A 57,671-nucleotide genomic window follows, 5' to 3' on the forward strand; every position below is an offset into this window, starting at 1 on the left:
AAGCACTGCCAGCGCTGCGGCACGACGCTCATCTACGGGGCGCCGGCCGCGATGGCCGGCCCGCCCGGTGCCATTCCCGGTCAGGCGGCGCCGCCGGCCGGGTCCGAGCCGGCGTGGCGGTGAACCGGCGATGGGTGTGTTCAAGAGCGAGCGGCGCTTCTGGCTCGACGGCCCGATCGACCCGGCGCCGATCGTCGGCGACGTGGCCCGGCACTTTCAGGAACGCAACTACCAGGTCGTGTCGCTGAAGACCGGGGCCGGCGCCTGGGACGTCGACGTCACCCGCTCCGGCGTGTTCCGCACCGTGCTGGGCATGCAGACGGCGCTGAAGATCCGGCTGGAGTGCGACGAGCAGGCGCTGGTCGCCCGCGCCGGCGTGGGGGTGCTCGGCCAGCAGGCGCTGCCGACGCTGATCTCGGCGTTCCTGTTCTGGCCGGTGATCGTCACCCAGGTGTGGGGCGTGGTCCGGGCCGCCCGCATGGACAACGACGCGATCATGGTGATCGAACGCAGCGTCGAACACCACAAGGCCCGGGCGCCCCTCACGGCGCAGTTCGGCGGCGTGCAGCCGGGCGGCGGTCGAGGCTGCGCGAGGTGCGGGCAGCGCAACGACGCCGGCAAGTTCTGTACCAACTGCGGAAGCCCGCTGCCCGTCGGCTGATCCTCTGCCGTCAGGCGTCGGTGAGCAGCACCGCCTGCAAAGCGGTGAGCAGGGCCATCAGGTCGGCCGCCGCGCCGCCCGCCGAGCGGGGGATGCCGTCGCCGAGGTCGACGTGGGTCGGCGGCACCCCCGCGGCGCTCGCGACCGCGCGGAACACGCGCCCGGGAAAGGCCCGGTAGGGCACGGCGATGACCACCGAACCGCGGTCCTTGTCCAGCCAGTACATCGCCGCGTCGGTCAGCAGCAGCGCGGCGCCGACCGGCAGCCGGCCGACGGCCAGTGTCTGCTCGCGGTCGGAGATGCCTGCCGCGTTGCGGATCGTCCGTTCGAGGTTGCGGATCGTCCGGTCGAGGCGGTTGGGCGCGGGCGGCGCGACATGCATGCCCGCGACGCCCGCGATGCGTGCCGCGACGACGTCGGAGATCAGGCCGGCGGCCGGCGGCCCGGCCGGTGACTGCGGCGCCGCCGGCATGTGCACGGGCCCGGCCTGGTACTGCGGAGCTGGTGGCAGCTGCACGGGCCCGGCCTGGTACGGCGGCACGGAGATGGGCGGTGCCGGCCAGGTGGGCGTCGGCGCAGGCTGTGGCGGTGGCGCGGCGGCGGGCCGGGGCGGCACCGGCGGCGGTGGGCCGGGTGGCGGCGCGGGGTGCGGGTGCGCCGGCCACGACATGGTCTGCGGCGGCTCCCACTGGCTGCTGGACGCCTTGGCGGCCAGCTCCGTCTCGGCCCGCATGATCAGCTCCGGGACACCCCGCGTCCCGGCGAGGATCTGCCGGGCCCGGTCGCCGTCCCGGTCGGCCCATCCGGACCGGTCCGCGGCGTCCCGCGCCGGCAGCAGTACCTTCAGGCCGGGCAGCTCACGCATCAGCTGCAGCGACTCGATCGGGCTCAGCCCACCGAGCCGGTGCCGGCACACGTCAGGGCGGTCGAGGTCGACCGGCGGGACCTGGCTGGCCAGGATCACCCGCGACCCGCCGCGGTGGCTGGTGACGGCGGCGATCAGGTCCGCCCAGCGTGGGTCGCGCCAGCGGCCTTCGGCGGTGAGCAGCCGCTCCAGGTTGTCCAGCACGATCAGCAGGCCCTGCCGCGTGAGCAGTTCGGTCAGGCGCGGAAGGTAGGCGTACAGGCCGGATCCGACCGCCTCGCTCATGGTGAACCCGGAGCCCTCCAACTGGCGCTCCAGCGAGTGGGCCAGCGAGCCGAGCGCGACGGCGAAGTCGTCCGGCGCCGACCAGTACGCGCAGGCACCGAACGTGTCACGGCGGCCGTATGCCAGCTCCAGCGCGCACGCGGTCTTGCCGACGCCTGCCTGCCCGTCGATCAGTACCGTCGTGAACGGGCTGCCCGCGGACAGCGCGCGGGCCGCGGAGGTCAGCACCGCGGTGCGGCCCACGAAGTGCTCCGGCTCCGGCGGGAACCCGGCCATCCGGGCCTGTGCCAGGTCGAGCCGGGGCTCGGCGGCCGGCGGCACCAGCGGCAACCCGGCCGCCGCCGCGCCGTGCAGCGTCGGGACGGCGATGGAGATGGCCGGACGCTCAGGCGTCGGGGCCGCACCGGCCGCTTCGGGCACCGCTCGGGCGACCGCGGCGGCGACGGAGAGCTCAAGGTTGAACAGGCCGTCGTACACCTCGCTGGCCAACGCGATGGCGTACTCGTCGCTCACGGGGAAGCGCATGGCCAGCACCGCGCAGTCGAGCTCGCGGGCGACCACCTGCGCCAGGCCGGTGCCGGCCCACCGCACCGGACCGACGTCCAGGTCGTCGAGGCCGGCAAAGTCCCGGCCGGCGGCGGTGGGGTCGAGCAGGGCCCACGTCGGGGCCTCGGGCAGGCCGGCGGCGGACTCGCACGCCGACAGCACCACCAGCTTCAGCTGGTGCTTCGCGGGCCGCAGCAGGTTGACCAGCTCGTCGGTGCCGACGAGGTCGGGCGTGCCCGTCTCCGATTCGAGCACCAGGCCACCCGCGGTGCCGTGCGCCGAGATGTGCAGGATGTCTGGCCCCTGGCGCTTCCACATCCGGTCGCGCAGCTGCTTGCGGGTCACACCGTACTGCAGGACGTCCAGGTCGATGGCCTTGCGCAGATTGGCCGGCAGGCCGCCGACGAACCGGCTCAGCGCGAACCGCTCGTGCCGCAGCGCCAGCGCGGTGGTCGCGGTCGGCTGACTGAACACCGCCAGCATCCGCAGGCTCTCACCGATCGGCCGCTTCTCCTGCGCCACGCCGCCGGTGCGGAAGATCAGCGCGATGTCGTCGTAGGCGGCCAGCGGAACACCGTCGACGTGCGCCAGTTCGAGCGGCCCCGGGTCGACCGGCGCCGCCGCCTCGACCCACACGACGGCCGGGCGCGCGGCCACGATCGCCCGGCCGATGCCGACCCCCAGCACCTCCCGCCCGAGCCAGCCCCCGACCTCGTCGAGAACCACCGACTCGGCGCCGCCCGCACGCCGCACGAAGTGGTACAGATCGACCATCGCGGCCGTCTCCCGCGCCGCCGGATCGAGCCGCACGGTGTGATCGTCAATGGTATTGCCGGCGGCGTCAGTCAACAGCCACCGCCACGCATACCGGCCGTCTGTGTCGATGGCCTTGAGGATCAGTTCCATCAACGACAACGTAGAGGACGGCAGCTCACCCGCGACACCCTACCGCCCCAGATCTGCCCGTCAGATACCGATGTGTGAACACACAGCCGAAGTGTCGTGGTCTGATCGAGGAGCATCCGGCCGATTCCCGCGCTTCCTGCCCGCGCACGACGTCGCCGAACGGGATGGCCGTTCCGCGAAGGCCGAGGGAACCGGTGACGGGGGTTGCTCCGTGTTTATCGTGACCGAGGTGGAAGGGCGGCGGGGACGGATGGGGTTGCTGTGGCCGGGCGGCAGGCGGGGCAGGGACGAGGACTTCGTCGCCTACTACGCCGCGCGGGGCACGGTGCTGCACCACACGGCGTACCTGCTGTGTGGTGACTGGCATCTGGCGGAGGATCTGACACAGATCACGTTCGCGAAGCTGTACCGGGTGTGGCACCGCCTGGAGCGGCACGACGTGCTCGACCAGTACGCGCGACAGGTGCTGCTGCGGGCATTCCTGGACGAGCGGCGAAGGCCGTGGCATCGGGAGCGGGCGACGCCGCCGGAGAGTCCCGACCTGGACGGGATCGTCGCGGATGCCGTGGTACCGGATGAGCGGCTGCTGTTGCAACGGGCGCTGATGCGGTTGTCGAAGCGGCACCGGGCGGTGCTGGTGCTGCGGTTCTGGGCGGACCTGTCGGTGGAGCAGGTCGCCGACGTGCTCGGGTGTTCGCCGGGCACGGTGAAGAGTCAGACGTCGCGTGGGCTGGCCGGCCTGCGGGCCTCGCTCGGCACCGACGGTCACAACGTGTTGCGCGAGACTCCTGGAGGGCTTCTATGAACGACGTCAAGGACATCTGCGACGAACTGCTGACCGCCTCGCCGCCGCCGCCGGACAGCGCGGTCGTGCTCGCGGGGGCCCGGCGGTCCGCGGCCCGGCACCGGGCCACCGTCGCGGCCGGGGTGGGGACGATGGTGCTGCTGGTCGCGGCCGGGGGAGCGTCATGGCGCTGCGCCCGGCACCGGTGGACGCGCCGGCGCAGCAGCCGCCGCCGGCCGTCGCCGCGCCGGCGACACAGTCCAGTGCGCCGGCGGTGAAGGACCTGCCGGCCGCGCGGGCCGCGTACACCCACGGCGCGACGATGCGCGGGCTGCTGCTGGCCGCTGTGCCGGCCGGCTACACCACAGCGGACTACCCGACCAGCTACGACAAGGACTTCGACCCGAACGCGGTGCTGCCGAACGCGAAGTTCCCCGCGCCGGCCAAGGGGCTGCTCAACGTCGCGTTCGGTGGTCTGATGCTGCAGGCCGGCGGCGGCGAGGGCATGCTCACCGCGTCGATCTGGGCCACCTCGTCGACGGGGCAGCTGGAGGAGTGCGTGCCGGGGTCGTGCGAGGTCGTGACCGTCGACGGGGTCAGCGTCGAGGTGCGCACCTGGTCCGACGAGGGCGGCCGGCACATCAGCGCCACCCGCCGCCTGACCGGAGGCTGGCTGTCGGTGATCGCCAGTCAGGGCCTGGCGACCGGCGGCACGGAGACCCCGCTGGACGGCGCCCAGAACCGGCACCCGAGGGTGAAGCCGGCGCTGCCGGTCCTACCGTTCACCACCCAGCAGATCGCGGCGCTCGCCCTCAACCCGGCGATGCTGCAGTTCCCGTAACGGGATCCGTCACCGACCGAGTTCTTCGACTTCGACGCCGGATTCGGCGAGGCCGTCCAGCAGCTCGGCCCAGAGCCGCTCCGCCGCCGCGCGGACCTCGGGGTCGAGGTTGCGGTGGACGACGAACTTGGCCTCGCCCAGCCCGATGCCGGTCGCGTCGGCAACGGCCTTGATCACCGTGACGATCTCGCCGGTGCGGTGCAACAGTTCCTGAGCCACCTGATCCGGGTCGGCGCCTGCCGCCACCAACCGCCGGGCCTGCTCCGTGAAGACCCGGATCCGTTCCTGCCACTCGTCCATGTCGGTCACGAGGGAAGCGTACCGACGGCGCGGGCGCATGAGCCGGAGTCCAGTCAGGTGATGGCGGGCGGGCCGAGGTCCAGGAACGCCCGGATCCGTGCGGCGATCGCCGGCCAGTCGGCGCCGAGCCAGACGAAATGGCTGTCGGCTCGGCTTTCGACGAGTTCGGCGCGGCGGATGGCGGCGGCGAGCGACTGGGCGTGGGCGAACGGGACGCCGCCGTCGGTGCGGGTGGCGACCACGAGGGTGGGCTGGTCGATGCGGGCGGTGACGTCGGGCGTCGGACGAAGGTCGTTGAGGAAGCCGCGGCCGGAGCGCATCTGCGTGAACAGCGCCAGCAACTTGTCACGGTCATGGGGTCGCAGCGCGGCGACGACGTCGTCGACCGGCCTGGTGGACAGGCTCCGCAGCATCGTCCGCAGACACCTGCCGGGTGCCCTGCGCGCGAGCGCGTGGATCGCGGCCCAGGTGAGGCGCTCGGTCGCGGCGCTGAACGCGAGGTGCGAGCCCAGGCGGGTCCACCGACCCGGATAGGGCAGCCATCCCACGGCGCTGACCAGGATCAGGCGCTCGACCAGATCCGGGTGCCGGGCCGCGAGGGTGGCGGCGGTGGGGCCGCCGCCGGAGATGCCGACGACCGCGGCGACCCGGTCGATGCCCAGGTGGGCGCACAACTCGCGGACCACGCCGGTGTACCGCTCGACCGACGTGCCGGTCGTCAGCGGCGTCCGGCCGTACCCGGGACGTGACGGCACGAGGATCGTGGCATCGGCGGCGGCGAAGCTCTCCTCGCCCACCGCCAGCCCGGCCCGGACGTGCCCGCCGTGGCAGATCAGCACGACCGTGTCGCCGCGCCGGTCGAGCCGGTACTCCATCTGGCCGGTCGGCAGGTGGGCGATTGCCGTCGGGCGGCTGGGTTCAGGCATCCGTGCCCCTCCGAACAGACCAGGCATGACCGTTCGTACCGGGCGAAGCCCCGCCCGTTTGGTGACGCATGATCACCGTGCGCCCTACAGTGCTTGCCATGCGTCGCTTGGTGCTCGCGGGCATTGCCGCGGTCGTGGTGCTTCTGGGCTCGCCGGGGTCGGCCCGGGCGGACGTGTCGATCCAGCCTACGGCCTTCCCGGTAGGTACGGTCGCTCCCCGGTTCACCGTCACCATCGATGGCATCGAGGTGGCCAACCCGGTGAACAAGCTGGAGCTGGCGATCTCGGCACCCGTGGCGGTGCTGCGGGTGAGCGGTCCGGCGGACTGGACGTCAGCGCAGACGAGCGGCACCATGTACACGCTGTCCGGGCCGGCGCGTAGCGGACGCATCGACGTCGACTTCTGGTTGTCCGAGTCGCCGGGCGGCCCCACCACGATCCTCGTCAAGGTGCTGGAGACCCACGTCGATGGTTGGGTCGTGCGCTGGATCGAGGAAGGAACCGGAGAACACCGGGCCGGGTCGCTCGCCGTGGTCGCAGCGGCGACGCAGGCCGCGGCAACGGCGCCCGCGGGCAGCGCGTCGTCGAGTGCCACCGACGGCGGCGGTGCCGGCAAGGGCTCGTCCATGCTGCCGTGGTTCGTCGGTGGCGGAGCTCTGGTCGCCGTGCTTGCGGTGCTGCTGCTGGTGCGCCGCCGCAGGCTGGAGCCCGCCCTCACGACGGCGCCGTCTTCTCCCGCGGCCGGCTCGCCGTTTCCAGCCACGCAACCGCCTCCTGCCCCGGCCGCGCCTGCCCCGGCCGCGCCTGCCCCGGCCGCGCCTGCCCCGGCCGCGCCTGTTCAGGCCGCATCACCCGCGCAGGCCGCAGTGTTGAGCGAGCCGGCTGCGGTCGATCCACCGGCCCAGCCGCCCGCCGTGCCTGCGCAGGCCGCACCGCCCGTGCAGGTCACGCAGGTCGAGTCCGGCGGAGGGCCACGGCTCGCGGTGGACTACGGGACGTCGAACACCGTCGCGTTGCTGCGGTGGGCCGACGGGCGGGTCCGGCCGCTGCTGTTCGGCTCGTCACCGGCCGCGACGCGCTCAATGCCGCCCGGGTCGAGCCCAGCGCCCACGAGCAGCATCCGAAGCGGCGGATCAACGAGGTCAGCGTCCTGCTCGGGGAGCGCGAGCACGACATCGCCGAACTCGTCGCGGCAACCCTGCGCAGCGTCGTCGACGAGGCGGTGCGGGTCACCGGGGCGCCGCTCGCCGCCGGCACCGTGCTCACGCACCCCGCCGCGTGGGGCACGATCCGCAAGGACATCCTCCTCGACGCGGCCGCGCGGGCCGGGCTCGCCGACCCGGTGCTGGTGCCGGAGCCGGTGGCGGCCGCGACGTACTTCATGGAGGTGCTCGGGCACGACCTCGCCCCCGGCCGGAGCGTCGTCATCTACGACCTCGGCGCCGGCACCTTCGACGCGACCGTCGTGCGCCGCGGCGACGAAGGTCTCGACATCCTCGCCGCCGACGGCCTCGACGAACTCGGCGGCCTCGACTTCGACGCGCTCGTCGTCACCATGGTCGGCGCCCAGGCCAAGGCGGCCGCCAGCACGGTCCCCGAGGGCTGGGAGCGGCTGTTGCACCCGCAGACCCCGGCGGAGCGACGGTTCGCGCGGCTGCTGTGGGACGACGCGCGGGCCGCGAAGGAGACGCTGTCACGACTGCCCGCGACGGGACTGTCGGTGCCCAGTCTGGACCTCGACGCGCACCTCACGAGGCAGGAGTTCGAGGTGGCGGCGCGCCCCCTGGTCGCGCGGACCGTCCGGGCAACCGCAGCGGTGCTGCGTGCCGCGCGGGTGCCGGCCGCCGACGTCGCAGGCCTGTTCCTCGTCGGCGGCTCGACCCGCATCCCGCTCGTGGCAACGCTGCTGTTCCAGGAGCTCGGGATCCAGCCGGTCGTGCTGGAGCAGCCGGAGACCGTGGTCGCAGAAGGCGCGCAGCGATGGGTCGCGAAGTAGTCCGATCCCCGTGCCTCGGGACGCCGGTCTCTGTTTTCGGGACGTGCCCGCTCGGGATGCTCCTGGCGTACCGCCGCTGACGGCGGACGGCCTGCAACCGGAGGAGCGGACGATGGTGTCATCGAAATGGCGCGTGGCGGCGGGTGTGGCCTGCCTGATGTTGAGTTCGGTCGGGCAGTTGGCGCAGTTCCTGGTGTCGCCGATGCGGCAGGCCGACACGGCCGCGGCGCAGGTCGAGGCCGCCGCGCAGCACCTCGGCGCGATGCGGCTCGGGCTGGTCCTGGACCTGCTGATCCTGCTGGCGATTCCGGCTGCGCTGTACGTCGGTTTCGGGGCCGGGGCTGGCCGGTGTGGTCCTTGGGCTGCAACGCGCCCGCCGGCAGGTGACCAGCGACGCGGCCGCCGCCGTCGCGCAACTGGACGAGCTGACCGTCCAGACGCAGGACGCCATCGCCGAGGTACGCCGGCTCGTCAACGACCTGCGCCCGCCCACCCTGGACGAACTCGGCCTGATCGCCGCCCTGCGCGAACGCGCCCAGGCGCTCGGCCCGATCATCGTCCACGGCCCCGCCGAACCCCTGTCGCTGCCCGCCGCCGTCGAGGTCGCCGCCTACCGCATCGTGCTGGAGGCGATGACCAACGTCGCCCGCCACGCCCACGCCCGCGCCGCGAGCGTCGTGATCAGCGTCGACGGCGCGCTGTGCCTGGAGGTCACCGACGACGGCGACGGCATGCCCGAGGCGTTCAGCGCCGGCGTCTGCATCACCTCGATGCGGGAACGCGCCACCGAACTGGGCGGCCACTGCACGGTCACGCCCGCCACGCCCCGCGGCACGACGGTCCGCGCGACGATCCCGCTGGAGGCCGGATGAGCACCGACACCCCCATCCGGGTCCTGGTCGCCGACGACCACCCGGTGTTCCGGACGGGGCTGCGCACCCTGGTCGAGGAGAGCCCGCTGCTGGAGTACGCCGGGGAGGCCGCAGACGGGGAACAGGCCGTCGCCGTGTGCCGGCAGCAGCGCCCCGACGTGGTGCTGATGGACATCCGGATGCCGGGCGTCAGCGGCATCGACGCCACCCGCCGGATCCTGGCGGACCGGCCCGGGACCGGCGTCCTCATGCTCACCATGCTGGAGGACGACACCTCCGTCTTCGCCGCCATGCGCGCCGGCGCCCGCGGCTACATCCTCAAGGGCGCCGACCCGGACCAGATCACCCGCGCCATCACCGCGGTCGCCGCCGGCGAGCTCATCTTCGGTGCCGCGCTCGCCGCGCACATGGCCGCGTTCTTCCGCAACGGCTCCCGTGACCCGGTCCGCGCCTTCCCCGGCCTGTCCACCCGCGAACACGACATCCTCAACCTCATCGCCGCCGGCCAGTCCAACACCGCGATCGCCGAACGGCTCGCCCTCAGCGAGAAGACCATCCGCAACAACGTGTCGAGCATCTTCGCCAAGCTGCAGGTGACCGACCGCGCCACCGCCATCGTCAGGGCCCGCGACGCCGGCCTCGGCACGTAGCCGCCGGGCCGGGTGCCGGTGCCCGGGCGTCGTCAGGTCACCCGGCGGTGAGGGCGCGATACCATCCGCAGGCGATCGCGACCGTCGCCATCCAAGGAGCTGTATGACGCTGCACGCGGTGGTTGTCGGAGTCGACCGGTACGACGACCCGAGGATCAAGGAGTTGTCGTGCGCGCGGGCGGACGCGGAGGCGGTGGCGGGGCTGATCGAGAGGATTCATCCGGATGAGCGCCGGGTCACGATGTTCCTCAACGAGGAGGCCACCGCCAAGAATGTGAAGGTCGCGATCGGCGAGACGCTGCCACGCACCGTCGAGGAGGGCGACGTCGTCCTGGTGTACTTCGCCGGGCACGGCACGCCCGAAACCGGCGGGGGACCGGACGACGTTTCGCGGTACCTGATCATGCATGACACCGATTACGACAACATCTACGCCACGGGCATCGACATGGAACGCGACCTGGCCCGATGGTTCGAGCGGCTCAAACTGCCGCGCCTCGTGCTGCTGATCGCGGATGCCTGCTTCAGCGGCCGGGCCGGGGGGCGGACCTTCGAGGGCCCGGCGCTGCGGCGCAGCCGCGCGGGCACGCGGGCGGCCGAGCCGATCTCGCTGAAGGCGCTCGACCTCGGCGAAGGGCGGCTCATGCTGTCGGCGTGCACCGACACGCAGGTGGCACGGGAAGACCGCACGCTCGGGCACGGGATCTTCACCCACTACCTGTTGCGGGGGCCGTCGGCCGCGGAAGGTTCGGCCACCGTCGGCGTCCACACGCTCTACGAGCAACTCGCCAGGTCTGTGCGTGACCACACCTCCGGGCGGCAGACCCCGGTCATCAACGGCCGTTCGACCTTCGCCCAGCTTCCGTACCTCTGGTAGGACCCGGCATGAGCGTGGCGTACTTCGGTGAGTACAACGGCATCTACTTCGTCCAGGGGCGCCACGGGCTCGCGGAAATTCAGGACAGGGCCCACCGTGGCCGGGCGGTGGTCTTCGCGGAGGAACCGCTGGAGGATCTCGGCACCGAACCGCGCGTCGAGCAGGCACGCCTGGCCGGCAAGGAGTTCGCCGTCCACGCCAGGGACCCATGGCCGATGGAGATGCCGCTGGGCTACGGGCGGGGGCTGAAGTACAAGGCCCTGGCTTCGCAGGGACAAGGGCACAGCGCTGTGCGCCTGACGGTCTCGTTGCCGACGCTGACGCGGTACCGCGTCAGGTGGGAGAGCACCAGCCGGCAGGGGGACACGTTCCAGCTGGGAAACGGGATCACGCTGACCGTGCACACCAGCCTCCGCTGGGAGTACCGCGACGGCATCTTCACTGTGGAGACCGCGACCGACAACGGCGACGTCCAGTTCGTCGTGGACAGCAGGGTCACGACGACGCCGCTGCACGACCGGATCATCGTGGCGCTGGAGGGGCACGAGCGCGGGGCGATCCTCGCCCGCGCCGCCTGCGGCCGTGGCTTCGTCCCGTCCTTCGTGGTCACCGCGCGGGAATGGTCGGACCCGGCCACGTTGCCCCGGCTCCTCGACGACCTCGACTGCTCCGCCGTGATCGGCGTCGGGGTGCCCGTCCCGCCGGATGAGCCCAGGTTCGTCCAAGCGGACGCCGCCACCGGCGAATGGCCCGGAGCGCCCCGGCCCATGGTGAGGCTCACCGCTCCGGACCTGCCCGAGGCGTACGGACCCGCGCTGCATCTGGCGATCCGCGGCGGTGCCAGGCTGGTCCTGACCTCCACGGCCGGCACGCGGCTCCGGCTCGAGGACATGGACGGGACACTCCTGGACGAGTGGGAGCTGGCAGACCTGATCGGAGTACCACTGCCGGGCCCGGACGGCGACGGCGGCGGCGAGTTGGTGCTCTGCGAAAGCACCCCGGCGCACCTGCTGGTCTGCCATGCGGTCGGCTACGCCGACTCCCGGGCCCGTCCGTTGGCGTTCCTCCCACCGATCGGCGCGGATCCGGCAGCGCCGGCCGCGGCACCGGTGGACGCCGCGGATCTCGCACGTCAGGCCGCGCGGGCGGTGCCCGTTTCGCTTCGCCGGCCCGACGCCGCCACGCTCACGGTCTTCACGCGCGATCTGCCCCTGCACCTGACGCCGGTGTCCGACGGCGACCCCGGCGCGGGCCGCTGGATGGACCACTACACCGTCGCGCACCTCCCCGGCATGACCGGTTCGCTGCTGATTCCCCGGTTCCTGCGCGGACTGCTCGATCCGGCGCCCGACGTTCCCATCGGCGTGGTCTTCGACGCGCTGCAGGCATTCGCCGGGACCGAGGGCGACACCGCCGCACGACGGCTCGCCGAAGGCCTGGGGCACCCACTCGTACTGTCCGGGCCACGAGCGCGGCTGGAGGTGTTGCGGGAGGTCCTCCAGCGGATCGACACCGACCTGGTCCTGGTCGTCGCGCACGGCCAGGACGACCACTTCGACGACCACGACAACGCCGAGATCACCAGCGCGATGATCAGCAGCTGGAGGCTTCGCGGACGGCCGCTGATCTTCAACAACTCCTGCTCGAGCTGGGCGACCACGGGCGAGGCGTTCCTCACCGCCGGGGCAAGGGCGGTGATCGGCACGCTCTGGCCGGTGGACAACGACCGGGCCGCCGCCATCGGGGCCCGGTTCGGTGCGCTGCAGTACGGCCCCGCTGAGACCGACGTGCCCACCATGCTCCGCGAGGCCCTGCGGGATGCCGGGGAAGGTGGCCCCGAGACTGCCGCGTCCTATGTGTACGTCGGTCTGCCCGGCGTCAGGCTGTCGAGCACCGCGCCGATCGGCGACGACGAGACCGTCCAGCTGCTCACGGCGGCGTTCGACGCGTGCTTCACGTGCGTGCGGGAGCTCCTCGCCGAGGAACAGGTCGCGCCGGCGTTGACACTGCAGCATGTCGTGACCACGAGCCTGCGGCAGCGGTTCGCCGCCCTGGTCCGGCCCGGTCAGATGCCACGGCACCTGCCCAGGCCGTGGGCACAGTTCACCGTTCTGGACGCCGGGTGCCTGCTCGACCTGGCCAATCTCTCGGTGGGTCGGGCCCTGCTCCAGGTCCTGTTGCCGGCGCAGCAGCGCGCCGTCGTCGCGCAGATGTGCGACGTGGCCGACCGGGTCCTGTGGGCGTTGGTCACCTGGGACGAGCGGCACGAGGCCCACAACGGCTACTCCTTCACCGATGCCGACCGGGCGGCCCAGCCGCTGCCGCTCGGTGCCCTCGGCGAGCGCGGCTTCTACGATCTCGGGGCGAAATTCGCCTTCATCGACCTGCTGCCCCTGATCGACCAGATGGTTTGCCTACGGGTACCCGAGCTGCGGGAGGCCGCACTCGAACGGTACGAGCTGGCCGCCAAGCTGGTCACGATCCCCGACGACCTGGAACCCGACGGCTCGATCACCGACGCGAAGCTCATCCGGCGCATCCGGGCCGGGAACCCCGACCGGCTCCGCGTCCTGCGCCGCGACGGCGACGGGCCGGACGAACTGACCGTCGACCTGCTCGCCGGCGCGGTCGGGGACAAGGCCGAACTCGCCAACCGGTTCGGCATCGTCCGGCTTCGGCTGCAGGAGTACGACGCGGCCGTCGTCTTCTTCGAAGCGGCGTGCGACCTGGCAACCCCCGGCTCACCGGTGGCCGCCAACGCGGCGTCGAACCTGGCGGACACCCGCAGCCGGCGCGGCGACCAGGGGGGCGGGAACACGGGACACCGGGCGGCATTCGAGCTCCAACTCGCCTCAGGCGACCTGGACAACGCCCTCGTCACCGCCGCGAACCTCCTGCGTCAGGCCGCGACACGGACGCAACCCCTCAACGCCGCGTTCGTGGACCAGGTTCTGGCGCTGTCCGACCGGATCAGCCCACCGAGCCGCCGCGTCGCCCTGCTGGCCTCCGTCCTCGGTGCGCTGTCGACGTACCACGCGGGACTCGGCGACCATGCAGGTGCCGCGGCGGCTTCCGACCGGCTCGTCCCGCTGCTGCAGCACCGCCAGCCAGAACCGGCGAGACACCTCGGCGAACTGGCCGAGTGGTACTACCAGCACGATGACCTGGCCCGGGGCGCCGCACGCGGCCGGTCCGCAGCGCGGGCGTTGGAGCGGGCCGGCCTTGCCGAAGCGGCGGCGCTGTCCTACTTCCTGGCTGGGAACGCCGCCCTGGAGGCCCACGGAGGCCGGGGGCCGAAACGCCTGCTGCGGTTGTTCCTGGAATGCTCTGCGCGGCTCGGGCACGTGACCAGGACGGATCCGGCGGTCACCGCGCAGTACCGGGACTGGCTCGCGGTCACCCTGGACAACACCCGAAGGCTCTGGTCCCAGTTCGCTGACCGCGGCCGGCGGGGCCTCGCCCTGCTCGCCTACTCGGCGCAACAGGGATGGCCGGACGGGGAAACCGATGAGGCATGGGAGATGCTGTCCCACGCGTTCCACCCGCGCAACATCGCCGCCGTCCGCCGCCTCGCCGCCCTCGGCCTGCTCCGCAGGGGCGCCGTGGTCAAGATCGACACCGACCTGCGGGCAACGGTTGCGATCATCACGGTCCGTTCACCGACCCGGCAGGATGAACCCGGCGCTGTCTACTCCACGCTGCCGCTGCACGGCGTCGGCCACCCCTCGGGAACCGCCAACATGCACCTGGTGTCCGGCGGCGCGGTCTTCCGGCTCGGCGCCGGCGACTCGGCGATCGTGTCGGAGACAGGCATCCGGGCCGTGACGCGCGACTGGCGCGGCGACCTGGTGTACCGGGCGCTGTGGGGCAGCCGGCTCTTCGCCTACGGACTCACGATCAACGTCGCCCCTGGTCTCGCCGTGCAGCAGGTCAGGTGTGCCGCGGTCGCCGGCCCAGAGCCGGAGCTCACCGTCCGGAGCGGCCCGGACGGCGTCGTCGTTCAAGCCGCCGCACCGCGTCCCTGGCTCGCCACCATCTCCGTGACGCTCACGCGGTAGACGCTCACCGGCCGGGTGTTCAGGCGGGTGTGTCGAGGTCGGCGATGAGGCGGTACAGCAGGGCGGCGGCGCGGGCGGGTTCGGCGTCGACGAGCGTGCGGGCGCGTTGCAGGCGGGGGTCGTCCTCGGCGGCGAGGGTCTCCGCGGCGGTCAGCAGGTCGTGGACGAACGCCATCGGTGGTGGTGGGCGGCGGCCGTCGGCGGTCAGTTGCATCGCCAGGGTCAGGCCGTCGACGGTGTGGGCCGTGTCGTGCCAGTTCGGGTCGTGCTCGGCGGGGAACAGCGGCAGGTGTTGCCAGAGCAGGTCGGCGAGGTCCTCGAAACCGGTCCGCAGCGCGGCGTCGTCGATGGCGGTGGCCGTGCGGACCGCGGTGCGGAACAGGATCGGGACGGCACCGGCGGCCGGCATCGTGGCGCCGGGCGGGCATGGGCAGTGGTGTTCGGGCAGGACGGAGGGTGTCGCGGCGGCGAGGGGTGGGCGGGCGATGCCGTGCCGGGCGGCGAGGACCGTGAGGACGCGCAGCAGGTAGGCGTACGGCACCTGCGGGTTGCGGGCCCGGGCGAGCCCGATGCCGGTGATGGCGGCGACCACGGCGCTGTTGTGCGTGGACTCGTCGCCGTCGGCGGTGCGCCACGGGATGCGTTCCAGCGGCCAGCGGTGCTCGCCGAAGGTGGCGGTCGACGTGAAGTACGCGACGGTCACGTCGTAGCGGAGCTGCAGGGCCCGGGACAGGCGCTGCTGCTCCTCGGTGAGCAGGCCGAGGACACGGGTGCGTTCGGAGAACAGCTCCGCGACGGCTTCGAGGGCGAGCAGGCTGCTGTACAGCTGCGGCGCCACCGCCGGGCCCGGGCGCTGCGGGATGACGACGTCGTCGCCGAACTCCGCGAAGAGGTCGATGGGGAGCGCGTCGGCGACGGCCGTCCACGCCCAGCCGCACTCGAACCAGGCGGCCCGGTCCGCGGCGTCATGGTCGGGCACGGTGCCGATGCGGATGTCGCGCAGCGCGGCGCGGACCTCGACGAGCCCGGCCCGGTACTCGTCGTGGACGGCCCGCTCGTCCCGCGGCCCGGGGCGCACGAGGTGCCGCAGGTGCGCCTCGTCGGTGGAGGCGCGGATGGCGAAGGCGCGGAGCAGGGCGGCCATCGCCGCGGTCAGCCGGATCGACGCGAGCCGTTCGACGTCGTCGGTGCGCTGCCGGTACACCTTGCAGAAGCCGATGATCGCGAGGCACAGCCGCAGGTCCGTGCCGGCCGCGGCGACCACGTCGAGCGCGGGCGCCGGCGGCGACAGGGCCGGGCCGCCGGGGAAGACCGGGGCGCCGGTGCCGTCGGTGTACCGGGTGAGGTATTCGCGCATCGCCACGACGAGCCGCGCGGGGATCTCGGCCCGGTCACCGAGCGCACCGAGCGCCGCGACCGCGTCGTCGGCGGTGGCGTCGGGCACGTCGAGGCGCAGCGGCGGCAGGTTCGTCGCCGGTCCGAGGATGCACAGGAGTTGCTGGGCGTCGTTGAGCGCGTCACCGGCGGCCGGGTCACCCCACAGGAACCCGCCGTCGCGGAAGGCGTACCGGGACACGGCCCGCCAGACGCCGAGCAGCTCGGCGCGAGGGTTCAGCAGCATCGTCAGCCGCCCCCGGCGGGTGGCAGGCCCGCACGTTCGCGTTCCTGGGCGGTCAGGACCCGGCGGTGGTGCCTGCCGGCGATCCGGGCGAGTTCCGCCGTAGCGAGGCAGGGCCGGATCCGGACCGTGCCGTGGCTGTCGGCGTAGGCGAGACCCGCGTCGCCGACCGCGACGGCCGTGACGGGCCCGCCGCCGCGGATGCGTTCGACCGGTTGGCCACCGGCGTCCCACAGCCGCACTTCGCCGTCGTCCGCGCCGGAGATGAGGCGCCCGTCGGGGGCGTACGCGAGGGCCGTGACCGTCGCGCTGTGCCTGCCGATCGGGCGGCGGACACCGTCGGGGCGGTCCCACACGGTGATGGTGCCGTCCGCGTCCGCGACGGCCAGACGCCCGTCCGCACCGCCCGCCACGGTGTGGATCGGGCGGTCGCCCGGCACGGTGGTCGATCCGCCGGGCGTGATGGCGACCAGCTCTCCATCGGCGGCGAACACCCGGTGCTCGCCGGCGCAGGCCAGGCCGGACAGGCGCCCGGCATCTGCGTCGACGCTCCACCGGCAGTTGCCGGTCGTGTCCCACAGACGGACGGTGCCGTCGGTGGCACCGGTCGCGAGCCACCGGCCGTCCGGGGCGAACGCCATCCTCGTCACACGGCCGGCGTCGGCGATCGCCCGTGGCGGCGCGTCGACGGTGTCGTACAGCAGCAGGCTGCCGGACTCCGTGACGGCCGCAGCCGGCCCGGTCCAGGAGGCGGCACAGGCCCGCACCGCTGCGGGGTTGCCCGGCGCCGCCGCGATCGGGCGGGCCGGCCCCGCCCACACGTGGAACCCTTCCGGACCGACGATGACGAGCCGCCCGTCCGGTGTCCAGCCGAGATCCTGGGCGGGCCGGTCCGTCAGGACGTGCTCGGTGCCGTCGGCGACGTCCCAGATGCTGGCGGTCGAGCGGGCGGTGCCGACCGCAAGCCGGCCGTCGGCGGAGCAGCCGACCGAGGTCACCGCCCCGTCCTGCACGGAGAATCGGCTCACCAGGTTGCCGTGACGGTCCCAGGCGATGGTGCCGGACTGCGTGCCGCAGTACACCGTGCCGTCCGGGCCGAAGGCAAGCGTGTTGACGGTGCTGGTCCGCATGCGCCGTACCAGGGTCGCCGACGTCAGGTCCCAGACCCTGACGGCGCCGCTGCGGGTGCCGGAGGCGAGTCGGCCACCAGGGCCCGCCGCGATCGCCAGCACGCGGTTGTTGTCGTCGCCGCCGGCGAACCTGCCGGTCATCCGGCCGGCGGCGTCCCACACGAGGATGCTGCCGTCGCCCCGCCCGGCCGCGATTCCTCCGCCGGGCGTCCCGGTGAGTGCGTACACCGGGACCTGACCGTCGGACAGGACGCCGACGTCGTGCAGTGCCGCGTCGAACCGCCGGACCGCGCCGCGCTCGTCGGCGGTCGCGAGCAGCCCGCCGTCGGCCCAGCAGATCGCGGTCACCCGCCCGTCGCCGGTGTCCGCCGTTCCCGCCGGCTGCCCGGTGGCGTCCCAGACGTGCACGACGCCGTGGACGACCGTCGCGAGGCGGCCGTCGGGCGCGAACGCGACCGGCCCGTTCCCGTCGACCCGGAAGACCGCGGTGCCGTCGGCACCCCAGACGTCGACCACGTCCGCCGCGGTGGCGAGCCGGCCGTCGGGCGAGAACGCGACGTGGACCGCGCCCCGCTCGTACCGGATGGATCGCAGCAGACCGCTGGCCAGTGTCGAGGCGACGGCGCGGGCGGCCAGCTCGGTCGCGGCGAGCTCCTGGTGCGCGGCCCAGGCGAGCGCGAACGCCAGCTCCGGGTCGGTGTCGAGGGTGTCGAGGGCCTGCCGGGCGACGCTGTTGGCGCGGCGTTCGAGGGCACCGGCCTGGTTGCGCTCCGACGCGTCGAGGAACTCCACGACCTCGGCGGCGACGGCCCGCCCGGACCGGGCCCAGGTGAGCGCATCGGCGAGGCGGGCCCCGCCGATCAGGTAGTCCGGCAGCCTGCCGGCGCGGGTCCACGCGCGGGCCATCGGTGCCAGCTCGGTCAGCCGGCGCAGGCTCTCCTCGTGCAGGACGATGTGCTCCGCGAGCGGCTGCCACTGCCGCAGCAGCGCCTCGTGCGCGATGTCGAACACGGCCCCGGCGTCGTCGTCGCTGGTGAGCAGCCGCGCCTCGACGAACGCGGCGACGACGGCGCGCTGCCGGTCGTCGAGCATCGCGGCGGGGACCCGCTGGCGGGTTGCGCCGCCGGGGCCGAGCGTGACGAACAGCAGCAGCGTGTCCAGGCACTGCGGCAGCGCGCCCGGGCCGAGGTCGCGCACGGCCGCCTCGGCGCGGCGGCCGATGGCGCCGGCGACGCCGCCGGAGGCGTGGTACTCCCGCCAGGTGATGCGCCGGTCGCCGGCCGCGGTGCGGTACAGGTCGTTGAGCAGGTAGCTCAGCAGCGGCAGGGCGTCGCCGCCGCCGGTGTCGCGGACGATCTCGTCGACCAGGCCGTCGTCGAACGTGACCCCCGCGAGCCGGGCGGGTTCCTCGACGACCAGCCGCAGCTCCCGCGGGCCCATGACGTTGACCATCAGCGGGTCGCGGAACAGGTCCCGGCCCGGCCCCTGCTGGAACTCACCGATGGTGTCGGAGCGGACCGTGGCCACGACGCGCAGCCGCGGCTCGTGCGCCAGCAGCGCCTCGACGACGGCGAGGAACGCGTGCCGGTCCTCCTCGACGCCCTGCGTCACCGTCTCCTCGAGCTGGTCGACGACGAGCACGACCCGGCGGGCGCCGTCCCGCCGGGCGGTGAGCGCGGCGAGCGTCGCGTCCAGACGCGGCGGCGGGGCACCGGCGCGGGCGGCGGCGAGCGCGACGGCGGCGTCACCGGTCAGGTCGGCCCCGAGGGCCGCGCCGAACTCGCCGAGCGCGTCGGTGCCCGGCGTGAAGGGCGGCAGGACGCGGTGCCCGTCGCCGAGGGACGGCAGCAGCCCGGCGAGGACGAGCGAGGACTTGCCGGACCCGGACGGGCCGACGACCGGCACGAACCGGCCGGCGCCGCTGCGGGCGTCACGGACCCGGGCGAGCAGCTCCTCCGCCTCGCGGGTCCGGCCGAAGTAGACACCGGCCCAGTGCGACGTGTACGCGGTCAGGCCGGGCCACGGGTTGCCGTTGCTCCACACCGGACGGTGGATGCCGCCGCGCCGGACGTCCCACGCGGCCTTCGCGCCGACGGCGACCAGCAGGCCGGCGCCGATCGCGGGGGAGTAGGTCGCGACGGGCTGCAGGGCGGACGGCCACCGCGACGGGTCGCCGGTGATGAGATTGGTGATCAGTCCCATGCCGGTGCCGAGCAGGAAGGTCCCGTACCCCGTGCCGCCCCACCGGCCCATGCCCGTGATGGTAGCGGCCGGCGGCCACCCGGTCAGCCGCCGCGCCGGGCAGCGACCGGCGGCGACCGGGTGGCCCGGCGAGGCGATCGTATGGATCTGCGTCACCGGGACGGCTGCCGACACTGACCGAACTCCGCCAGCGCATGTTGCCGCGTGGGTCGATGATGAGGGCATGACGCAGCGTCGATGGGTCTGGACCGGAGCGGTGACGACGGTCGTGGCGGTGGCCGGGCTGGGTGCCTACTTCGCGGTGGTCGGATTGGACGCGGCCGACAAGGCGGCCAGCGTGATCGGCGGGCTGGCGGCGGTGGTGGGGCTCGCCCTGGCGGGGTACGGGCTGTTCGGCTGGTCGGGCCGCCCGGACGTCTCGCAGCGGGCGCAGGCGTCGGACCGGGGCAGCAGCGTGACCCAGATCGGTGGGCACCAGCACACCGGTGCGAGCGGCCCCGCGCCCAGGACTCCCGGCCGCGTGGAGCAGCACGGCACCGCGTCGGAGGGCGGCAACGTCACGCAGATCGGCGGGGACCAGCACCTCGGCCCGGCATCCCGGCCGTGATCGGCCGCCGCGGCCGCCGTGCCGGCACCGTCTCCCAGGAGGCCACCGCCGCGGACCAGGCCCAGATCAACCAGGTGGCCGGTGACCAGCACATCCACCACCACTACCAGGGAGCCGAGACGCCCGCCCCGGATGCGAGGCGGCGGCTGGTCGACGACGTGCGGGCCGAGGAGTCGCGCAACCGGGCCCACCTGCTCGGCCTGGACATCATCCGCCCGATCGGTGCCAAGGCGACATACGCCGTCGAGCACACCGCACGGTTCCGCGAGACGGACACACCCGCCGACGCCGTGCACACCGACATCGCGGCCTTCTTCACCGGTGTCGCCGACCGGCAGCTGATCATTCTCGGCCCCGCGGGGGCGGGCAAGAGCGTCCTGGCCGTCGAACTGCTCCTGGCGCTGCTGCGTGAGCTCGGCCCCGACGACCCCGTCCCGGTGCGGTTCGACCTGGCGAGCTGGGACCCCGCGCACGACCTCGGCGGCTGGCTCACCGCCCAGCTCGGCTCCCGGTACGGGCTGCCGGCCGCCAACGCGAAGGCCCTGCTCCACGAACGAGGCGTCCTGCCGGTGCTGGACGGCCTCGACGAGATCTCCGTGGAGAAGGAGGACCTCACCGCGGCCGTCCTGGCCGTCAACACGTTCCTGGCCGACCGCAGCGACACGGGCTACGTGCTCACCTGCCGCAACAACGTGTACTCCGACATCGGCAGGCGCATCGAACCGGGCCGCGAGATCACCGTGCTGCCGCTCACCACGGAGGAGGTCGTCACGTACATCGGGGGCGCCGTCGGCGGGGACCGGGTGGCCGAGAACGCGTGGCAGCCGGTCGTGACCGCGCTGCGGGCGCCGGTGCCGGCCGTCGTCCACGCGTTGAGCACCCCGTGGCGGCTGACCCTGGCCGTCACCTTCTTCCTCGACCGGGGAGACACGTACGAGCTGGTGCCCGCGGAGCACGAGAGCGACACCGAGTACGCCCGCCGCGTGGGTGAACTGCTGGTGAAGACCTTCGCACCGGCGCGCGCCCGGCTGCACGCGATCGAGACCCGCGAGAAGGCCGACGCCTGGTGCACGTTCATCGCGGAGGACCTCGACCTGCAGGTGAGCAGGGGCGGCCCGCGACAGGACATCATCGCGCACTACTCGGCCGAGCGGGCCTGGGCGACCGCACTGCACCACCGGGCCCTCGCCGCGGCGACGTCATACGTGAAGGTGCTGCTGGGCCTCGGCGCGCTCACGCTCGCCGGCTGGCTCCTCGACGCCGTCGCCGGCACGCCGGTCGTCGCGGGCGCGCGGGCGCTGCTGGAAGGCCTGGCAGGGTTGCGGGGCGCCCCACTGGTGGCGGCCCTCGCCGGAGGCGCGATGTTCGCAGCCCTGATCCGTGGTGTACCCCGGGCGCGCCGCACGACCCGTCGGCTGTTGCGTGGGCCGGGGCCCGCGCACAGGACCGGGTTGCGCGCCGCCGCGGTGGGCGCCGGCGGGTTCGTCCTGTCCGCCCTGCTGACGTTGCCGTTCTTCGGCCTGCTGGTCTTCCTCGAGGCGTGGCCCGTCGCCGGGGCCGGGACGGCACTGCGGGTCGCGGTGACCGCCGGGCTCGTGCCCGCCGTGTGCCTGGGCATCGCGGGCGGCGTGCAGAACGCGACCAGGTACACCTTCGAGGTCTGGCACGGCCACTTCCTGGCCCGTGGCGCCGAGCAGCCGCAGCAGTCGGCGCACGCCCGGGGCATCTCCGCCAACTGGACGTTTCCGAGTTCGCAGCTCGACCAGATCCTCGGCACGGTCCGGGCCCACCGCAACTGGCCCGCCGCGATCGAGACGTTCCTCGTCGACGGCTACGCGGCCGGCATCTTCCGCCGCTCCGGCGACGTCTACCAGTTCCGCCACCGGCAACTGCAGGACTGGTACGCCCGCCCGGTCGATCCGCTACGGGCGTGGGACAACGAACTGCCGCTGCCCGGCGAGCGCGACCTGAGCCTGGTCCACGGCGTCAACATGGTCTACCTGAACGAGGGCCGCGCCGCCGCCCAGCAGCTGGTGCTCGGCCGGCGCGACGGCGGCGCCAGGGACGAGGCGCTGCGCGCGTCGGCCGCCACCGCCGGCCGCCGGATCAGGCCGCAGGGCGTGCTGTCGCGGTGCGACATCCACGTCGTGCGGGCGCTCGCCGCGGCGGAGGGCGAGGCCCGGGCCACCGGCTCCGCGGTCATCCAGCCGTGGCACGTGTTTGTTGCCCTGCTCGCCGACGTCACGCGGCACCACGCCGACTGCCCGGCCAGGCTCGACCAGGTCCGCGCGGCCTTCCAGCCGACCCGGACGGTCTCCCCCGACGAGTCTCCGGGCCACCTGCCCCTCGCCCGCAGCCTCAGAAGGGTCCTCGTCGGCGCACCCGCACGGTGGGACGGTCGCCTCAGACCCGAGTTCATCCTCCACGACCTGCTCAACGCCGGCGACGACCCGGCCCACCGCGCGGTCCTGGCGCTGCGCCACCCGGCCAACACCGAGCAACGCTTCCGTGTGTGGCTCGACGAGCGGATCACCCGCCTCCGCGCCGGCCGGCCGGCAGACACCGCCGCCGAACTCGCCGAACTGGCGGGTGTCCTCCTCGACCGGCTCGACCGCCCCTCGGACGCCGAGCGGGCCCTCGCCGAGGCCGCCGAGCTCGCACCGCACGACCCCACCTACGCCGCGGCGCTGACCGCCGTCCGCGCCGCCGCGGCACGGACCGCCCTTCCCGGCGCCACGCAGCGGCCGTAGCCGGCGCTACGATGCTGATCCATGGCTTGGCTCACCGGGTGCCGCCCTGCGCAGCCGTTATGGACGGGCTGCGCGGAACGCCTGCTTGGCGAAGACGGTGTACAGGTTGCCGGTGACCGCGAGGCCCTGTGGCAGGCAGGCGCGCAGGATCTCGATCGCGACGTCGCGCTCCCGGGTCGGCGGAAGGCGCCGGTACGTGTCCATCACCCGCGTGATCGTCCCGGGCGTGTCCAGGGTCATCTGCCTGCCGATCTCCTGGTCGGTGAACCTCGGATCGACCGCGACCCGGTAGAACCGCAGCGCGGCCATGAGGTCCGCCGCCCGCAGATGCAGGTCCGTCTCGGACTGGTCCTTCGGGCGGCCGTGGGCCCGTCTGAGGTCGGCGAGGGAACGCCGGGACAGGTCGCCGAGCACGCCGGGAAGGGACTGCGGACCGATGCGCGCCCCGGTCGTCCCGCCCTTGCGCCGCACGGCCAGTCCGATCAGGCCACCCACGATGAGCAGGACGAGCACCAGGCACGCCGCGTCGGCGCCGATGATGAAGGACAGGTTGAGGACCAGGAACAGCGTGCCGACCCCGATCAGCCGGTACAGCCACACATTGAGCTGCTTCGTCTCCCGGCCGTTCACCTTCATGATTGCCTTGTGGACCAGCATGGCGCCCATGCTGGGCAGCTCGACGAAGATGAAGAAGAAGATCGGAAACGGGTTCACGACCTCGCCTTCCGGCCTCTTCCGTCACTGACCCAGACCATCCACCAGATGACAATCATCAGTATCGCCGCCGACAGGCTCCCGGCCACCGCCACGACGTCCTTCGACGTCCATTCGACCCTCTGCTCCGACGGCATCCCGTAGCGGACGAAGACGACCAGCAGCGTCGGCGCCAGTGCGGCGAGCGGGAACCCCAGGTACCGGAGCAGCGGAATTCTCCGCAGGATGATGTTCAGCGGAATCGCCGAGATCACGGTGACCGCCACTCCTGTGCCGAATGCCGCGAGCAAGTTCGTACCTCCGCGAAGACCGATCGGCGACCAGCGATTGCCGCCTCAATGTCTCCCGGGGCGCGCGGTGATCGCCACCGCTGAATGGACGGCGAACCGGGCCGACCGGGGCGCCGCGCCGGTTCGCGAGGCCGCGGCGGCGCAGCGTGCGGTCATGCCGGCGGGCCGGTCGGTCGATACGTGGCCACCGACGGCACCGCAAGGCAGGATCCGTGCCATGAGTTTCCGGCTCGCGGCGTACGCCGTGTGCATCGACGACGGGCGGATCCTGCTCGCCCGGTACGTCTCGCCGACGACCGGTGCGACGAACTGGACCCTTCCGGGTGGCAAGGTCGAGCACGCGGAGGACCCGTTCGACGCGGTGATCCGGGAGGTCGCCGAGGAGACCGGCTGCGACGCTGTGGTCGAGCGCCTGCTGGGCGTGGACTCCAGGGTGATCCCTGCCGCCGAGGCGCGGGCGGGGATCGAGCACCAGAACGTCGGCATCTTCTACCAGGTCCGCATCACCGGTGGCGTCCTGCGTCCCGAGCCGAGTGGCGACACGGCCGAGTCGGTCTGGACGCCGCTGCCGGAGGTGGAGCGCCTTCGCCGGTCATCGCTCGTCGACGTCGGTCTCGCGCTGGCGCGGACCCTCCCGGCGACCGGTCACGTCGCCGCGGTCCCGGTCGGCGGCCTCGTCCGGCACTGATGCCCGCCGACCGGAGCAGGGCCGGCTCAGTCCCTGCGGGTACAGGTGTCCATGTCCCAGCCCGGAGGGTCGGAGTCCAGGTCGACGCCGTGCCCGTTCGGCTCGGTGAATAGCGTGAACTCGCCGGTCCGCCGGACGCCGGGCGACCCCGTGACCGCCGACGACCCTGACGCCTGCGGGGTCGGCGATGCGGTCGAGGCGGGTGTCGGCGGGACGGCGCGCACCACGACGACCGCCATCAACAGGCCCAGCGCCGCCGTGCTGGCCGCGAGCCACCACGCCCGCGGTGACATCCGCGCCATCCGCGCGAGTTGCACCAGCCACGCCGTCAGCACCACCGCCAGCACCCCGACGACCTTGTCCGTCAGCGACGCGAACGGCACGACCGACTGCACGACGGCGGCGACCGCGACGATGAGCCCGATCGCCGTCGCCACCACGTTGTCGGACGACGCGGTCGAGCGCGCGGTGGCACCCGGGGTTCCACTGCGACAGCCAGTCGATCACGTCGATCGAGCGCAACGCCCGGTGGGCGCGGTTACAGCAGGCCGGTGGTGTCCCAGATGCGGCTGGAGCTGTCCTTGCCGCCCGTGATGAGGCGCTTGCCGTCGGCGGTCACGGTCAGGCAGTCGGCGCTGCTCCACTGCGACGTCGCCAGCACCTGATACGTCTTCGCGTCCCACAGTCGCAGCCTGTTGTCCCGGTACGTGATGGTGACGATCGCGGTGCCGTTCGGGCCGTACAGCACCTCGTCGACCAGCTCCTGTCCCGTGGCGACCGCCTGGACCTCCGTGTTGGTGGTGAGGTCCCAGATGCGGAGCTTGCCGTCGGAGCCGCCGGAGGCCAGCCGCGTCGCGTCGGGGCTGAAGGAGACGCTGTGCGCACGCTCGCCGGTGTGGCCGGGCAGCGTGACCTTGACGGTGCCGGTGGCGACGTCCCAGATCCGGACCTTGCCGCTGTCCGCCGCGCCGGCGAGCAGGATGCCGGTCCGGTCGAAGGCGATGCCGCGCTGGCCGTCGCTGCCGCTGTCGAGGGTGCGCCGTTGCTTGCGGGTGGCGACGTCCCACAGCGTCACCCCGCCGTCGGCGAACCCGACGGCGAGGATGTTGCCGTCGGGGCTGAACCGGATCGACGAGCCAGGCCCGGCGTACCCGGACAACCGGCCGATCTGCGCCTTCGACGCGACGTCCTTGACGGTCACGCCGCCCTGCACGGCGAACGCGACGACCTGCGCGTCGGGGCTGAGTGCGACGCCGTCGACGGTCTTCATGACGTCTCCGGTCTGGTGGAGGATCTCCGGTTGGCTCTGGCCGGTCTGGTACAGGTGGACGCGACCGTCGAGGCTGCTGGTCGCGTACCGGGTGCCGTCCGGAGTGACGCTGACCCCGGTCACGTAGCTGTCGTTGGCGTCGTAGGTGCCGATCTCCCGGAACTCGGGCGTCGGCGGCGGCGCGGGGGAGGACGCCGTGGACGGGCCCGGGGAGGAGCCGTTGCCGTCGGGTGTGCCGGTGCCGACGCCGGGCAGGTAGATCACGCCCGCGGCCACCGCCACGGCCACGACACCGGCGACCGCTGCCCAGCGGGCCCGGCGCTTCGGCGGCTGCCGCGGCAGCCGCGGCAGATCGGGCACCGGCGCCGGTTCGGCGGCGGCGACCGGTGGGGGCAGCTCAGCGGCACCCGTCTCGTCGGACGGCATGAACTCCACCGAGGGCTCCGCGACCGGCACGGAGGAGACGACCGGCACGGGCAAAGCCGGCACGGGCAAAGCCGGCACGGAGAAGGCAGTGGACGCAGCGGGTGTGGGAGGCGTCGCGAGCAGGCTGCCCTCGGCGACGACGAGCTCGGGCCGCTCGCGGACGACCGGTACCACACCCAACGCCTGATGCAGCAGCGTCGCCGCGAGGGGGATGCGGGACGACCCGCCCACCAGGAACACCACCCGCTGCGGGGCGTCACCGGCGGCGCGGACGACCGCCCGGGTCGCGGTGACGGTGCGGTCCAGGATCGGCCGGGCGAGCTGCTCCAGCTGGTCGCGCCCGAGCGGCACGTCGGTGCCGAACAGCGGCACGTGGATGAGGGTCGAGGAGGTCCGTGACAGCATCTCCTTGCCGGTGCGCACGTCGTCCCACAACATCCTGGCCAGCCGCCGGTCCTCGCCGGTGACGGGCTGCGCGAGCCGGGCCCAGCGCTGCGGGTCCTGCGCGGCGAAGACGGTGCCGAGGTAGGCGACGACGGCCGCGTCGACGTCGAGGCCGCCGGTGTCCGCCAGGCCACGTTCGGCGAGGACCTCGAACCCGTCGGCGGCGCGGCGCACCACGGAGGCGTCGAAGGTGCCGGCGCCGAAGTCGTACACCACGATGTGCGAACCGACAACGAGGCCTTCGGCGAACGCGTGGGCGGCCGCGACGGGCTCCGCGACCAGCGTGGCGTCGGTGAACCCGGCGGCGGCCGCGGCGGCGCTCAGCAGCCCGCGGCGGGTCGGGCCCCAGCTCGCCGGGCAGGTGACCGTCACGTCGTGCACGGGTCCGCCGGCGACCCGTGCGGCCTCGGCGGCAACCCGCCGGAACACGGCGGCGACCAGGTCCACCGCGTCGACCTCGACCCCGCCGAGCAGGACGGTGCCCTCGTCGATGACGCGTTTCGGGTTGGGCTCGAAAGCCTCCGGCAGCGCCCTTGCCGCGTGCAGCGCGTCGCGGCCGACGAGCAGCTCCCCGTCCGCGGTCCGGCACACCGCCGACGGCAGCAGCTCCGCGCCGTCGAACAGCAGCGGCCTGGGCCGTTCCCCACCGGTGGCGAGGACCGCGACGGTGTTGGAGGTGCCGAAGTCGATGCCGAGCCGCGTGCCTGTCACAGCAGGACTATATGGTCATCTTCTGCCACACCGGCACCGGCGGCGGCCGCGCCCGGCCGTGCCGGGTCGTGGTCGACGACCTCGATGCGTTTCGTCATGGTGCCGTCATCGAACGCCTAGAAGTGGCCGGTGAAGCTGCTCGGCCAGGTGGTGACGTGCGGGGACGGCGACGGCCGGTCGCGCGGCGGCTCCTCGGGCGGCCACGGGTCAGGGCGGCCCGCCCGCTGCGCGACGGTCCGGAAGTGCTCGTGCGCATACCGGTACCGCCGCTCGGCGAGGACGGCGGGCAGTTGCGTGCCGTCCGGGTCCTCGTCGTCGTACCGGTCGAACTGCCCGGTGAGGAACAGCAGCGGGAGCAACGGCTGGTCGTCGTCCTCGGGGAGGTAACCCGCGGCGACCACGGTCGCGGCGGCCTCCGGCTCGAGCTGCGTCGCGCGGTCCAGCAGCGCCCGTCGCATCCACCGCCGCCTGAGGTCCTCGACCGAGGGTCTGCCCAGCGGGCCGAGGTCGCGCAGGGACCGCCGCACGGCCGCGGCCACGTCGTCCGGCAGGTCCGTGCCGAGGACCGCGAGGACCCGGTCGACGACGGTGGCCTCGTCGATGCCGGACCTGTCGGCGGAGCACGCCGACTGCAGGACCCGGGCGTCCGGATCGGCCGCCCGGTAGGCCGCGAACTGCCGGGTGAGCAGCAGGAAGACCGGGACCCAGGCCGGGTGGGACGGGCGGTGCCCGGCGTCGCGGACCGCGGCGACCGCCTCGGCGTCACCGAGCATCGCCCGGTCGCAGAGCATCGCGACGGCCGGCAGGTCACGCAGCGCGCGGCGGCACCGGTCGTGGACCTCGCCGGGCAGCCACATGCCGAGGTACTCCAGCAGCCGCTCGGCCAGGGCGTCCTGGTCGAGCGCCGGCAGCAGATCCAGCCGGTCCTTGAGCAGTGCGAGCAGCACCAGGTCGACGTCGCCGGGCCCGGCCGGCGGCCGGGGCAGGTTCGGGTTGGCGGAGACGATCCGCAGCAACGCGTTCGGCTCGCCGCGCAGCCACAGGTTGCAGCGGGTCTCGTGGCCGGGCGGTGCCGCGTCGAGGTAGGTCGGGCCCGGCCGCCCGCGCGGCCGGAAGGCGGTCTCCAGAGCGTCCAGCAGGCCGGGCTGGTCGGTGGCGGACAGCAGGTCGGCGAGGCGCCGGCGCAGGTCCGGGTCGGGGAAGCGCAGCGCCGCCTCGACCAGCCGCCGCACCTGCGGGTCGCCGTGGTACACACCGGCGGGCGGGTCGTCGGCGGTCTGCGGCAGGCAGGTGGTCAGCCGGACCCGCGGCAGGTACGGCGATGTCGGGTCGGGCTGGAGCAGGAACTCCAGCACCGGCGCGACCTGCTCGGGCCGCTCGTGGTTGCCGAACCTGAAGGACGCCGCGGTGAGCAGGAACCATGCGCCGCGCCAGACCTGCTCGCGGTCGTCGCCGCCGCCCGCCCACCACCGGTCGATCCGCTCCCGGGCGCGGCTGTCACCCTCGTACACGGCGGCGGCCAGCACGTCCTGGTGGCGCTGCGGGGCACGCCGTCGACGAAACAGCATCCATCCATGATGCGCCGACCGCACAACCCCGGTTGTTCACCGGTTGTTCATTTACCGGAAACGATGCAATAATTCGCGCCTATCGATCAATGGCAGATCGGAGCGGGGGCGCGCGCATGGCCGGAGCCGGCACACCGTCGCGGCGCCCGCTGCTGGCCTGGGCGTTCCTGATGCCGTCCGTCGTGGTGTTCGGGCTGTTCATCTTCTGGCCGTTGGGCCGGTCGCTGTACCTGTCGACGCACGGCAGCGACCTGTTCGGCGGCGCCGGACGGTTCACCGGGCTGGACAACTACCGCGACCTGTTCACCGCCGACGGCTTCGGCAAGGTCCTGGTCACGACCGCGCTGTTCACGCTGCTGTCGGTGCTGCCGTCGGTGGCCGGGGCGCTGCTCATCGTGCTGCTGCTGGAGTCGCGCATCCGCGGGACGCGATTCTTCCGCACCGCGTTCGCGCTGCCCTTCGCGTTCTCCGTGGCGACCGCGTCGGTGGTGTTCGCGATCATCTACAACCCGGCGATCGGCGTCGCCAACGGCCTGCTCGGGCAGGTCGGCGTCGACCGGGTCCAGTGGCTGACCGACCCGGACATCGCGCTGCCCGCACTGTGCGCCACGACGGTCTGGATGAGCCTCGGGTACAACGTGCTCGTGCTGTCCGCGGGCATCGGCGCCATCCCGCCGGAGGTGGTGGAGGCCGCCCGCCTCGACGGCGCCACCGGGTTCGCCCTCGCCCGCCGGATCACCGTGCCGCTGCTGTCGCCGCAGCTGTTCTTCCTCGTCGTGGTCACCACGATCCACGCGTTGCAGAGCTTCGGGCAGATCCACATCCTCACCAAGGGCGGACCGGACCGGGCCACCACCACCCTCGTCTACTCCATCTACACCGAGGCGTTCGCCTATGGCTCGTCGGACTACGGCGCGGCCAGCGCCCAGGCGGTCGTGCTGCTGGTCATCGTGCTCGCCTGCACCCTGGTGCAGTTCCGGGTGCTCGAACGACGGGTGCACTACCGATGAGGCGCGCCGCGGTCTCCGCATTGCTCGTCCTGCTCGCGGTCCCGGTGCTGTTCCCGGTGTACTACGCCGTCGCCGGCTCCGTGATGACGCTGCGCGAGCTGGCCGTGTACCCGCCCGCGCTCGTGCCCGGCGGGCTGCACCTGGGCAACTTCGGCGCCGTGCTCGACGCAGTCCCGCTCGGCCGGCAGTACCTCAACTCGGCGCTGCAGACCGGTGTCATCACCCTCGCGCAGCTGTGCACCAGCATCCTGGCCGGGTACGCCTTCGCGTTCCTGCCGATGCGGGCCCGCGCGCTCACGTTCGGGCTGTTCCTGTCGACCCTCATGGTGCCGTGGGAGTCGATCATCATCCCGAACTTCCTCACCATCTCCGACTGGGGCCTCATCCGCGGCCCCCTCACGTACGTCGGGCTGGTGCTGCCGTTCCTCGCCTCGGCGTTCGGCACGTTCCTGTTCCGCCAGGCGTTCCTGCAGTTCCCGACGGAGCTGCGCGACGCCGCCGTCGTCGACGGCTGCGGCCACGGCCGGTTCCTGGCGCGGATCCTGATCCCGCTGTCCCGGCCGACGATCGCGGCGGTCGGCGTGTACGTGTTCCTGTCCGCGTGGAACCAGTACTTCTGGCCGCTGATCCTCGTGCGCGACCCGCAGTACCAGACGCTGCAGATCGGCGTGTCACAGCTCAACGACGCCGAGGCCGCCGACCCGGGGCTGATCCTCGCCGGTGTCGTGCTGTCGCTGATCCCCACGCTCGCCATCGTCATCTTCGGGCAGCGGTACATCGTGCGCGGGCTGACCGCCGGGGCGCTGCGCTGAACCAACAGCAAGGAGGAAGCGCATGATCACACTCTCCGTCCGCCGGTTCGCCGTCGCCCTGCTCGTCGCCGGTGCCGCCCTCAGCGGATGCGGCGGCGACGACGCACCCGCCGGCGACGCGTCCGGTGTACCCGGGCGGGACGTCCTGGACAAGGCGACCGGCAAGGTCACCATCGAGTTCTGGCACTCGATGCGCGGCGCGAACGTCGAGGCGATCGACTCCCTCGTCGCCGGCTTCACCAAGCAGTACGGCGACAAGATCGAGGTCAAGCCCGTGTTCCAGGGCTCCTACGACGAGACGGTCGCCAAGTACAAGACCGCCGTGCAGCAGAAGAACACCCCGGCCCTGGTGCAGATCTACGACATCGGCACCCGGTTCATGATCGACTCGAAGCAGACCGTCTCCGTGGCCGGGTTCTTCGACAAGGACGGCACCGGACCCGCCGACATCGAGCCCAACATCGCCAGCTACTACTCCGTGGACGGCAAGCTGCACTCGATGCCGTTCAACTCCTCGACGCCGCTGCTGTACATGAACAAGGAGGCGTTCGAACGGGCCGGTCTCGACCCGGCGAAGCCGCCGACCACCCTCGACGAGCTCACCGACTACGCCAGGAAGCTGACCGTCCGCGACGCCGGCGGCAAGGTCACCCAGTACGGCTTCGGCGCGGCCATCTACGGCTGGCTGCTCGAACAGCTCCTCGCCACCGACGAGCAGGAGTACTGCGACCAGGGCAACGGCCGCACCAAACTGGCGACCAAGGTCCAGTTCGACTCGCCGGCCGCGGTCCGGGTCGCGCAGTGGTGGGCCGACCTGGTCCGCAACGGCTACGCCACCAACACCGGCCGCAAGACCGACGACGCCCAGGCCGCCTTCAAGTCCGGCAACGTCGCCATGCACCTGGAGTCCACGTCGGTGCTGCGCGGCTACGTCGACGCGGCCAAGGGCAGGTTCACCGTCGCCACCGCGCCGTACCCGAAGATCAGCGCCGCCTCCACCGGCGGCCCGATCATCGGCGGCGCCTCCCTGTGGATCAGCGGCCCCGGGCACAGCGCCCTGGAGCAGCGCGCCGCGTGGGAGTTCGCGAAGTTCGTCTCGCAGCCGGCCCAGCAGGCGCAGTGGCACGTCGGCACCGGCTACGTGCCGGTCAACCGCAAGGCCCACGACGAGACCGTCACGAAGGACTGGCGCGCGAAGTATCCCCAGTTCGGCACCGCCGTCGACCAGCTACACGCCCGCCAGCCCTCGGTCGCCTCCTCCGGCTGCCTGCTGGGCGTCATGCCCCAGGCCCGCAAGGCCAGCGAGGACGGTCTCGAACAGGCGATCCTGGGCTCGAAACCGGCCGAGCAGGCAATGAAGGACGCCGCCGCAAGCGTCAAGAAGGACATCGACAACTACAACGCCGCGGTGCGATGAGTCGGAGGCCGGCCCGGCACGGACGGCGGGGTGTGACGCAGTGAAGCCAATGATGCCGTCCAGCCCGAGGTGAATTCACCAGTCACGACGGTGCTGGTCAGCCGGGCGCGCTCGGCTGACCAGTGTTGTCGCCCGGCGTTGTCGTTGCGCCATGTTGCTGGCCAAGGGACAGAACGCCCCGAGCGTCGAATCGGTCGCGCGCTCGGTCTGCGGTCTGCGGTCCGGTCGCAACGGGACGGCGTTACCGTAGGCGCGATCGGGCACCGATGAGTAATGGCGCCGGCAGTCGTCTGAGTACTGACGGGTGAACGCGGGGCGCACGGCAAGGGAGAGCAACGAGATGAGACCACTTCGATACTCGATCAACGTCACGCTCGACGGCTGCTGCCATCACGAGGCAGGGCTCCCGCCGGACGAGGAGTCGATGCGCTACTGGACCGCTGAGATGGAGCGAGCCGATGCCCTGCTGTTCGGCCGGGTGACCTACGAGATGATGGAGTCGGCGTGGCGGAAGCCGGCCACGGGCGCGTGGCCCGACTGGATGGGTGAGTGGCAGATCCCGTTCGCCGAGGCCATCGACCGCGCGAAGAAGTACGTCGTGTCGAGCAAGCTGAGCGGGGTCGACTGGAATGCCGAACTGGTGCGAGCCGACCTGGGGCAAGCGGTTCAGCGGCTCAAGCAGGAGCCGGGCGAGGGCCTGTGGGTGGGTGGCGTGACGCTCCCCCTGGCGTTGGCAGATCTGGGACTGATCGACGAGTACGAGTTCCTTGTGCAGCCGGTCCTTGCCGGACACGGGCCGACGTTGCTCGCCGGTCTGCGCGAGCGCATCCAGCTCGAGCTCGTGGACCGCCATGAGTTCCGGTCGGGGGCGGTCGCCGTGCGATACCGGCCCACGCGAGGTGCGGCTTGACGTGATTTGTCCTGGCACGTCGGCCGCTCCCTCGCGCAGCTTCAATTCGAGGGTGGTCCACCTCCGCCACCGGGCAGGACCCGGACGGCCGCCGGTCCAGCCGAACCGCCACGCTTGAGCAGTGCCGCGACCAGACCTTTCGTAGGATTTCAGAGACGTTCGTCCGCACCCGGGCCGGCACGACGAGGCGCTGACGGAGTTCGAGGTGCTGCTGGCGGTCCAGCGGGAGCCCCGCCGGAGCAACCTTCCACGGCGTCTGGCACGTTGATGCGACGGTGTCGTGGTCGGAGGGACGGGGCGATGGGCTTCATGGCGCGGGTGGGCGGTTGGTGTTTCCGGCACCGCTGGTGGGTGCTGGGCGTCTGGTTGCTCGCGGTCGTCGGTGGTGTCCTGGCCGCCGGGCCGCTGCTCGACTCGATCTCCGAGGGCAACAGCGTGCGCAAGAAGGTCGAGTCGATCGAGGCGTACGACCTGCTCAGCACCGCCGAGGACTCCTCCGGGCAGGTCGTGGCGCTGGTCGACGCCGTCGACCCGGCCGCCGCCGACGTCCGCGGCGCCGTCGACGCGGCAGCGGCGCGGCTGCGCGGCGTCGAGCACGTCCGGAAGGTCGAGGCGACCGCCGTGTCGACCGACGGCCGGGCGCTGCTGGTCGTGGCGACCCTGGAGCAGGTCGACAAGCCGACCCGCAACGCCGCCGTCGACCGGGTCGAGACCGAGTTCGGCCGCCTCGCCGCCGAACTGCCCGCCGGCGCCGACGTGCGCGTCGGTGGCTCCGCCACGATCAGCCGCGACTCCGGGCGGACCCTCGCCGAGGACCGGAACCGGGCCGAGCTGCTGTCACTGCCACTCACCCTCGTCGTGCTCATCATCGTGTTCGGCGGCATCGTGGCGGCCGGTGTGCCGGTCCTCGCCGCGATCGTGTCCGTCGCCGCGGTGTTTCCCGTCCTGTACGTGTTCACCACGTTCACCGACGTCGACAACAATGCGCTGACCGTCGCGTCGCTGCTCGGCCTGGGGTTGTCCGTCGACTACGGGCTGCTGCTCGTGGCCCGCTACCGCGAGGAGCTCGCCGCCGGGTTCACCCCCGACGTCGCCATCGGCCGGGCCTGGGCGACCGCCGGGCGCACGATCCTGTTCAGCGCGCTCACCGTCGCCGCCGCGCTCGCCGGTCTCCTCGCGTTCTCGGTGCGGCAGCTCACCGCGCTCGGCGCCGCCGGCGTGTCGATCGCGCTGGTCGCCATGCTGGTGTCGCTGACGTTCACCGCCGCGCTCATCGGGCTGGCCCGCCGCCGCCTCAAACCCGCCCGCAAGCCCGACGGCGACGAGGCCGGCCGCGGCTTCTTCGCCGCCCTCGCCGCGTTCGTGCAACGCCGCGCGGCGCTCGTCGCCGTGCTCACCGCGGCGCTGCTGCTCGCCGCCGGGCTGCCGCTGCTGTCCGCGACGGTGAAGCTGCCCGGCCTGGACGGCATCCCGCGCAGCGTCGAGTCGGTGCGGGTCGCCGACGAGATCAAGATCCGTTTCGGCCGTTCGTTCGCCCCGGCGGTCACGCTCATCGCCCGGACCGGCGCGGCCGACCTCGACGCGTACGCCGCCCGCTGGTCCGCCGACCCGGCCGTCGGCAGGGTGCAGCCGGCGAAACCCGTCGGATCGGGCCTCGCCGCCGTCGAGCTGAACCTCCGCGGCGGCCCGCAGGACGACGCCGCGCAGGACCTGGTGCGCCGCATCCGAGCCGACCGCCCCACCGGCGTGCAGTCCTGGGTGACCGGTGACGCCGCGGTACTGGTGGACCTCGTCGACCTCATCGTCGACGACCTGCCCCTCGCCCTGGGCATCACCCTCACCGCGATGCTCGTGCTGCTGTTCGCCATGACGGGCTCGGTGGTCGTACCGGTGAAGGCGATCCTCGCCAACGTCGTGTCCCTGGGCGCGACGCTCGGCGTGATGGTCGCCGTGTTCGAGCACGGCTGGCTCTCCGGGGTGCTCGGCACCCTCACCGTCGGCGGCCTGGACCCGTTCGTCGTGGTCATCCTGTTCGCGTTCGCCTTCGCCCTGTCCATGGACTACGAGGTGTTCCTCCTCGGCCGGGTCAAGGAGTACGTCGACGCCGGCGACGACACCGACACCGCCGTCCGGCGCGGCCTGCAGCATACGGGCCGGGTCATCACCTCCGCCGCGTTGCTCATGGTCATCGTGTTCGGCTGCTTCGCCGCGGCGAAGATGGGCAGCATCGAACAGATCGGCCTCGGCCTCACCACCGCCGTCCTCATCGACGCGACCGTGGTCCGCTGCCTGCTCGTCCCGGCCACGATGACGCTGCTCGGCCGCTGGAACTGGTGGGCCCCGGCGCCGCTGCGGCGCCTGCACCGGCGGATCGGCCTGAAGGAGCTGACCCTGCCACCGGCCGAGACCCCGGCGAACGTCCCGGCCCTGAGCGGTGCCGCCCGCGGTGACGCCGACGGGTGAGCACGCCGGGTCAGTCGTCGTCGATGTGCTGCCGCGTCCGTCAGGACGGGGCGTCCGCCGGGGCGACCTGCGGCTGCGGCGGGCGCCCGCTCCTGCCGAACAGGACGTCCCACCAGCGCCTCGCCTCGGCGATGCAGGAGCAGCTCGGACGCGGCGACCCGCAGCCCCAGCACCTCGGCCTCGTTCAGCGCGGTCTCGAGCCCTACCCGCGCCTGCGCAACCCAGTCCACGTCGGCATCATCCCGGCGGCGTGTCCTTCCCGCACCGCGATTTCCCGGGCCGCGCCGCCGGCCTCACCGAAGCGCGCAGGTGACGGCTGTGACGGGCTGGTTCTGACCGTCGACGACCAGGCCCCAGCTGGTGGAGCCGGCCGCGGGGATGACCGCGTTGTACGGCTGGTTCGTCGCGGTCACCGTGGCGCCGGTCTGGGTCGTGACGGCGTTCCAGGAGCTGGCGACGCGCTGCGTGCCGGCGAAGGTGAACGACACCGTCCAGCCGGTCGACGCGGCGCTGCCGGTGTTGCGGACGGTCACCGCGGCCTGGTACCCGCTGCCCCACGTGCCCGTGACGGCGACGGTCGCCGCGCAGCCGCCCGTGGGCGCGCTGGCCGAGGCCGAGGGCGACACCGAAGCCGAGGGCGACACCGAAGCCGAGACCGACGCCGACGGTGAGGACGACGCGCCGCCCGTGGTGTACGTCGCCTTCGTGTACGCCGCGCCGCACTGGGCCGAGCACGCATCCGGCAGCGCGAAGCTGTACTCCCGGCCGCCGAACAGCAGCGCGTCGGATGCGTCCCGCACCCGGATCCGGAACTGCGTGCCGCCCGAGGTCGTGCCGCCGATCACGTACGACTGGCCCATGTCGCCGTTGAGCTGCGCGGACTTCCAGGCCCCGTCGGCGTAGTACTCGACGCCGTGGATGCCGTTGGGCAGGCGGGACACGGCGATCGCCGGCCACCAGCGCTGCGCCCCGCTGAGGAAGCCGATCTGGATGTCGCCGGAGTAGGCGGGCGCGGGGATGAACGACCAGTCCACGTGCCGGTTGTTCCAGTGGTTGGGGAACAGGTCGCCCAGCGGCGCCCCGTTCTTCACGAACCGGTTCAGCGACGCCTTCGACAGATCCAGGTGGTACGGGTCGTCGCGGCACCACGAGTTCGCGTCACCGCAGCTGTCCGCCACGATCATGTTCAGCACGCCGCCGTTGTACGCGTCCGACACCCACGACCCGTTGCGGCAGAACGCCTGGCCGAGCGCGCCGTCGTTGGTGCCCGAACAGTAGTCGGCGACCTTCACCTGCACCCAGCGCCCGCAGTTGCGGCCGTTGTTCCACAGGCCCATCTTGTCGGCCATCGACGCCGGCAGCGGCCGGGTGTAGAACGTGCCGTCGCCGGGGGTGTTGAAGACGTTGAGCGCGACGAAGTCCTGCGTCTCCAGCTCCGACTGCGGCAGCCCGCAGCCCCCGTAGGGCGAGCCGAGCCCGTCGAAGTAGGTCGCGTTCCCGGTCACCGGTGCGCTCGGCTCCGGCACCGTCGCCTGCGCGGCGGGCTGCAGGTACAGCACGAGCAGGACGGCACACGCACCGATCGCACCCAGGACGGCCAGCCTCTTCGTCATGTCGCCAACGGTTCAGCCGCCCGTACCCACCCGTCAACGATCGCCGCCCGCCACCGCCCTGACCTCCACCCACCCCCGAAACTTCCACGCGACGCCAGGCCCGTGCGAGAGCGGCGGATGCCCGCCGTGGATGCGCGACCGTCGCGGCTGAGCTGTTGCCTGCGGCAGGGACGTGTGTCGATACTTGGGGTATCCGCCGCACTTTCCCTTGGAGGACCCGTGCCGCGCTACCGGCCGCTGGCTGCCGTCCTGTCGACCCTTGTGCTCGCGACGCTGACCACGACGGCGGCCGTACCGGCCACGGCTGGCACGCCCGGGCCGAAGACCGTCATCGCCAACCTGTTCGAGTGGAACTGGACGTCGGTCGCATCGGAGTGCACCACCGCCCTCGGCCCGCGCGGGTACGGCTACGTGCAGGTCTCCCCGCCGCAGGAGCACGTGCGGGGTCAGGAGTGGTGGGTCGCGTACCAGCCGGTCAGCTACCGCATCGAGTCGCGCAAGGGCACCCGGGCGCAGTTCCAGTCGATGGTCAGCGCCTGCCACGCGGCGGGAGTCAACGTGATTGTCGACGCGGTCGTGAACCACATGGCCAACACCGACAAGAGCGGCCCGGGCTGGGCCGGTTCCGCCTGGACGCACTACGACTACCCCGGCACGTACCAGACGCAGGACTTCCACCACTGCGGGCGCAACGGCAACGACGACATCGTCAACTACGGCGACCGCTACGAGGTGCAGAACTGCGAGCTGGCGAACCTGGCCGACCTCGACACCGGCGCCACGTACGTGCGGGACCGGCTCGCCGGCTACCTCAACGACCTGCTGTCGCTGGGCGTCGACGGTTTCCGCATGGACGCCAGCAAGCACATGCCCGCCGGTGACATCGCCGCCCTGCGGTCCAGGCTGTCCCGGCCGGTGTACATGGTGCAGGAGGTCATCTACGGCGCCGGCGAACCGATCGGGCCGCTGGAGTACACCGGGAACGGCGACGTGCACGAGTTCCGGTACGGCAAGGACCTCGCCCGGGTCTTCCGCAGCGAGCGGCTCGCGTACCTGACCAACTTCGGCGAGGGCTGGGGCTACATCCCCAGCAACGTCGCCAACGTGTTCGTCGACAACCACGACACACAGCGGGACGTCCCCGGCACGTTGACCTATCGCGACAACGGCATCTACGCCTTGGCCAACGCGTTCATGCTGGCCTGGCCCTACGGGTCGCCCACGGTCATGTCCAGCTACGAGTTCACCGACCGGAACCAGGGCCCGCCGTCGGACTCGTCCGGACGCACCAACAACAGCACCTGTTACACCGGCGGCTGGCGGTGCGAGCACCGCTGGCCGGTCATCGCGAACATGGTGGGATTCCGCAATGCGGTCGCCGGCACCGGCGTCGTCAACTGGTACGACAACGGCTGGCAGCACATCGCGTTCGGCCGCGGCAGCGCCGGCTACATCTCCATCAACGACGAGGACTTCGCGGTCACCGGACGCTCGTACCACACGAACATGCCGGCCGGTCGCTACTGCGACGTGATCCACGGCGAGAAGAGCGGCAGCAGCTGCACGGGCCCCGTCATCACCGTCGACGGCGGCGGCTGGTTCCGCACGGACATCGCAGCCCACGACGCCGTGGCCATCCACGCCGGCGCCCGCATCTCCTGACCCGGCACACTGACCTCTGCCGATGAGCGGTCGGCAGAGGTCAGGCTCCGGCAACAACTGCATTGCCCCTGTCCGGGCGCACTGGGACTCTTGCGTGCATGGCACAGGACGCGACATCGGCGGCGCAGGGGTGCATCTTCTGCGCCATCGCGGCCCGACGGGCCGAGGCCAGCGTGGTGTACGAGGACGAGACCGTCGTGGCCTTCATGGACCTGAACCCCGTCACGCCCGGCCATCTTCTTGTCGTGCCACGCGAGCACGCGGTGGGCCTCGAAGACCTCGACGGAGCCACGAGCGCTCACATCTGGTCGGTCGGTCACGACATGGCACGAGCCTTGCGACGCTCAAGCCTGCGCTGCGAGGGAATCAACGTCCTGCTCTGTGACGGCGAGGTCGCCTTCCAGACGGTCTTCCACTTCCACCTGCACGTCATCCCCCGCTACGCGGGAGACGGCTGGGTCCTCAAGGCCGAGGCGCCGGAACGCGAGAGGTCGCTCGTCGACAGCGACGCACAAGCGATCAAGGACGCCATCGCGTCGACGGACACCTCTCCCCGGCGATAGTGGCGCTCAAAGACGCTGTTCCCAGCGACGGCCCGTGGAGCGAAGGCTGGCTGGTGTGGGTTGTGCGGGACCCGGCTGGTTCATTACCGGAAGATCTCCTCGATCAGCGCTGACAGCGGCTGATTGCTGCGGTGGGGGCGTGTTAGCGCGCTGTCAGGGCGGTGACAGCGCGGGTCGCGATGGTCTTGGAGCAACGCCGGACAGGCCCGGCGCCGAACCGAGGAGTGCGTGACCATGCAGACCTTCGACACCCCCGCCCCGATCTCCGCCGTCCTCGACATCCCCGCCGGCCGCGTCCAGTTCGTCGCCGCGGGCCGTGCCGACACCACCGTCGAGGTCCTGCCCGCGGACCCGGCGAAGAGCCGCGACGTGAAGGTGGCCGAGCGGACCACCGTCGAGTACGGCGACGGCGTCCTGCGGATCGAGACCTCCGCGAAGCACCAGGTCCTCGGCAACTCCGGCTCCGTCCAGGTGACCGTGCACCTGCCCGCCGACTCCCGCGTCGAGGTGAAGGCGGCCAGCGCCGAACTCCGCGCCGTCGGGCGGTTCGGTGAGGTGGCGTACGACGGTGCGCACGGCGACGTCGACCTCGACGACGTCGCCGGGGTCCGGCTCACCACCCTCGCCGGTGACGTCTGCGTCGGCCGGCTCAACGGCCCCGCGCAGATCAGCACCGCCAAGGGCGACATCCGCATCGTCGAGGCCGTCAGCGGCGCGGTCGTGCTGCACACCCAGGCCGGCGACGTGTCGGTCGGTGCGGCCGCCGGCGTCGACGCCTCCCTGGACGCGGGCACCAACTACGGCCGCATCCACAACGCGCTCAAGAACAGCGGCGGCGACGCCGGCCTGACCATCCACGCGACCACCGCGTACGGCGACATCACCGCCCGCAGCCTCTAGAACCGCCCGCAGCCTCTAGAACCGCCCGCAGCCTCTAGAACCGCCCGCAGTCTCCAGAAGGAGCAACCAACCATGACCAACCTTGCGATCGCGGCGAACGGGCTGCGCAAGTCCTACAGCGACAAGGTCGTGCTCGACGGCGTCGACCTAGCCGTCCCGGCGGGGACGATCTTCTCCCTGCTCGGCCCGAACGGCGCCGGCAAGACCACCGCCGTCAAGATCCTCTCCACGCTCATCTCGCCGGGCCCCAGCTCGGGCAGCATCCGCGTCGGCGGCCATGACCTGGCCGCCGACCCGCAGGCGGTCCGCGCGGCGATCGGCGTCACCGGCCAGTTCTCCGCGGTCGACAACCTGATCACGGGGGAGGAGAACATGCTGCTCATGGGCGATCTGCACCACCTGTCCAAGCGGGAGAGCCGCCGGGCCGCGGTCGAGCTGCTGGACCGCTTCGACCTCGCCGACGCGGCGAAGAAGCCCGCCTCCACGTACTCCGGCGGCATGCGCCGCCGCCTCGACCTCGCCATGACCCTGGTCGGCGGCCCGCGGATCATCTTCCTCGACGAGCCCACGACCGGCCTGGACCCTCGCAGCCGGCACAACATGTGGCAGATCATCCGGGCGCTCGTCGCCGACGGCGCCACCGTCTTCCTCACCACCCAGTACCTGGAGGAGGCCGACGAGCTCGCCGACCGCATCGCGGTGCTCAACGACGGGAAGATCGTCGCCGAGGGCACCGCCGACCAGCTCAAGCGGCTCATCCCCGGCGGGCACGTCCGGCTGCGCTTCACCGATCCGGTCTCCTACCAGTCGGCGGTCCTGGCCCTGCCGGACGCCGCCCGCGACGAGGAGTCCCTCGCGCTGCAGCTCGCCAGCGACGGCAGCCAGCGCGACCTCCGTACGATCCTCGACCGCCTCGACGCGGTGCATGTCGAGGCCGACGAGCTGACCGTGCACACGCCCGACCTCGACGACGTCTTCTTCGCACTGACCGGCGGCGAGGCCGCCACCGACAAGACAAAGGAGGCCGTGCGATGACCCACGCCATCCGCGACTCGTCCACGATGCTGCGCCGCAACCTGCTGCACGCGCGCCGCTACCCGTCGCTGACCCTGAACCTGCTGCTCACCCCGATCATGCTGCTGCTGCTCTTCGTCTACATCCTCGGCGACACGCTGAGCGCGGGCATCAGCGGCGCCCCGGACCGCTCGAAGTACATCGCGTACCTCGTCCCCGGTCTGCTGCTGATGACCATCGGCAGCACCGTCATCGGTACCGCCGTCTCCGTGTCCAACGACATGACCGAGGGCATCATCGCCCGCTTCCGCACCATGGCGGTCTTCCGAGGGTCGGTGCTGGTCGGGCACGTCGTCGGCAGCGTGCTGCAGTCGGTGGCGAGCGTGGTGCTCGTGGGCGCCGTCGGCGTCGCGATCGGCTTCCGCTCCACCGACGCCACGGTCCTGGAGTGGCTGGCGGCGTTCGGCCTGCTCGCGCTCTTCGCCCTGGCGCTCACCTGGATCGCCGTCGGTATGGGCCTGTCCAGCCCGAACGCGGAGGCCGCCAGCAACAACGCGATGCCGCTGATCCTGCTGCCGCTGCTGTCCAGCGCGTTCGTCCCGGTCGACGCGATGCCCGGCTGGTTCCAGCCGGTCGCGGAGTACCAGCCGTTCACCCCCGCCATCGAAACCCTCCGTGGCCTGCTGCTCGGCAGCGGCATCGGCCACAACGGGTGGCTCGCGGTCGCCTGGTGCGTGGGGCTCGCCGTGCTCGGCTACTTCTGGTCGACCTCGAAGTCCAACCGCGACCCGAAGTAACCGGCGAGATCATGACGTACGCGATCGAGGCCGAGGGGCTGGTCAAACGGTACGGGGGTCGGGTGGCGCTGAGCGGGGTCGACCTGCGGGTGCGCACCGGCCAGGTGACCGGCGTCCTCGGCCCCGCGGGGGCTGGCAAGACCACCCTCGTGCGGATCCTGGCGACCCTCGTGCACCCGGACGGCGGGTGCGCGAGGGTCGCCGGCCATGACGTGACGAAGGACCCGGCGCGGGTGCGGGCGCTGATCGGGCAGCAGGCCGTGCCCGGGCCGCGGATCCTGTTGCTGGACGAGCCGACCGAGGGCCTGGACCCGCACGGCCGCGCCAGGCTCTGGGACGCGGTCCGCGACCTGGCCACCGCCGGGTCCACGGTCCTGCTCACCACGCGGGACCCGGAGGAGGCCGATCGGCTCGCCGACCGGATCAGCGTCCTGGACCGTGGCCGGGTCGTCGCGGAAGGCAGGCCGGGGGAGCTGCGGCGCCGCGTCGGCGGGCAGATCCTGCACGTGCGGCCGGCCGTGCCCACGGACACGGCGCCCGTCGCCCGGATCCTCGCCGAGCTGACCGGCCTCACCCCGGTCCACGACACCGGCGCCGGCCTGCTCACCGTGCCGGCGGCCGACCCGATGCTGCTCTCCGCGCTGGTCAGAAGGCTTGACACGGCCGGCGTCACCACCGACGAGCTGGACCTGCGCCGCCCCACCCTCGACGAGGTCCTTGCGGCGCTGGTACCGCCGGGGTCAGGCTGAACGCCGTTCCGCTTCGCCGGCGAGCCGGCTGATCGCGGCCGGCCTGGGCGTCCCGGCGCCTTCGCGGTACGCCCCGGTGTAGCCGTCCTCGCCGAGGCGGGCCGTGAGCCGGTCGGCGAGGGCGCGCAGCTCGGGTTCGCCGTGGTCGAACTCGCCGCGGATGACCTCGCTCATGCCGAGCGCCGCGGCGGCGTCCACGGGTTCGTCCTCCAGGGCGAGGAGCCCGGCGAGCAGCTCCGCCGCCCACGCCAGGCCGGCGCTGTAACCCTGGGCGACCAGCGCGCCGACGGCCTCGGGCAGCAGCGCCCTGGCCCGTACCGCGTCGCCCTGCGCGAGGCGGTTCTCCAGGCGGGTGCTGACGATCAGGTCGCGGGCCACGTGCTCGGGGATGGCGCCGCGGCGGACCAGGGACTCCAGCTCGTCGAGGGTCCGGTCGGCGCGCTCCAGATCGCCGGCGAGCCGGTGCACGTTGGCCAGGCCGACCAGGATGTTGACCTCCATCCGGCGGTGGCCGCGTTCCCGGGCCCGGCGCTGCGCCGCCCGGATGTCCCGCAACGCGCCGTCGAGGTCGCCGCTGCGCCGCCGTTCCCGGGCGAGCCTGGCCCGGCTCAGGTACAGGTAGTCCTCGACGCCGAGCTCGGAGCTGAGCACGACGGCCCGTTCGAAGGCGGCGATGGCAGGCCCGTGCTCGCGGCGCAGCGAGTGGTCTCGGCCCAGCGGCAGCAGGCTGAGCACCAGCCCCCAGCGGTCGCCGACCTCCTCGAACCCGGCCAGCGCGGCCCGCCGGGACGCGGCACCGGAGCGCAGGTCGCCCTCCTCGGTGAGCAGGAAGTCCTTCGCCCAGTGCGCGCTCGCCCGGATCCACGGGTCCGCGGAGGTCAGCGCCGCATCCAGGTCGGACGCCAGGTCGGGTTCGTCGGTCGCGTGCGCCAGCTGCGTCATCCGCATCAGTGGCCGGGCCGGGTGGAACTCCCTGGCGCCGGCCGAGTCGACGTCCATGCTCGCCCGCACCACCCCGAACGCCGTCCTGGCCTGCTGCGGCAGGGCGCCGCCGTACCGCAGGTACGCCTCGAACTGCGTGGTCATGCCGCTCATGCCCCAGTACCAGAACATCGCCCCGACGAACCGCGACGCCGTGGCCGCGTCACCGGCGTCCACGGCCCTGCGCAGCGCGTGCACCAGGTTGTCGTACTCGGCGTCGAAGACCGCGATCGCCGCGAGCTGGTCCCGGGTCCGCAGCAGCGGCTCGTGCTGCTCCGCGAGGGCGAGGAAGTAGCCGCAGAACCGTTCGCCGATGTCGTCGCCGGACGCCTCCAGCCGCCCCAGCGCGTAGGCCCGCACCGTCTCCAGCATCCGGTACCGGTCGCCGGACTGCCCGACGATCGACTTCTCCACCAGGGCGTCGAGCACGTAGAAGACGTCCCGCGCGGGCAGCGCCTCGTCCGCGCAGACCGCTTCGAGGGCCGCCGTGGTCGCGCCGCCCGGGAACGCCGCCAGCCGCCGCGCCAGGACCCGCTCCGGCGCTTCGAGGAGGTCCCAGCTCCACTCGACGACGGCGAGCAGGGTGCGCTGCCGGGGCAGCGCGGACCGGCTGCCGGAGCTGAGCAGCCGGAACCGGTCGTCGAGGCGGCGCGCGATCTGGTCGACGCCCATCGAGCGCAGCTTGGCGGCGGCGAGCTCCAGCGCGAGCGGCATCCCGTCCAGGCGCCGGCTGTACGGCTCGGCCACCGCGAACGCCCTCGCCCGCCGGATGGTCGTGCCTGCGCACCGCGAGGGCGGCCAGGCGCAGTACGTCGAACGCCCTGTGCCGCCCGCGCCGGCCGACGGCTTCGCCGAGGTCCTCGACTGGGCCCTGACACATCTCGACGAGCCGCTGGCCGTCGACCGGCTCGCGGCCGAGGCGAACATGTCGGCACGCACGTTCGCCCGGCACTTCGTCGCGACCACGGGCACCACGCCGCACCGGTGGCTGCTCGAACAGCGCCTGCAGCGGGCCGAGCTGCTGCTGGAGACCACCGACCTCACCGTCGACGCGGTCGCCGACAGGGCGGGGTTCGGCAGCGCCGACACCCTCCGGCACCACTTCAGCCGCCAGCGCGGCACCACGCCGCGCGCCCACTGCGTCGCGTTCAGCTCCCCGCCCACTCGCGAGCCGGTGCCGGCCGCGACGCGCTGAACGCGGGTGCACGCGAATGCGCGTCGTCAGGCCGTGACGCGGCGGACGACCCGTAGGAGGTACTCGTCGCGGTCCAGGGGGTTGTGGTCGGTTCGCGAGCGGGTCGGAGGTGCGCCGGTCACCGGCTCGTACCGGTCGAACGCCGACTCCAGCACGCCCTCGCCGCGGGTCAGGCCCGGCAGCCGCACCTGCAGTTCGTGCACCCTGGCGGCGGGGATGTCGCCGTCGAGCTCGCAGGCCGTGCCGTGCGTGACGGTGGTCCGTGGCACGGCGTGCAGGCGGGACAGCACGGGCAGCAGCGCGCCGAGCTGGTCGGCGGGTGCTTCGAGGCGGAAGCGGTGCACCGGCTCGTGCACCACGGTGCCGGCGCGGCGCAGTGCCGTCATGAGCACCAGTGGGGTGAGGCTGCGGAAGTCGTACCCGGTGCTGGACATGCTCTTGTCGAACTGCTGATGGGCGTGGCTCTGCCGGGGCCAGTACCCCGAGCGGGTCATCGTCACCGCGCAGTCCTCGACCTGCCAGCCGTGCAGGCCCTGCCGCAGCGTGGCGGTGACCGTGTCCTGCACGGCGGCGAAGAACGCGGCCGGCATCGCGCCCGCCTCGACGCCGAGCCGGAACGTGATGCCCGCGCCGATCGGTGCCGGTGCGACCCGCAGGCCGATCGTGGCGAGGAACGGGTTGCCGTCCTTGTCGCCGATCTCCAGTGCCTCGCCGACCCCGGCGGGCCGCTCGATGCAGATCGTCGTGGTGTCGCGGAACGTGACCTCGAGGCCGTACTCCTCGGCGAGCGTCGCCTGGACGACCTCCTTCTGCACCTCGCCGTACAGCGACACGGAGGTCTCGCGCCGCACGTCGTCGTGACGGACGTCGATGAGCGGGTCCTGCTCGGCGAGCTGGGTGAGCGCCGCGTACAGCGCACCCCGCTCGCCGGGCCGGACCGCCTCGACGACCGCCTCCAGGGTCGGCGGCGCGAAGTGGTGCTCCTGCGTGCGCCGCCCGGACCCGCCGACCACGTCGCCGATCCGCACACCGGTGAGGCCCCAGACCTTGCCGATCCGGCCCGCGGGAAGGGCTGCCGCCTCGGTCGCGCCGCCCTCGTCGAACACCGCGACACCCGTCACCTTCGCCTCGCCGCCGCCGGACAGGCGCACCCGGTCCCGGGTCCGGACCGTGCCGACGAACATCCGCACGTACGCGACCTTGTCCCCGGCCGGACCGCGCTCCACCTTGAACACGCTGCCGGACACGGGCCCGGCAGGGTCGCCGCCGGCCGCCGGCAGGAGCGTGGCGATGCCGGCCGTGAGCGCGTCCAGCCCGGCGCCGGTGATCGCCGAGCCGAAGTAGACCGGGTGTACGAGCGCCCGGGCCGTCTGCGCGGCGAGCGTCTCGCGTACCCGCGCGGGGGACACCGCCGTGCCCGCCACGAACGCGGCGAGCAGCGCGTCGTCGTGCTCCGCGAGCACGTCCAGCGCGGGTGGCGCCGGGGTGAAGTCCGCCGCCCTGGTGCCCAGAGCCGTCGGCGCGCCCATCGGCACGATCGCCGGCGTGAGCCGCTGGGCGAGTTCGCGCAGGACGCCGTCGCCCCTGGCGCCGGCACGGTCGATCTTGTTCACGAACACGATCGTCGGGATCCGCAGGCGGCGCAGGGTACGCATGAGCATCCGCGTCTGGGCCTGCACACCCTCGACGGCGGACACGACGAGCACCGCGCCGTCGAGCACGCTGAGGACCCGCTCCACCTCGGCGATGAAGTCCGGGTGGCCGGGCGTGTCGATGAGGTTGACGGTGACGTCGCCGACGGTGAACGACACGACGGCCGACTTGATGGTGATGCCACGCCGGCGCTCCAGCGCGAGCGTGTCGGTCTGGGTGTTGCCGTCGTCGACGGAACCGGGCTCGTCGATGACACCGGCGGCGTGCAGCAGCCGCTCGGTGAGGCTGGTCTTACCGGCGTCGACGTGCGCCAGGATGCCGAGATTCAAGGTACGCAAGTGGCGTCAGGTCCTCGAGATAGACAGTGATGGCCATCTGGGTGAACACAGACGCAGCTCGCATCCCTGACTCCTCAGCTCGCGGACAGGACCCACCCAGCGAAACAGAGGGCGGACGGGCCCGCAACCGCATATCGGCTCCGGCGGTCGACGATCGTTCTGCCACAAACGACATCGTCGATCTTCGTACACGTATGCGGGCAGTTCAGGCGGGCCGGGCGCCCGACTTGGTCACACTCCCGCCATGTGGCATTTCCTTGCCTTCCTTGATCACGTAGCTTCGTAGTGGGGCATCGGCGAGCAGTAATGAATGCTCGCGTAGGGGGTACAACGAAATGCCGGTCAACGTCTTGCAGAACGCCGCCTCCATTCCCGTCTACCGCGGACCGGCCAGGTTCGCCCGCGACCCGCTCGGCCAGCTCGAGGCGATCAGCGCCCGGGCCGAGGGCGCGATCGTCCGGCTCAACCTCGGGTTCTTCCGGCCCTTCCTGGTCACCCGGCCCGACGACGTGCAGCACATCCTGAGCGGCAACGCCGGCCGGTACGTGCGCGAGGGCATGCTGTGGCAACCGGTCCGGCGGCTGACCGGCAACGGCATCTCCGGCGACGGGCCGCAGTGGAAGGCGAGCCGAGAGGTGCTGCGGCCCATGTTCGCCGCGCGGCACGTCGCCGCGCTGACGCAGACGCTCGCCGACACGGTGAACGAGGCCGTCGACGGGCTCGACGAGCACGCGACGACCGGGCGCCCGTTCGACCTGGTCAAGGCGATGACCCGGGTCGCGGACCTCGCGCTGGGCCGGGCCTTCTTCGGCGGCGGCATCCCGTCGGCCGACGGTGAGCGGCTCGGTCAGGCCGTCGCCACCGCGTTCACCTCGCTGACCGCGCGGATGCTGCTGCCGTTCGCGCCGTCGTGGGCGCCGCTGCCCGGCGACCGCGCGTTCCGGCGGGCGGTGCGCACCGTCGACGAGGTCGTGTACCCCCTCGTGGCGCAGCGCCGCCTGCAGTCCGACGGCGACGACGTGGTGGCCATGCTCTGCCAGGTCCGCGACGGCGCCGGGCAGCCGCTGGACGACCGGCGCATCCGCGATGACGTCGTCGGGATGTACGTCGCCGGCACCGAGACCACCGCGGTCGCCCTGACCTGGCTGTGGGTGGCGCTGGACGCCGACCCGGCCGTCGCGGAGCGGCTGCGGGCCGAGGTCGAGCGGGTGGTCGGCGGTGAACGCCCGGCCGCGAAGCACCTGCCGGAGCTGCGGTACACGCGCATGGTGATCCAGGAGGTGCTGCGGCTGTACCCCTCCGGCTGGTTCCTGCCGCGCACCGTGCTGGAGTCCGATGTGGTCGGTGGGGTGCGGCTGCCGGCGGGCAGCACGGTGCTGCTCAGCCCGTACCTGACCCACCGCATGCCGTCGTTGTGGGAGCGGCCGCACGTGTTCGATCCCGAACGGTTCGCGCCGGAGCGGGCCGGGGCGCGGCACCGGTTCGCGTACCTGCCGTTCGCGGGCGGGCCGCACCAGTGCCTCGGCAGTCAGCTGTTCATGGCCGAGGCGCAGCTCGTGGTGGCGGCGATGCTGAGCCGGTACCGGCCGCGGCTGCGCGACGACGGCCCGGTGCGGCCGCGGGCGGCAGTCACGCTGCGGCCCAGCCGGCGGCTGGCGATGACGATCACCCGGGGCGAGCGGTGACCGGCGTCGACGGCGTCGCGCAGGACGGCGACGCCGCCCCGGAGCGGATCGCGGCCGCGGCGGCCGGGCTGGTGGACGAGGTCGTCGCGACGCGGTGGGGTGCCATCTCCCCGTCGGTGTACGAGACGGGCCGGCTGGTGTCGATCGCACCGTGGCTCGTCGGTCACGCGGCCAGGGTCGCGTTCCTGCGCGCCGCCCAGCGGTCCGACGGCGGCTGGGGCCAGCCCGGCGGGTATGCCCTCGTGCCGACCCTCAGCGCGACCGAGGCGCTGCTCGCCACCGCCCTGCGCGGCGACGACCCGGCGGCCGCGGAGCCCGCCGGGCAAGGGCTCGACCGGCTCGTCGGCTGGCTGGCCGGGTCCGCGCCCACACCCGCCGGCGACGTGCCGGACACGCCGGCGATCGAGCTGATCGTGCCGGCCATGCTCGACCTGGTGAACGGGCACCTGGCCGCCCTCACCGACCGGCCGGTGCCGGGGCTCGACCGGTTCGCCGGCGTGCGGCTGGCGGTACCACCCGGAATGGACGACCTGACGTTGCGGAAGGTCAGCGCGGCGCTCGGCAACGGTGTGCCGGTGCCGGACAAGCTGCTGCACTCCCTGGAGGTGCTCGGCCCGCTCGCCGCGAACCAGTCCGTGCGGCCCGCGGCGATCGGCGGGGTCGGCGCGTCGCCCGCGTCCACCGCGGCCTGGCTGGTGAGCCACCCGGCGGGCCCGACCTCGGCGACGTTCCGGTACCTGGAGGCGGTCACCCGCGAGCACGGCGGGCCGGTGTCCAGCGTCATCCCGATCGCGCCGTTCGAACGGGCCTGGGTGCTGAGCCTGCTGATCGGGGCGGGGTTCCGGCCGGAGCGCGCCGACCGGCTGGCCGTCGCCCTGGCCGCGCCGCTCGGGCCGGCCGGGCTCGCCGGTGGCGAAGGGCTCCCGCTGGACGCCGACACCACGTCGGTGACGCTGCTGACGCTGGCGCAGCTCGGTGCGGCACAACCGGTCGACAGCCTGTGGCCGTTCGAGGTGGACACCCACTTCAGCACCTGGCTCGGCGAGCGGACCCCGTCGACGACGACCAACGCGCACGTCCTGGAACTGTTCGGCTACCACGTCTCCACGCACGCCTGGGCGGGGGCGCGCGACCGCGCGGTCGTCGGCAAGCTCACCGCGTGGCTGCACGCGCAGCAACTGCCCGACGGCAGCTGGACGGACAAGTGGCACGCGTCGCCGTACTACGCCACGTTCTGCTGCGTCGCGGCGCTGCACCGGTACGGCCACCTGGACGCCGATCAGCGTTCGGCCGGTGTGATCCGCCGGGCCGTGCGCTGGATCGTCGCGACCCAGGGCGCGGACGGGTCCTGGGGCCGGTGGCAGGGCACGGCCGAGGAGACGGCCTACGCGGTGCAGACCCTGCTGCTCACCGCCGCCCTGGGCGAGACCGGGGCACACGCCGCGGCGGCCGACGGGCTGGCGTACCTCGCCGCGGCACACGGGCACCAGCCGGACCCGCCGCTATGGCACGACAAGGACCTCTACGTGCCGTCGCGTATTGTGCGTGCGGCGGTTCTCTCCGCGTTTCGGCTGGCCGGGCGGGACCCCGCATTCAGTCGCAGAATTTCGTGTCCGGCCGGGACGGATTAGTCCCGGCCGCGATCTTGCGGACCGGCCACCAGGCAACTTGAGCGACCGATCGCACGCTGCTACGGTGCCCGTTGTCGAATGACCGCAGCACTGCATGTCCAACATCACCAGCGCATCGCGTGATCGGGGTGCAACCCTGATCAATCCGTTGGGCGCGTGGGCTTTCGGGAGACAATGTCATGAGATCCGGCAGCGCACACGTGCGGATAAAGATCGTCGCTCTCCTGGCGTCACTCGTCGCGCTGTGGGGATTCGCCGCGTTCGTTACGCTGCGCGAAGGGCTCAACCTGCTCACGGTCGCGACACTCGACGAGACGGTCGGCCGGCCGGCGGAATCCCTTGTGGATGCGATGCAGCAGGAGCGCCGGATCTCGGTCGTCTATATCGCCAACCCGACCGCCGAGCGCCGGCAGGCCATCGCCGATCAGCGGTCCCGGACCGATGCGGCGCGTCAGAAGTTTGATCAGCTCGCGCGTGGCGAGGACGCCAGGGACGCCGGCAGCGACACCCTCGACCGCCGAATCAGGAATGTCGCCGGAAAGCTCGACCAGCTCGACGAAACGCGCGCCGCCGTCGACAACGGCACGCTGGACCGGACGCAGGCCGCCGCATTCTTCAGCGACATTGTTTCCGACACGTTACTGGTATTCGGTGCACTGACCTCACTCGACGACCCGGCAATCATCAACGACGGCCGGACGCTCGTCGAGGCCAGTCACGCCCGTGAAATTCTGTCCCAGGAAGACGCGCTGGTCACCGGTGTCCTGGCGGCCGGCAGGCTCACCCCCGCCGAGCACACCCAGTTCGTCAAGCTGGTCGGGGCGCAGCGCGTGCGCTACGCGGAGGTCGCGGCCGGACTGCCCGAGTCGGACCGGATCGCCTACGAGGAGTTCGTCAAGGGCGACATCTTCGGCAAGTTCCGGGTGGCCGAGGACCTGCTCGTCGACAAGGGCCGGGTGAGCGGGCCGCTGCCGCTGGACATGGCAACGTGGCAGGCCACCGTCGATCCGGTCTTCGCCGAGTTGCGTGAGCTGGTGCTGCGGGCCGCCGACCACCTCATCGAGCGCGCCGGGTCCGCGGCGATCGGCGTCATCATCCGGATCTCGCTCGCCGCCGGCCTCGGCCTGATCGCCGTCGTCGCCTCGATCATCATCTCGATCACCACCGCCCGGTCGCTGATCCGGCAGCTGGAGCGCCTCCGTGACGCGGCCTTCGCCCTCGCCAACGAGCGGCTGCCCGGGGTCGTCGACCGGATCCGGCGCGGCGACACGGTCGACGTCTCGGCCGAGGCACCGCCGCTGGCGTTCGGCGGCGACGAGGTCGGCCAGCTCGGCGCCGCGTTCAACGTGGTGCAGGAGACCGCGATCCGCACCGCCGTCGAGCAGGCCGAGATGCGGCGCAGCGTCCGGGACGTCTACCTCAGCCTGGCCCGCCGCACCCAGGGCCTGGTGCACCGGCAGCTCACGATGCTCGACGACATGGAGCGCCGGGAGAACGACCCGGACAGCCTCGACAGCCTGTTCCGGCTGGACCACCTCGCGACCCGCATGCGCCGCAACGCGGAGAACCTGATCGTGCTCGCCGGCGCCACCGCCGGCCGGACCTGGCGCCGGCCGGTGCCGATGATCGACGTCATCCGCGCCGCCGTTGCCGAGGTCGAGGACTACACCCGGGTGACCGTCCCGCCGCCCAACCCGGCGGGTCTGGCCGGGGTCGCCGCCGGCGACACCGCCCACCTGCTGGCCGAGCTCATCGAGAACGCCACCGCCTTCTCCCCGCCGCACACCCGGGTGCAGGTCCGCGGGCAGCAGGTCACCAACGGGTATGTGGTGGAGGTCGAGGACCGCGGGCTCGGGATGAGCGAGGAGGACCTGGCCACCGCCAACGCCGACCTGCGGGCACCGTCGGAGTTCGTGCTGTCCAGCACGGTCCGGCTGGGTCTGTTCGTGGTCGGCCGGCTCGCGGTGCGGCACGGCATCCGGGTCGAGCTTCGCAACTCGCCGTACGGTGGGACCACGGCGATCGTGCTGATCCCGTCGGCGCTCATCATCGTCACCGATCCGCTGGAGCTGGGCGAGGCGGCACCCGGGGAGCCCGCCCGCCCGGACCTCGACGCCGTCGAAGGTGCGCCGGCCGTGCCGGCGGCGATGACCACGGCCGGGCGAGGCGGTGCCGCGGTCCTCCTCGCCGCGCCCCGGCCAGGCCCGTGGCCCAGGCCCGCCCCGGCGCGCCGGTTCCCGGACCGGCAGCCGTGGAGCAGGCCCCGCCGGCGGCGCTGCCACCGACGCCGAACGGGCTGCCCCGCAGGGTCCGCCAGGTCGGCACGAACGGTGCGGCGACGGAGACCGCGGACGATCCGGCCGGCGGCGCGGCCCAGAGCCCCGACGAGACCCGCCGCCGCTGGGCCAGCTACCAGCAGCAGACGGTCCGCGGCCGTGAGCAGGCCGAGCAGGTTGTGCAGACGTCCGAGGGCGCCGGTGACCCGGTCGGGTCCGTGCCCGACGACGAGAGCCGGCACAGGTAGTGCGGCGGGACCTGGCAGAAGGAGACAGTTCGGTGGAGCAGAAACATTCGGTCGCTGAGTTGCAATGGTTACTCAACGACCTCGTCAAACGGGTCGGGCACCTGCAGCAGGCCGTGGTGCTGTCGGCCGACGGGCTGCTGCTCGCCGCGTCCGACGGGCTCAGCAAGGACGACGCGGACCACTTCGCCGCGATCGCGTCCGGTCTGCAGAGCATCGCCCGCGGTGCGGGGCGGCGCTTCGGCACGGGCGCGGTGCGCCAGACCATCGTCGAGATGGAGTCCGGGTTCATGCTGGTGACGGCGGCCGGGCACGGCGCCTTCCTGGCGGTGCTGACCGGCTCCGACGCCGACATCGGCCTCATCACGTACGAGATGGCCATGCTGGTCGTCCGGGTCGGGAAGTACCTGGCCACCGCCACGCGCACCCCCGCGGACCCGGCTGACGTGACATGAGGCATACCGACGGGCCCGCCTGGGCCGACGACGAGGCAGGGCCGTTCGTCCGGCCGTACGCCATGACGCAGGGGCGCACCCGCCCGGCCGAAGGGGACTTCGACCTCATCGCGGTGGTCGTCGCGACGCAGCCGGCCGGGTCGGCCCGCAAGGACGACCTGCAGCCGGAGCAGACCGCGATCCTGAGCCTCTGCCAGCGGCCGCTATCGGTGGCCGAGGTGTCCGCGCACCTGCACCTCCCGCTCGGCACCGTGCGGGTGCTGCTCGGCGACCTGCTCGGCGCCGGGCTCATCCTGACCAGCGGGCCCAGGCCGTCCGCGCAGCCGCAGCAGCAACGTCAACACTTACTCAAGGCGGTCATCAATGGGCTCCACTCACTCTGAACCTGCCGACGACCCCGGGCTGCTGCCCGCCACGGTGAAGATCCTGATCGCCGGCGGGTTCGGTGCGGGCAAGACCACGTTCGTCGGCACGGTCAGCGAGATCGAGCCACTGACCACCGAGGAGCGCCTGACCGAGGTCAGCATCGGCATCGACGACACCTCCGGCGTCGACGCGAAGACCACGACCACCGTGGCGATGGACTTCGGCCGGATCACCATCACGACCAGCCTGGTGCTGTACCTCTTCGGCACCCCGGGCCAGGACCGCTTCTCCTACCTCTGGGACGAGCTGGCGCTGGGCGCGATCGGCGCCGTCGTGCTCGCCGATACCCGGCGGCTGGCCGACTGCTTCCCGTCGGTCGACTACTTCGAACGCCACCGCACGCCGTTCATCGTCGCGGTCAACTGCTTCGACGGCGCACCCGTGTACGAGGCGGACGAGGTGCGGATGGCGCTGGACCTGGACCCGGGGGTCCCGCTGGTCCTCTGCGACGCGCGCAACCGCAAGAGCGCCAAGCGGGTGCTGATCAGCCTGCTGGAGCACGTGATGGCCATGGAGGAGCGGGTGCCGGTCGGCTGACCCTATGATCATCCGGTGACCGCGATCGCTGATCTCCTCGCGCCGAGGGAGGCCGGCGCCGTCTGCGCCGTCGCCAGCCACGTCCAGCGCGACCTGATCGCCTGCGCCGAGGCGTACTCGGAACTGTTCCCCGCCAAGCCCTTCGACGGCCCCTTCTTCAGCACGATCGCCCTGGCGAACACGTTCTGCGCGCCGTGGCTGAACGCCGAGCAGCTCCGCCCGGCCAACCGGATCACGATGTGGATCTTCGCGGTCGACCGGTTGATGGACCTCCTCGCCACCTCCCGCGCCGAGATCGACGCGATCGTGGCGCGCTGCCTCGCGGTCGTCGACGGCACACCGGCGCCCGAGGGTGACCCGCTCGCCGGGCTCCTCGCCGAGATCCGCGCCGAGCTCGCCACCTCGCCCGCGTTTCCCGAGCTCGCGGAGGTCTGGCAGGACGACGTGCGCCGGATGCTGGACTCGATGGTCCGCGACTGGCAGTGGAAGGCCGACCGCGCGCCACTGCCCACATTGGACGAATACCTGGCCCGCGCCGAGTTCGGATACTCCCTGGTGTTCGTGTCGCACTGGATCGCCACGACCGCCGCACCGGTCACCGAGACCGGCGCGCTCGTCGCCGCCGGCCGGCTGGTCCAGCAGATCATCCGCATCCTGAACGACTACGGCACGTACCACCGCGACGTGACCTGGGGCGACGTCAACGCGCTGCTGCTGGGCGTCGAACGGGACGTGGTCGACGCCAGGCTGGCCGCGCTCATCCAGGAGGCCGACCTGCGCCTCGCGCCGCTCATGGCGACGAACCGCCCGCTCGCCGTGTTCCTCGCCCGGCACGTCACGTTCAACCAGGGCTTCTACGGCCTCGCCGACTACTGGGGCAGCCGCTGACCGGCGGGCGCGACCCCTGTTGCGACGTCACGCCGGCGCACCGGCAGGATGAGGGCATGCGGCTTCTGGGTGTCGACATCGGCGGCGTGATCATCGAGCCCGCCGACGGCGACGAGGACACGTCCTTCTTCGGCCGCAACTACCTGCACACTCCACCGGTCGCCGGCGCGTTCGGGGCGCTCGCGTCGCTGGGCGGCGCCTTCGACGCCGTGCACCTGGTGTCCAAGTGCAGCGAGGACACGAGCCGGCGGACCCTGGAGTGGCTGGCGTACCACGACTTCGCCGCTCGCACGGGTATCGGCCCGGACCGCGTGCACTTCTGCCGGACCCGGCCGGAGAAGGCCCCGATCGCCGCGGACCTGGGCCTCACCCACTTCGTGGACGACAACCCCGACGTGCTCGGCTACCTGACGACGGTCGCCCACCGCTACCTGTTCCGCACGGTGGCCGCCGACACGCCCGCCGGGGTCGTCCCCGTCGCGGGGTGGCCCGAGCTGGAGACGCTGCTGCTGCCTACCTGAGATCCTTCGCCGCCTGCTGCAGGAACGCGTCGACCTGGTGCCGCGCGTACCCGCGAAACCTGAGCGCGAAGACTGCCTGCCGCACGGCGGCCGCGGCCTCGGCGCGGGCGGTGGCGCTCTGCCCCGCCAGCGCCCGGCCGACCTGCTCGACCAGCCGGTCCACTGCCGCCGCGTCGTAGCCCCGCAGGACCACGTCGAACTCGACCTTGCGCCCCTGCAGCCCGTCCACCGGCGCCGGGCCCGCCGCACCCTCGAGCTGGGCTGCCAGCCTCGCGATCGCGGCGTCGACCTGCGCCCGGTCGAACCCGCGCAGGACGACGGGCAGGGCCGCGCGACGCAGTGCGGCGGCCGCGTCCACCCGCGCGTCCTCCTCGCCGGCCGTGAGGGCGGCAACGGCCGGCGCCAGGAGCGCATCCACGGCTCGCGGGTCGTAGCCGCGCAGCACGACGGAGAACTCGAAGGAGATCACCAGCTCAGTGTCACGGCCCTGTCAACCGGCCCGGGCTCTGGCCGTTGGGACCGTCGATGCCGTCGTCGGTGAGGATGCGCATACGGGTGAACCGGTGCACATTGAGATCGGTCATCGCTGGTGACGCGGTACACGTGGAGGGCCCGTGACACACGCCGACCTGGGGTCATCGGCGCAGAGCGCGCTCCCGGACGCCGCAGGGCCGCAGTTCGCAACGCTGAGTCCGGACGCACCGGGGAACGCGGTCCAATTCAACACCGCGGCCGACCGTGGCGTGGTCTATGCCGTGCAGAACGGCAACCAGTACGTCTACCGGTATGAAGGCACGCCACCGTACCGGGTGCGACTGTTCGCCGGGCGGCAGCCGCTGCGCGACGAGCTCGTCGCGGCGGTGCCGAGCTGGCTGCTGTCCGCCAGGCACCAGGTCGTGCCGTTCTTCGGTCGCGAGGAGGAGCTCGACAGGCTGCGAGAGTGGCGTGACACGGCGGCCTGCGCGCTGTCGGTGCTGCTGCTCACGGGCGACGGCGGCCAGGGCAAGACCCGGCTCGCCCTGCAGTTCGCCGCCGAATGTACGGCCGCGGGGTGGGCGACCGCTGACGTGCGGCACCACAGTGAGCCCGCCGCCGCGGGCGGGGACGAGCAGATCGCGGTGGCGGGCGGCCGCATGCTGCTGGTGGTCGACTATGCGGAGCGGTGGCCGCTGCACGACCTCATCACGCTGCTCGTGCAGCATCAGGCCGCCGCCACCCGTCCCGTCAGGGTGCTGTTGCTGTCGCGTCCGGCGGACTGGCGGCACCAGCTGCGGCACCAACTGGCGAAGGTCGACATCAACGACGTCACGCATCTGGCACTGTCGTCGCTGACCCGCGGCGATGCCGACCGCGTGACGATGTACACGAGCGCCCGCGACCATTTCGCCCGCGTCCTGCGGATCGATCACGCCGGTGATCCGGCTCCGCCGGACATCGGCGGTGCCGGCTCCGACAGCGTGCTCGGCCTGCACATGGCCGCGCTGGCCGCCGTCGACGCGGCCGCGCGGGGCGTCGCCATGCCGGCCAACCGGGCGGGCCTGTCGGCGTATCTGCTGAACCGCGAGCAGGAGCACTGGCAGAGCCTCTTCGAGACGCGGGCAGGGGGCCATCAGACACCCGCTCATCTCATGGCGCGCGTGGTCTACATCGCCGCACTGGAAGGACCGGTCTCGCATGATGACGCGATGACCGTGGCGGGCACCGCCGAACGCGGCCTCACGGCCGTCGAGGTGAGTGCGGCGTTGCGGGACCACCGCTCGTGCTACCCACCGGCGCACGCCGGCGTGGAACTGGAGCCGCTGCGTCCCGACCGGCTCGCGGAGGACTTCGTCGCGCTCATGTCACCCGGTCACGACGCCGACTACGCGGCCGATCCGTGGGCGGGCAACGCCGTCGAACGGCTCGTCGCCCTGCGAACCGGCGAACGCCTGGACGACGGTGGTGG

At 72.6% G+C, this 57,671-nt stretch carries 49 protein-coding genes (2 of these 49 running past the window's edge); 34 read left to right on the forward strand and 15 right to left on the reverse strand.

Features of this window, described 5'->3' with window-relative positions; translation table 11 throughout:
* Positions 1-123 carry the end of a M48 family metallopeptidase gene (locus OHA72_RS35350; RefSeq protein WP_327000387.1) on the forward strand. 807 nt of this gene lie to the left of the window's left edge, so the window shows 123 of its 930 coding nt (coding positions 808-930); its start codon lies off the left edge, out of view; its stop codon occupies positions 121-123.
* Between the two features lie 7 nt (positions 124-130).
* Positions 131-661, forward strand: coding sequence for a hypothetical protein (locus OHA72_RS35355; RefSeq protein WP_327000388.1), 531 nt, complete (start codon positions 131-133; stop codon positions 659-661).
* A gap of 10 nt (positions 662-671) precedes the next feature.
* On the opposite strand, the gene OHA72_RS35360 is transcribed toward OHA72_RS35355, so the two are convergent.
* Positions 672-3,263 (reverse strand): CHAT domain-containing protein, encoded by a 2,592-nt coding sequence (locus OHA72_RS35360; protein WP_327000389.1) that lies wholly within the window; start codon positions 3,261-3,263, stop codon positions 672-674.
* 220 nt (positions 3,264-3,483) lie between these two features.
* Here OHA72_RS35360 and OHA72_RS35365 point away from each other — a divergent pair, with 220 nt between their 5' ends.
* Genes OHA72_RS35365 through OHA72_RS35375 form a run of 3 tightly spaced genes read left to right on the forward strand, consistent with a single transcriptional unit; the run spans position 3,484 to position 4,888 of the window.
* Positions 3,484-4,068 carry a SigE family RNA polymerase sigma factor gene (locus tag OHA72_RS35365; protein ID WP_327000390.1) on the forward strand — a complete coding sequence of 195 codons (585 nt, stop codon included), beginning with the start codon at positions 3,484-3,486 and terminating at the stop codon, positions 4,066-4,068.
* Positions 4,065-4,325 carry a hypothetical protein gene (locus tag OHA72_RS35370; protein ID WP_327000391.1) on the forward strand — a complete coding sequence of 87 codons (261 nt, stop codon included), beginning with the start codon at positions 4,065-4,067 and terminating at the stop codon, positions 4,323-4,325. The genes OHA72_RS35365 and OHA72_RS35370 overlap by 4 nt, the downstream gene beginning before the upstream one ends.
* Positions 4,322-4,888, forward strand: coding sequence for a hypothetical protein (locus OHA72_RS35375; protein WP_327000392.1), 567 nt, complete (start codon positions 4,322-4,324; stop codon positions 4,886-4,888). The genes OHA72_RS35370 and OHA72_RS35375 overlap by 4 nt, the downstream gene beginning before the upstream one ends.
* A 9-nt stretch (positions 4,889-4,897) precedes the next feature.
* On the opposite strand, the gene OHA72_RS35380 is transcribed toward OHA72_RS35375, so the two are convergent.
* From OHA72_RS35380 to OHA72_RS35390, 3 genes are read right to left on the reverse strand one after another with little or no spacing between them, the layout of a single operon-like run.
* Positions 4,898-5,197, reverse strand: a complete 300-nt coding sequence (locus OHA72_RS35380) for a hypothetical protein (protein WP_327000393.1) — start codon at positions 5,195-5,197, stop codon at positions 4,898-4,900.
* A gap of 44 nt (positions 5,198-5,241) precedes the next feature.
* Entirely contained in the window at positions 5,242-6,114 is an 873-nt protein-coding gene (locus OHA72_RS35385) for an alpha/beta fold hydrolase (RefSeq protein ID WP_327000394.1), read from the reverse strand.
* Complete coding sequence (locus OHA72_RS35390; protein ID WP_327000395.1) at positions 6,107-6,742, reverse strand: hypothetical protein; 636 nt, start codon at positions 6,740-6,742, stop codon at positions 6,107-6,109. The genes OHA72_RS35385 and OHA72_RS35390 overlap by 8 nt, the downstream gene beginning before the upstream one ends.
* 393 nt (positions 6,743-7,135) lie before the next feature.
* Here OHA72_RS35390 and OHA72_RS35395 point away from each other — a divergent pair, with 393 nt between their 5' ends.
* From OHA72_RS35395 to OHA72_RS35415, 5 genes are all read left to right on the forward strand, one after another.
* Positions 7,136-8,110: an Hsp70 family protein gene (locus OHA72_RS35395; protein WP_327000396.1), complete on the forward strand. Its 975-nt coding sequence runs from the start codon at positions 7,136-7,138 to the stop codon at positions 8,108-8,110.
* Positions 8,111-8,460: 350 nt separating this feature from the next.
* Entirely contained in the window at positions 8,461-8,982 is a 522-nt protein-coding gene (locus tag OHA72_RS35400) for a sensor histidine kinase (RefSeq protein ID WP_327000397.1), read from the forward strand.
* Entirely contained in the window at positions 8,979-9,632 is a 654-nt protein-coding gene (locus OHA72_RS35405; protein ID WP_327000398.1) for a response regulator transcription factor, read from the forward strand. The genes OHA72_RS35400 and OHA72_RS35405 overlap by 4 nt, the downstream gene beginning before the upstream one ends.
* Before the next feature lie 118 nt (positions 9,633-9,750).
* Positions 9,751-10,509 (forward strand): caspase family protein, encoded by a 759-nt coding sequence (locus OHA72_RS35410; RefSeq protein ID WP_327000399.1) that lies wholly within the window; start codon positions 9,751-9,753, stop codon positions 10,507-10,509.
* Positions 10,510-10,517: 8 nt separating this feature from the next.
* Positions 10,518-14,567 carry a CHAT domain-containing protein gene (locus OHA72_RS35415; protein ID WP_327000400.1) on the forward strand — a complete coding sequence of 1,350 codons (4,050 nt, stop codon included), beginning with the start codon at positions 10,518-10,520 and terminating at the stop codon, positions 14,565-14,567.
* A gap of 19 nt (positions 14,568-14,586) precedes the next feature.
* On the opposite strand, the gene OHA72_RS35420 is transcribed toward OHA72_RS35415, so the two are convergent.
* Positions 14,587-16,188: an SCO2524 family protein gene (locus OHA72_RS35420; RefSeq protein WP_327000401.1), complete on the reverse strand. Its 1,602-nt coding sequence runs from the start codon at positions 16,186-16,188 to the stop codon at positions 14,587-14,589.
* Between the two features lie 2 nt (positions 16,189-16,190).
* Positions 16,191-19,568, reverse strand: coding sequence for an nSTAND1 domain-containing NTPase (locus OHA72_RS35425; RefSeq protein WP_327000402.1), 3,378 nt, complete (start codon positions 19,566-19,568; stop codon positions 16,191-16,193).
* A 172-nt stretch (positions 19,569-19,740) separates the two neighbouring features.
* On the opposite strand from OHA72_RS35425, the gene OHA72_RS35430 reads away from it, so the two are divergent.
* Positions 19,741-20,124, forward strand: coding sequence for a hypothetical protein (locus OHA72_RS35430; RefSeq protein ID WP_327000403.1), 384 nt, complete (start codon positions 19,741-19,743; stop codon positions 20,122-20,124).
* Positions 20,121-22,874, forward strand: a complete 2,754-nt coding sequence (locus OHA72_RS35435; RefSeq protein WP_327000404.1) for an NACHT domain-containing protein — start codon at positions 20,121-20,123, stop codon at positions 22,872-22,874. The genes OHA72_RS35430 and OHA72_RS35435 overlap by 4 nt, the downstream gene beginning before the upstream one ends.
* 57 nt (positions 22,875-22,931) lie before the next feature.
* On the opposite strand, the gene OHA72_RS35440 is transcribed toward OHA72_RS35435, so the two are convergent.
* Together OHA72_RS35440 and OHA72_RS35445 are read right to left on the reverse strand one after the other, a co-directional pair.
* Positions 22,932-23,588: a hypothetical protein gene (locus OHA72_RS35440; RefSeq protein WP_327000405.1), complete on the reverse strand. Its 657-nt coding sequence runs from the start codon at positions 23,586-23,588 to the stop codon at positions 22,932-22,934.
* Complete coding sequence (locus OHA72_RS35445; RefSeq protein WP_327000406.1) at positions 23,585-23,854, reverse strand: hypothetical protein; 270 nt, start codon at positions 23,852-23,854, stop codon at positions 23,585-23,587. Before OHA72_RS35445 ends, OHA72_RS35440 begins: the two co-directional genes overlap by 4 nt.
* Before the next feature lie 241 nt (positions 23,855-24,095).
* Here OHA72_RS35445 and OHA72_RS35450 point away from each other — a divergent pair, with 241 nt between their 5' ends.
* The gene (locus OHA72_RS35450; RefSeq protein WP_327000407.1) at positions 24,096-24,566 is read left to right on the forward strand and encodes an NUDIX hydrolase; all 471 of its coding nucleotides are present in this window, start codon (positions 24,096-24,098) and stop codon (positions 24,564-24,566) included.
* A gap of 26 nt (positions 24,567-24,592) precedes the next feature.
* Here the strand turns inward: OHA72_RS35450 and OHA72_RS35455 are convergent, their stop codons facing one another.
* The 3 genes from OHA72_RS35455 to OHA72_RS35465 form a co-directional block, all read right to left on the reverse strand.
* Positions 24,593-25,003, reverse strand: coding sequence for a hypothetical protein (locus tag OHA72_RS35455; protein ID WP_327000408.1), 411 nt, complete (start codon positions 25,001-25,003; stop codon positions 24,593-24,595).
* A gap of 101 nt (positions 25,004-25,104) precedes the next feature.
* Positions 25,105-27,417 (reverse strand): Hsp70 family protein, encoded by a 2,313-nt coding sequence (locus OHA72_RS35460; RefSeq protein WP_327000409.1) that lies wholly within the window; start codon positions 27,415-27,417, stop codon positions 25,105-25,107.
* A gap of 116 nt (positions 27,418-27,533) precedes the next feature.
* On the reverse strand, positions 27,534-28,985 hold the full coding sequence (locus OHA72_RS35465) for a hypothetical protein (protein ID WP_327000410.1): 1,452 nt from the start codon (positions 28,983-28,985) through the stop codon (positions 27,534-27,536).
* 116 nt (positions 28,986-29,101) lie between these two features.
* Here OHA72_RS35465 and OHA72_RS35470 point away from each other — a divergent pair, with 116 nt between their 5' ends.
* From OHA72_RS35470 to OHA72_RS35490, 5 genes are all read left to right on the forward strand, one after another.
* Entirely contained in the window at positions 29,102-29,995 is an 894-nt protein-coding gene (locus OHA72_RS35470; RefSeq protein ID WP_327000411.1) for a carbohydrate ABC transporter permease, read from the forward strand.
* Complete coding sequence (locus OHA72_RS35475; protein ID WP_327000412.1) at positions 29,992-30,807, forward strand: carbohydrate ABC transporter permease; 816 nt, start codon at positions 29,992-29,994, stop codon at positions 30,805-30,807. The genes OHA72_RS35470 and OHA72_RS35475 overlap by 4 nt, the downstream gene beginning before the upstream one ends.
* 22 nt (positions 30,808-30,829) lie before the next feature.
* On the forward strand, positions 30,830-32,224 hold the full coding sequence (locus OHA72_RS35480) for an ABC transporter substrate-binding protein (RefSeq protein WP_327000413.1): 1,395 nt from the start codon (positions 30,830-30,832) through the stop codon (positions 32,222-32,224).
* Between the two features lie 340 nt (positions 32,225-32,564).
* Positions 32,565-33,134 (forward strand): dihydrofolate reductase family protein, encoded by a 570-nt coding sequence (locus OHA72_RS35485; protein ID WP_327011731.1) that lies wholly within the window; start codon positions 32,565-32,567, stop codon positions 33,132-33,134.
* A 300-nt stretch (positions 33,135-33,434) separates the two neighbouring features.
* Positions 33,435-35,597, forward strand: a complete 2,163-nt coding sequence (locus OHA72_RS35490; protein WP_327000414.1) for an MMPL family transporter — start codon at positions 33,435-33,437, stop codon at positions 35,595-35,597.
* 293 nt (positions 35,598-35,890) lie between these two features.
* On the opposite strand, the gene OHA72_RS35495 is transcribed toward OHA72_RS35490, so the two are convergent.
* Complete coding sequence (locus OHA72_RS35495) at positions 35,891-37,210, reverse strand: cellulose binding domain-containing protein (protein ID WP_327000415.1); 1,320 nt, start codon at positions 37,208-37,210, stop codon at positions 35,891-35,893.
* Between the two features lie 219 nt (positions 37,211-37,429).
* Here OHA72_RS35495 and OHA72_RS35500 point away from each other — a divergent pair, with 219 nt between their 5' ends.
* The 6 genes from OHA72_RS35500 (at position 37,430) to OHA72_RS35525 (ending at position 42,895) form a co-directional block, all read left to right on the forward strand.
* Positions 37,430-38,872: an alpha-amylase gene (locus tag OHA72_RS35500; RefSeq protein ID WP_327000416.1), complete on the forward strand. Its 1,443-nt coding sequence runs from the start codon at positions 37,430-37,432 to the stop codon at positions 38,870-38,872.
* A gap of 98 nt (positions 38,873-38,970) precedes the next feature.
* Positions 38,971-39,435, forward strand: a complete 465-nt coding sequence (locus OHA72_RS35505; protein ID WP_327000417.1) for an HIT family protein — start codon at positions 38,971-38,973, stop codon at positions 39,433-39,435.
* Positions 39,436-39,669: 234 nt separating this feature from the next.
* On the forward strand, positions 39,670-40,335 hold the full coding sequence (locus OHA72_RS35510) for a DUF4097 family beta strand repeat-containing protein (RefSeq protein ID WP_327011732.1): 666 nt from the start codon (positions 39,670-39,672) through the stop codon (positions 40,333-40,335).
* A 72-nt stretch (positions 40,336-40,407) separates the two neighbouring features.
* Positions 40,408-41,370 (forward strand): ATP-binding cassette domain-containing protein, encoded by a 963-nt coding sequence (locus OHA72_RS35515; RefSeq protein WP_327000418.1) that lies wholly within the window; start codon positions 40,408-40,410, stop codon positions 41,368-41,370.
* On the forward strand, positions 41,367-42,146 hold the full coding sequence (locus tag OHA72_RS35520) for an ABC transporter permease (RefSeq protein ID WP_327000419.1): 780 nt from the start codon (positions 41,367-41,369) through the stop codon (positions 42,144-42,146). The genes OHA72_RS35515 and OHA72_RS35520 overlap by 4 nt, the downstream gene beginning before the upstream one ends.
* Before the next feature lie 11 nt (positions 42,147-42,157).
* Positions 42,158-42,895, forward strand: a complete 738-nt coding sequence (locus OHA72_RS35525) for an ATP-binding cassette domain-containing protein (RefSeq protein WP_327000420.1) — start codon at positions 42,158-42,160, stop codon at positions 42,893-42,895.
* On the opposite strand, the gene OHA72_RS35530 is transcribed toward OHA72_RS35525, so the two are convergent.
* Positions 42,887-44,590: an ATP-binding protein gene (locus tag OHA72_RS35530; RefSeq protein WP_327000421.1), complete on the reverse strand. Its 1,704-nt coding sequence runs from the start codon at positions 44,588-44,590 to the stop codon at positions 42,887-42,889. The genes OHA72_RS35525 and OHA72_RS35530 overlap by 9 nt on opposite strands.
* Here OHA72_RS35530 and OHA72_RS35535 point away from each other — a divergent pair.
* Entirely contained in the window at positions 44,559-45,071 is a 513-nt protein-coding gene (locus OHA72_RS35535; RefSeq protein WP_327000422.1) for a helix-turn-helix domain-containing protein, read from the forward strand. The genes OHA72_RS35530 and OHA72_RS35535 overlap by 32 nt on opposite strands.
* Before the next feature lie 26 nt (positions 45,072-45,097).
* On the opposite strand, the gene OHA72_RS35540 is transcribed toward OHA72_RS35535, so the two are convergent.
* The gene (locus OHA72_RS35540; RefSeq protein ID WP_327000423.1) at positions 45,098-47,062 is read right to left on the reverse strand and encodes a GTP-binding protein; all 1,965 of its coding nucleotides are present in this window, start codon (positions 47,060-47,062) and stop codon (positions 45,098-45,100) included.
* Positions 47,063-47,397: 335 nt separating this feature from the next.
* Between OHA72_RS35540 and OHA72_RS35545 the strand changes: the two genes are divergently transcribed.
* The 8 genes from OHA72_RS35545 (at position 47,398) to OHA72_RS35580 (ending at position 55,726) form a co-directional block, all read left to right on the forward strand.
* The gene (locus OHA72_RS35545; protein ID WP_327000424.1) at positions 47,398-48,747 is read left to right on the forward strand and encodes a cytochrome P450; all 1,350 of its coding nucleotides are present in this window, start codon (positions 47,398-47,400) and stop codon (positions 48,745-48,747) included.
* Positions 48,744-50,378, forward strand: coding sequence for a prenyltransferase/squalene oxidase repeat-containing protein (locus tag OHA72_RS35550; RefSeq protein ID WP_327000425.1), 1,635 nt, complete (start codon positions 48,744-48,746; stop codon positions 50,376-50,378). The genes OHA72_RS35545 and OHA72_RS35550 overlap by 4 nt, the downstream gene beginning before the upstream one ends.
* A 179-nt stretch (positions 50,379-50,557) precedes the next feature.
* The gene (locus tag OHA72_RS35555; protein ID WP_327000426.1) at positions 50,558-52,960 is read left to right on the forward strand and encodes a sensor histidine kinase; all 2,403 of its coding nucleotides are present in this window, start codon (positions 50,558-50,560) and stop codon (positions 52,958-52,960) included.
* Positions 52,935-53,354, forward strand: a complete 420-nt coding sequence (locus OHA72_RS35560) for a roadblock/LC7 domain-containing protein (RefSeq protein WP_327000427.1) — start codon at positions 52,935-52,937, stop codon at positions 53,352-53,354. Before OHA72_RS35555 ends, OHA72_RS35560 begins: the two co-directional genes overlap by 26 nt.
* Positions 53,351-53,737: a DUF742 domain-containing protein gene (locus tag OHA72_RS35565; protein WP_327000428.1), complete on the forward strand. Its 387-nt coding sequence runs from the start codon at positions 53,351-53,353 to the stop codon at positions 53,735-53,737. The genes OHA72_RS35560 and OHA72_RS35565 overlap by 4 nt, the downstream gene beginning before the upstream one ends.
* Positions 53,718-54,317, forward strand: a complete 600-nt coding sequence (locus OHA72_RS35570) for a GTP-binding protein (RefSeq protein WP_327000429.1) — start codon at positions 53,718-53,720, stop codon at positions 54,315-54,317. Before OHA72_RS35565 ends, OHA72_RS35570 begins: the two co-directional genes overlap by 20 nt.
* Before the next feature lie 15 nt (positions 54,318-54,332).
* Entirely contained in the window at positions 54,333-55,205 is an 873-nt protein-coding gene (locus tag OHA72_RS35575; RefSeq protein WP_327000430.1) for a terpene synthase family protein, read from the forward strand.
* A gap of 56 nt (positions 55,206-55,261) precedes the next feature.
* A complete protein-coding gene (locus OHA72_RS35580; protein WP_327000431.1) occupies positions 55,262-55,726 on the forward strand; it encodes a hypothetical protein in 465 nt (154 codons plus the stop codon).
* Here the strand turns inward: OHA72_RS35580 and OHA72_RS35585 are convergent.
* Positions 55,719-56,195 (reverse strand): DivIVA domain-containing protein, encoded by a 477-nt coding sequence (locus tag OHA72_RS35585; protein ID WP_327000432.1) that lies wholly within the window; start codon positions 56,193-56,195, stop codon positions 55,719-55,721. The two genes, OHA72_RS35580 and OHA72_RS35585, sit on opposite strands and share 8 nt — an antisense overlap.
* A gap of 145 nt (positions 56,196-56,340) precedes the next feature.
* Between OHA72_RS35585 and OHA72_RS35590 the strand changes: the two genes are divergently transcribed.
* Positions 56,341-57,671 carry the 5' end (the start) of a tetratricopeptide repeat protein gene (locus tag OHA72_RS35590; protein ID WP_327000433.1) on the forward strand. It continues 2,194 nt past the right edge of the window, so 1,331 of the gene's 3,525 nt are visible here — the first part of the coding sequence; its start codon is at positions 56,341-56,343; its stop codon lies off the right edge, out of view.

The sequence above is a fragment of the Dactylosporangium sp. NBC_01737 genome (assembly GCF_035963215.1).
GTDB lineage: Bacteria > Actinomycetota > Actinomycetes > Mycobacteriales > Micromonosporaceae > Dactylosporangium.

Bases quoted from the DNA above. Each gene is read 5' to 3' on its own strand.
- OHA72_RS35420 (WP_327000401.1), bottom strand. From the start codon at position 16,188: ATGCTGCTGAACCCTCGCGCCGAGCTGCTCGGCGTCTGGCGGGCCGTG.
- OHA72_RS35515 (WP_327000418.1), top strand. From the start codon at position 40,408: ATGACCAACCTTGCGATCGCGGCGAACGGGCTGCGCAAGTCCTACAGC.
- OHA72_RS35510 (WP_327011732.1), top strand. From the start codon at position 39,670: ATGCAGACCTTCGACACCCCCGCCCCGATCTCCGCCGTCCTCGACATC.
- OHA72_RS35495 (WP_327000415.1), bottom strand. From the start codon at position 37,210: ATGACGAAGAGGCTGGCCGTCCTGGGTGCGATCGGTGCGTGTGCCGTC.
- OHA72_RS35470 (WP_327000411.1), top strand. From the start codon at position 29,102: ATGGCCGGAGCCGGCACACCGTCGCGGCGCCCGCTGCTGGCCTGGGCG.
- OHA72_RS35525 (WP_327000420.1), top strand. From the start codon at position 42,158: ATGACGTACGCGATCGAGGCCGAGGGGCTGGTCAAACGGTACGGGGGT.
- OHA72_RS35565 (WP_327000428.1), top strand. From the start codon at position 53,351: ATGAGGCATACCGACGGGCCCGCCTGGGCCGACGACGAGGCAGGGCCG.
- OHA72_RS35555 (WP_327000426.1), top strand. From the start codon at position 50,558: ATGAGATCCGGCAGCGCACACGTGCGGATAAAGATCGTCGCTCTCCTG.
- OHA72_RS35475 (WP_327000412.1), top strand. From the start codon at position 29,992: ATGAGGCGCGCCGCGGTCTCCGCATTGCTCGTCCTGCTCGCGGTCCCG.
- OHA72_RS35545 (WP_327000424.1), top strand. From the start codon at position 47,398: ATGCCGGTCAACGTCTTGCAGAACGCCGCCTCCATTCCCGTCTACCGC.
- OHA72_RS35505 (WP_327000417.1), top strand. From the start codon at position 38,971: ATGGCACAGGACGCGACATCGGCGGCGCAGGGGTGCATCTTCTGCGCC.
- OHA72_RS35370 (WP_327000391.1), top strand. From the start codon at position 4,065: ATGAACGACGTCAAGGACATCTGCGACGAACTGCTGACCGCCTCGCCG.
- OHA72_RS35570 (WP_327000429.1), top strand. From the start codon at position 53,718: ATGGGCTCCACTCACTCTGAACCTGCCGACGACCCCGGGCTGCTGCCC.
- OHA72_RS35530 (WP_327000421.1), bottom strand. From the start codon at position 44,590: ATGCCGCTCGCGCTGGAGCTCGCCGCCGCCAAGCTGCGCTCGATGGGC.
- OHA72_RS35355 (WP_327000388.1), top strand. From the start codon at position 131: ATGGGTGTGTTCAAGAGCGAGCGGCGCTTCTGGCTCGACGGCCCGATC.
- OHA72_RS35425 (WP_327000402.1), bottom strand. From the start codon at position 19,568: ATGGGCCGGTGGGGCGGCACGGGGTACGGGACCTTCCTGCTCGGCACC.
- OHA72_RS35430 (WP_327000403.1), top strand. From the start codon at position 19,741: ATGACGCAGCGTCGATGGGTCTGGACCGGAGCGGTGACGACGGTCGTG.
- OHA72_RS35405 (WP_327000398.1), top strand. From the start codon at position 8,979: ATGAGCACCGACACCCCCATCCGGGTCCTGGTCGCCGACGACCACCCG.
- OHA72_RS35490 (WP_327000414.1), top strand. From the start codon at position 33,435: ATGGGCTTCATGGCGCGGGTGGGCGGTTGGTGTTTCCGGCACCGCTGG.
- OHA72_RS35485 (WP_327011731.1), top strand. From the start codon at position 32,565: ATGAGACCACTTCGATACTCGATCAACGTCACGCTCGACGGCTGCTGC.
- OHA72_RS35360 (WP_327000389.1), bottom strand. From the start codon at position 3,263: ATGGAACTGATCCTCAAGGCCATCGACACAGACGGCCGGTATGCGTGG.
- OHA72_RS35415 (WP_327000400.1), top strand. From the start codon at position 10,518: ATGAGCGTGGCGTACTTCGGTGAGTACAACGGCATCTACTTCGTCCAG.
- OHA72_RS35480 (WP_327000413.1), top strand. From the start codon at position 30,830: ATGATCACACTCTCCGTCCGCCGGTTCGCCGTCGCCCTGCTCGTCGCC.
- OHA72_RS35385 (WP_327000394.1), bottom strand. From the start codon at position 6,114: ATGCCTGAACCCAGCCGCCCGACGGCAATCGCCCACCTGCCGACCGGC.
- OHA72_RS35580 (WP_327000431.1), top strand. From the start codon at position 55,262: ATGCGGCTTCTGGGTGTCGACATCGGCGGCGTGATCATCGAGCCCGCC.
- OHA72_RS35520 (WP_327000419.1), top strand. From the start codon at position 41,367: ATGACCCACGCCATCCGCGACTCGTCCACGATGCTGCGCCGCAACCTG.
- OHA72_RS35390 (WP_327000395.1), bottom strand. From the start codon at position 6,742: ATGGACGAGCCCTTGCCGGCACCGCCGCCGTCGGTGGCACTCGACGAC.
- OHA72_RS35465 (WP_327000410.1), bottom strand. From the start codon at position 28,985: ATGCTGTTTCGTCGACGGCGTGCCCCGCAGCGCCACCAGGACGTGCTG.
- OHA72_RS35450 (WP_327000407.1), top strand. From the start codon at position 24,096: ATGAGTTTCCGGCTCGCGGCGTACGCCGTGTGCATCGACGACGGGCGG.